This is a genomic window from Jujubicoccus corallicola, assembly GCF_047345645.1.
Lineage (GTDB): Bacteria > Pseudomonadota > Alphaproteobacteria > Rhodobacterales > Rhodobacteraceae > JBLEFH01.
In genome coordinates this window covers 55055-111008 of sequence record NZ_JBLEFH010000009.1, presented here as the reverse complement: position 1 = coordinate 111008, position 55954 = coordinate 55055, and the positions used below count along the sequence as shown (strand labels likewise).

Genomic DNA, 55954 nt, shown 5'->3' with positions numbered 1-55954 from the left:
TCCACCGCCAAAGCGCCGCCCGCAGGCAGCGTGTGCTGATCCGCCATCGCCATGATGAGGCCATTCGCCGCCCGCATCTCCCAATGCAGAAGGCCAACCGCGTTCTGCTCATTGTCGTCCGAGCGGAAGGAATTGGAGCAGACCAGTTCGGCAAAATCGCCGGTCTGATGGGCAAAGGTCGGCTTTTCGGGGCGCATTTCATGCAGCACCACGGGCAGGCCCGCTTCGGCGATTTGCCAGGCGGCTTCGGAGCCCGCGAGGCCCCCGCCGATGATATGGATCGGTTTGGTCATGGCGCGGATGTAAAGCGATTGCGGGGCGAAGGGAAGGGGCCGGACGGCCGGCGGCGTGCGTCACATAGGTTTTATTTTCGCTCCGCCGACAGACATGGCAGCGTGGCGCGGCAAATGTCTTTATAAAGGATAAAGCTATGTTCAAGCCCCTCGTCACCACCGCGATTGTCGCCCTTGCCGGGACCGCTTTTGCGCAAGAGTCAGGCAGCCAGAACGCCATGGAAGAGATGACCAGCGACATGCACAGCGCCATGGATGTGCCGCTGACGGGTGATCCCGATATCGACTTCATGCGCGGGATGATTCCCCACCATGTCGGCGCGGTTGATATGGCGCGTTATGTGCTTGAAAACGGGGATGATCCCGAGGTTCGCGCGCTGGCCGAAGATGTGATCGAAGCGCAGGAAGCCGAGATCGAGATGATGGAAAGCTGGCTGGCCGAAAACGATCCGGATTACGAGGCCGATATGGCCGCCTTTGAAGCCGAGAAGGGCGAGATGGATCACGATATGAGCGAGATGGACGGCATGGACCATGGCGACATGGAAGAGGGCGACCATGCAATGTCGGATGGCGAAAACGCTGATGACGGCGCCGAGGCGGAGAGCCAGTAAGATCTGGCGGCGGTCTCAGGTGTTGGTGAATTCCAAGAGATCCCAGCGATTGCCGTAAAGATCCTGAAACACAGCCACGCGGCCATAATCCTCGCTGCGTGGCTCCTCCTCGAAGGTGACACCCGCGGCCTGCATCCGCCGGTGCATCGCGTTAAAATCCTGCACATCGAGAAAATAGGCGACGCGCCCGCCCGCAGCCTTGCCGATAAAGGCTTTTTGCTCGTCTGTCGCCGCGCGCGCGATCAGAAAAGCCGTGTCCGCAGTGCGGGTCGGGGCCATGCGCACCCAACGTTTCCCCCCCCCCTGATCGGTGTCTTCCAGCAGAACGAATCCCAGGGCGCGGCGGAACCACGCGATGGCTTCGTCATAGTCGCGCGCAAGATAGGTGGTGAGGGCGAGTCGATTGGGCATAATGGTGAATAATGAACGGGTTATTTTGCTTTCGATCGGGCGGGGCCTGTGTAACATCGTTAAAAATCATGAACACTTATTAAGGTTAGCACTTTGCGTAACGTTACGGTAGCACATGACTACACAGTTCCGCCCGATCGGTTGTGGCGCATGGTTACGGATTATGGCGCGCTGGCCCGCTCGATGCGTGGCGTTGTCCATTTCGAGGGGTTTCCCGAGGGGCGACTCACCACCGGGCAGAAAATCGATCTGAAAATCTCCCTGCTCGGCGTGTTGCCGAAACAGGATTACCATATCGAAGTGCTGGAACGCAGCGACAGCCCGCGCATCATGCGCACCCTCGAATGGGGCGCGGGCGTGAAACGTTGGCAACATCTGATGACGGTAGACGAGATCCCCGGCGGCAGCCGCCTCACCGACAGCATCGACATCGGCGCGGGCCTCCTGACGCTCCCCTGCGTCTACTGGGCCCGCTACATGTATCACGCACGGCACAAACCCCGGCTGGACATGCTGGCGAGCGGGGCGTTTTGAGGAGCGGGCCTAGCTGGCCTTCCCTCTGTTTTTGTGATCGAGATTGGAATGCGTCGGGACGATTTTCGCAATCTCAAGCCTGCGCATGAAGAGTGGCCACACAAACGCCCGACCTTCACGTGCATAGGCTTTTAGCAGGTTTTTCTTATCATTTCCGGCGGCGCGCAGAGCGAGCAATGCGAGATAGGAGGTCTGGCGCCAGATCCAGCGCCGATATTCCGGGTGTTGCTTGCTTGTGTATTCGGCCATCGCCATCAAGCCGCTCATAATGTCGACTGCGGGGACGGGTTGGAAAAGAAACTGCGCTTGCCGATAAGGTTCGAGCTCCTCATAGACGTCGTCTGGAAAGACATCACGTTGAAAGGATTTGCAAATTTTCAACGACACTTCCCGCTGAGCGTGCAATTTCGCGCGTGAGGTTGCGGCCGGGTGACTGCGATATTTGACGAGATTGTCCGGAAGCGAGACGACTTTGCCAAGTTTGAGCGCGCGATTGACGAAGTCATGGTCCTGCGACATCGGAAATTCGGGGTTATACCGCAATTCCGTCCCGTCATGTGCGATGCGCCGGAAGAAAAAGGTCGGGTGGATCAGCGCGCATTGAAAAGGTTGGAGCCATGCGCATTGCACATCATCTCGTGTTCTTGTGCTGGCGCGGATCTTTTCACCATGCTCATCAATGGTCGTCACACTCGTGCCGCAGAGATATACGTCTGGATTGGCGTCCATGAATGCGATCTGCACCGCCAGCCGCTCCGGGTCCGAAATATCGTCTGCATCCATCCGTGCAATGTATTCGCCACGCGCATGGTCAAGCCCGTAGTTCAGAGCGCGGGTGATCCTGAGGTTGTCTTCGCTTCGCAGAACACGGATTCGCGAATCCTCTTTTTGAAACTGTTGCAGCATATTTGGCGTGTTGTCGCTGGAGGCATCATCGACCACCAGAATTTCAAAATCCTCGAAAGTTTGCGTCATCATTGAACGCATCGCCTCTTCCAGATAGGCCTCACCATTATGCACAGGCATGAGCACGGTGATCCGGGGCGATTTGAAGGTTTCTGACATGATATAGCTGCTCTGTGTTCGGTCTTTTCTGTCACCGAATCCTGTCTACAGTGTTAATACGCAAAGGAAAATGCGGAGGTAGCATTGAGCAATCAAAAAATTCGGAGCTGGACGATCCATATCGGCGCGCACAAGACAGCAACGACGCATTTTCAGGATACACTCGAGGCGATTCGTCCGCAGCTTGAACGGATGGAGATTGACTATTTGCCGCGACTCCATGCGCGCGGAGCGATACAGGAAATGCTCCGTCGCAAGAATTTTCGCACCTATATTCGCGGCCCTCTGATGGCGCGGCAAGTCAACGCGGTTCTCGCGCCGCTGGGAACGGGTGCGCCGCATATGGTGGTGTCCGACGAGAATATCATCGGTTTTTGCGAGTCCGCGATCGCGCATCGCCCTTGGCCAAAGCTGGAACGCACAGTCGGTGCGCTTGCAAGCCTGCGCCGCGACGCAGAGCTGTCGTTCGCGCTGTCTATTCGCAACTTCGCGGACGTCATCGCGGGCTGCTATGCGGAGTCGCTTCGCTACCACGATATCGCTCCCGAAGAATTTCAAAAATTTTGTGATGAAATGGAAGAGCACCCGTTGAGTTGGCGACCGGTGATTGAGCGGATTTCGAAGGTCATCGCTAATACGCCTTTGCGTGTCTGGCGTATCGAAGATTACAGCCGAGATCCGGGCGCAATTATTGCCGCCTTTCTGAACATCTCGCGCGATACGATCGAGATTCCAGCGCTTGCCGCGCCAAAGCGGACGAAGGCGCCATCTCGCGACGCTGTCAGAGAGGTCGAGGTGGCTTTTCACGACCCCGCTTATCAAGAGGGTTGGCGCGACTATGTGAATGCGGTTTTTGAGCAATCCCCTGCAAGCGAGACGAGCGCGAAGTTCGCCCCGTTCTCGGAGGCGCAACATGCTGCGCTCACGCAGCAATATCAGGACGATCTTCGTTGGATCGAAAAGAACTGTCCCGGCTATATTCGCCTATAAAATAAAAAACCGCCCCGGAGGGCGGTTTTTTTATTCTTCGCTGGGCGCGTCCGACGTTTCGATCCCCTCGGCCTCGCCGTCCTCATCACCGGGATCGGCGATCCAGGCGACGGAGACAACGTGTTCGTCTTTGCCGGTGTTGAACACTTTCACGCCGCCGGCGCCGCGGGAGCGGAAGGAGATGCCGGCGACGGGCACGCGGATCGACTGGCCGGCATCGGTGACGAGCATCACCTGATCGTCGAGGCTGACCGGGAAGGAGGCGACGAGATCGCCGCCGCGCATGGCCTTGTCCATCGCCTGCACGCCCTGGCCGCCGCGCCCGCGCACGGGGTAGTCGTGGGAGGAGGACAGCTTGCCGGTGCCGCCATTGGCGAGGGTCAGGATCAGATCCTCCGCGGCGGACATTTCGGCGTAGCGTTCCTGGCTGAGCGCAATATCGGCGACCGCATCCTCGTCGCTCTCGCTTTCCTCGCTGCTGCCTTCGACGGCGCGGCGCATCTTGAGATAGGCCTGCCGTTCCTCGCTCGTCGCATCGAAATGGCGGATGATCGACATGGAGACGACGCCGTCCTCCTTGCCAAGCTTGATCCCGCGCACACCGGTGGAGCTGCGGCCCTGGAAGAGGCGGATTTCCTCGGTCGAGAAACGGATCGCCTTGCCTTTGGCGGTGACCAGCATCACGTCATCCTCGGGCGAGCAGATGCGGGCGTTGATGAGGCTCATATCGTCCTCAAGCTTCATCGCGATCTTGCCGTTGCGCATGACATTGGTGAAGTCCGACAGCGCGTTTTTGCGCACCGTGCCGCGCGAGGTGGCGAACATGATATGCAGGTCGTTCCAATCCTCTTCGGGGCGGTCCACCGGCATGATCGCGGCGATGGAGACGCCCTGATCGATCGGCAGGATGTTCACGATCGCCTTGCCGCGCGCATTGCGCCCGCCGACCGGCAAACGCCATGTTTTCAGCTTATAGACCATCCCGTCGGTGGTGAAGAACAGGAGCGGCGTGTGGGTGTTGGCGACAAAGAGCGTCGTCACCACATCATCGTCCTTCATCGCCATCCCGCCGAGGCCTTTGCCGCCGCGTTTCTGCGCGCGGTAGTCTTCGAGCGGGGTGCGTTTGATGTAGCCGCCTTGGGTGATGGTCACGACCATTTCGGCAGGCTCGATGAGGTCCTCGTCCTCCATATCGCCCGCATAATCGACGATCTCGGAGCGGCGCGGCACGGCGAATTCCTCGCGCACCTCTTTGAGTTCATTGGAGATAATCTCCATGATCCGCTCACGCGACGACAGGATGGCGAGATATTCCTTGATCTTGCCTGCCAGCTCTTCGAGCTCGTCCGTCACCTCTTTCACCCCAAGCTGGGTGAGGCGCTGGAGGCGCAGCTCAAGAATGGCGCGGGCCTGCGTTTCCGAGAGGTTATAGGTGCCGTCATCGTTGATCGGATGGGTCGGATCGTCGATGAGGCGGATAAAGGGCGCGATCTCTTCGGCGGGCCAGGCGCGGGTCATCAGCTTCTCGCGCGCTTCGGCGGCGTCGGCGGAGGCGCGGATGGTTTGCACGACCTCATCAACATTCGAGACCGCCACGGCGAGGCCGCAGAGGATGTGGCTGCGGTCGCGCGCCTTGTTCAGCAGGAACGCCGTGCGGCGGGCCACCACCTCTTCGCGGAAGGCAACAAAGGCGGTGAGAAAGCCCCGGAGCGTCAATTGCTCGGGCCGCCCGCCATTCAGCGCCAGCATGTTGCAGCCGAACGAGGTCTGCATCGGGGTGAAGCGGTAAAGCTGGTTCAGCACCACATCGGGGGTCGCGTCGCGCTTCAGCTCGATCACCACGCGCACGCCGAACCGGTCCGACTCGTCCTGCACATGGGCGATGCCTTCGATGCGCTTGTCGCGGGCCATTTCGGCAATACGCTCGATCATGGTCGCCTTGTTGACCTGATAGGGGATCTCGCTGACGACAATCGCCTGACGGCCCGCGCGGATTTCCTCCACATCGGTTTTCGCCCGGATCACCACGGAGCCGCGCCCTTCGAGATAGGCCTTGCGCGCGCCGGAGCGGCCAAGGATCACGCCGCCCGTCGGGAAATCCGGGGCGGGGATATACTCCATCAGATCTTCGCTGGTCAGATCCGGGTTCTCGATGAGGGCCAGCGTGCCATCGACCACTTCGCCAAGGTTATGTGGCGGAATGTTCGTCGCCATCCCGACCGCGATCCCGCCCGCACCATTGACGAGCATATTGGGGAAGCGCGCCGGAAGCACCGTCGGCTCGCGGTCCTTGCCGTCGTAATTGTCCTGAAAATCAACAGTGTCGGATTCGATATCCGCCAGCAGCGCACCGGCGGGCTTGTCCATCCGCACTTCGGTGTAGCGCATCGCCGCCGCACCGTCGCCATCCATGGAGCCGAAATTGCCCTGACCGTCGAGGAGCGGCAGCGACATGGAGAAATCCTGCGCCATCCGCACCAGCGCGTCATAAATCGCCGAGTCGCCATGGGGGTGGTATTTGCCCATCACATCGCCCACGGGCCGCGCCGATTTGCGGTAGGCCTTGTCATGGGTGTTGCCGGTCTCGTGCATCGCGTAGAGGATGCGGCGGTGAACGGGCTTCAAACCGTCGCGCAGATCGGGGATCGCGCGGGAGACGATCACGCTCATCGCATAGTCGAGATAGGAGGATTTCATCTCCTCTTCGACGGTGATCTCCGGCCCGCTCGGCGGGGGCGGCGGCGCATCGCCAGCCTCGCCCGGACCATGGGGCGGCAGCGAATTTTCGGTCTCGGTCGGATTGTCGTTTTGCTCGGGCGTGTCGCTCACGAAATGGCCTCAATTATTACCTTCGGCGCACCTTATCCAAGGGGGGCGGCAGGTGCAATCAAAAGGGGCAGGAGGGGGGTGGGGCGGCCAAACGGGCGCGCCGCGCCGCTGTGTCACGATTGCGAGAAAATAACTTGTTTATAGCAACAACTCTGTCACCATGACCGTTAATGAAGAGCCTGGGCAAAGGGCCAAGGTATGAGACCAAGGGCGACAACAGCGTCGCCGGAACGCGCGGCGCGCGCGGCAATTGGGCCGACGCAGCGACCGCGAGACAAGGGAGAACCCAGATGAAATATCTGACTTTAGCCGCAAGCCTGATGGCCGGGACCGCGATGGCGGGGGAGGCCGTGACTTACAGCGCCGAAGGGCGTGATTTTGAAGGCTATATGGCCATGGCCGAGGACGCCAAGGGCACGGTGCTGATCGTCCATGACTGGGACGGTCTGACGCAATATGAAAAGGACCGCGCCGATATGCTGGCCGAGATGGGCTATAACGCCTTTGCGGTCGATCTTTACGGCGCGGGTGTGCGGCCGGACAGCGTTGAGGGCAACCGGGCTGAGACGGAGAAGCTCTATAATGACCGCGAGATGATGCGGGCGCTCACCCTTGCCGGGCTGGACGCCGCGAAGGAACAGGGCATGGGCGATGCGATCCTTGCGGGCTATTGCTTCGGCGGGGCGGTGGCGCTCGAAATGGCGCTGGCGCAGCCCGAGGGGATCGTTGGCTATGCCAGCTTCCATGGCAGTTTCGGGGATGCGGTGAATCAGGATTACGCCGGAGTCGATGTGCCGATGCGGATCTATCACGGCGGCGCGGATGAGGCGGTGCCGATGTCCGATCTCGCCGCGCTGGTCGAGGCGTTCGAGGCCTCCGGCACGCCTTACAAGGCCGAGGTGTATTACGGCGCGCCCCATGCCTTCTCCGTGATCGGGTCGGATCGCTATAACGAGGAAGCCGACAAGCGGAGCTGGGCCGATTTCGACGCCTTCCTTCAGGAAGAGTTTGGCTAACGTTTTCTTAATCTGTTACGGCCAAAGAGAAGGGGCGTAACGATGACAGAATTCTCGATGATGGTTGTGGCGGTCAGTTCTCTGGCCGCCCTTCTTTTTGGCCTCCGCTATGCGGTGGCCGGGCCGAGTGCGGCGAAAAGCATGGTGAAAACGGTCTCCACCGCCGGACTGGCGCTGGCGGGCGTCTTGGCGGATGCGCCGCCGCTGATCGTCGCGGGGCTGGCCTTCGGCGCGCTTGGCGATCTGGCGCTCTCGCGTCCGGGGGAGCGGGCGTTTCTGGCGGGCATGGCGGCCTTCGCCCTCGGCCACCTTTTCTATGCGGTTGAGATGATTAACCTCTCCCGCGGCGTCGCGATTGCGCCTGCTGCGGCGCTGCTCCTCCTCGCCGCCTCCACCGAGTTTTGGCTCGCGCCCCATACCGGCACAGTCCGCTGGCCCGTGCGCCTCTATGTCGCCGTCATCACCTTGATGGGCCTCGCCGCGCTGACCTTGCCGCTCGGGCCTATGCAAATCGGGGCGGCGCTCTTCATCCTCTCGGATCTCCTGCTCGCGCTTCATCTCTTTGTGATCACGGAAGGCGCAAGCCACCGCCGCCTCGCGCTGGCGCTCTGGCCCGCCTACTGGCTCGGGCAGGCGCTCATTCTGATCGGAGGCTTAACTGGTTAATACGACCACACGTCATTCGCTCTTTTTCCTGTGCCTCAAGATGGTTATTGTCGCCACAAATCTTAATGGAGCGGTGTAATGAGCGGACTTTTGGCTCTTCTCGATGATGTGGCGGCAATTTCCAAAGTGGCGGCGGCCTCGCTCGACGATGTGGCCGGGCAGGCGGCCAAGGCGGGCTCGAAAGCCATGGGCGCGGTGATCGACGATGCCGCCGTGACGCCGAAATATATGAAGGGCTTCGATGCGGCCCGCGAATTGCCGATTGTGTGGAAAATCGCGCGTGGCTCGATCTTCAACAAGCTGGTCATCCTGCTGCCGATCGCGCTCATTCTGGCGACCTTCGCGCCCTGGATGATCCCGCCGCTGCTGATGCTGGGCGGCGCCTATCTCTGTTTCGAAGGGGCCGAGAAGGTCGCGCATCTCTTTGTTTCCAAAGACAATCACGAGTCCGAAAAGCACATTCACCCCGAGGGGGACGGCGCGGCGCTCGAAGAAAAGCGCGTCGCCGGCGCGATCAAGACCGACTTCATCCTCTCCGCCGAGATCATGACCATCGCGCTCTCCGCGCTGCCCGATGATCTGCCGCTCTGGGAAGAGGCGCTGGTGCTGGCCGTGGTCGCGATTGGCATCACCATTCTCGTCTACGGCTCGGTCGCGATCATCGTGAAGGCCGATGATGTGGGCGTGCATCTGGCCGCGAAGGAAAGCGGTTTCCTCTCCAGTCTCGGTGAAGGCATTGTGAGGGTCATGCCGGGCTTCATGAACGCGCTGCTGGTGATCGGCACCGCGGCGATGATCTGGGTCGGCGGGCAAATCATCCTGCACGGCGCGCATCAGATGGGGATGCACGAGCCTTACGAGACCATCAAGCACCTCGCCGAGAATGCCGCCGCGGCTGTGCCCTCCGCGCCCGGCCTCGTCAACTGGCTCGTCACGGCCTTCTGCGACGGTGTGATCGGCCTGATTATCGGTCTGATCCTGATCCCGATTGTGGAAAAAATCCTCGTTCCACTCTATGGCGCGACCATCGGGCGGATGCGCGGCAACGCATAAAACCGCGTAAAAGCAAAAGTTTCCATAGCATTGAAAAACCCGGCCACACGCGCCGGGTTTTTTGTGGCCTGCCTTTGCTGCAAATGCTCACGATTTTAATTTTTTTATCAGTAAAGACACGCTGACGCAGCGACAATCCGCCGCTAAGGTGATTTTGGAAGCGTGGGGGTGCGCAGATCTGAGAAGACGCTGCGTGCATCTTGGTGTGGCCTGCTTCGAAAGTTGGGTGAGGGAACATTGTCGAGTTGATTGCGAAGCAATGTCCAGAAGCAGGCCACACCAAGATGCACATCTCATTTCGCCCGTCTGCGTGTCCTAAAACTTGGCCCTAACGTAAGCGTCATTCAAGTCACGCCATTGAGAATAGGCGGAGAATTGCCGTCGTTTGTTGCTGCGCTGCGGCATGGGCGTCGCCAAATTGTGACGTTTCAATCCCGGCGCGCTCCTGTAACCTCCGCCTGTGAGTTGGCAGGGGATATTTATGAGTGCGCCATCGTTTGAAACCGTCGCCGCAATCCGCTTCGGCTATGGCTTTGCGCCGGATCGGGGTGGAGCCACGCGGCCCGAGGACCTGCTTGCCGATCTCGCCGGCCCGGATGAGATGGCAGCGCGGTATCCGTCGGTGGATACGAAGCGGGCGCTGCGGATGTATCGGCGTGCGCAAGCGTTGAGCCAAGCGCGGCGAAAAAGCGGTGATGGTGCAGATCAGAAAGCCTATCGGCAAAAGGCGATCAACAATGCACGCCAGAGGCATCTTGCGTTGCGGACCGCGGTCGCCAGGATCGCGGCGGCACCCAATGGATTTCGCGAGCGTCTTGTAGCCTTCTGGATGGACCATTTCACAACACGTGTCAGTGGCGCGATACGTCAGCCATTTTTACCGGCTTTTATTGAAGACGCGATCCGCCCAAATATTTCCGGGTCCTTTCAGGCGCTGCTTCGCGCGGCCACCCTCCATCCGGCAATGTTGATCAGTCTGGATCAGGGAAGTTCGATCGGACCAAACTCGCCCGCCGGGGTGCGAGCGGATGGACGCGGTCTCAACGAAAACCTTGCTCGGGAGTTGATGGAACTTCACACGGTTGGCGTTGGCGGCAGCTACTCCCAGACGGATGTGCGCGAACTCGCCAAGCTGTTGACGGGGCTCATCGTCGATCCCAATGGAGAGCGCCAATTCGCACCGAACCGGGCTGAGCCGGGGTCCGAAACCGTGCTCGGGCAAAGCTATGGCGGCGGCGAGGCGGATCTGTCGCATATTCATGCGGTTCTCGATGATCTCGCCATTCATCCTGAAACCGCCCAACATTTGGCGCGCAAACTTGCTGTGCATTTCATATCAGATACGCCGCCTGAGGATTTGGTCAGCGCACTTGCCGCGCGTTTCACGGAGACGGGTGGGGATCTCATGCAGGTCTATCACGTTCTGCTGACCCATCCCGCTGCGACCGAGACATTCGGCGAGAAAGTCAAACAACCGTTTGATTTCGTGGCCTCTTCTTGTCGAGCCTTGGGGATGAGTGCCGATGCGCTCAATGCTCTGTCTTTTAACGACGTCAACCGACGCCTCTTCATCCCGGTTCGCAAAATGGGTCAACCGTGGCTCAATCCCGCGGGCCCCGATGGCTGGCCCGAAGAGGCCGATTACTGGACCGCGCCGCAGCTTCTCTCGGAGCGGATCACGTGGTCGATGCAGATGCCGCGCATCATGTTCGACCAATTGCCCGACCCGCGCGCCTTTGTCGAAACCGCCCTTGGCGAGCTGGCCAGCCCGACGCTGACCTTTGCCGCGCGCGGCGCGGAGACCCGCCGGGACGGGGTCGGCGTCATCCTCTCCTCACCACAATTCAACCGCCGCTAGGGAGCGTAACATGCTGACACGACGGTCATTTCTGGGACAGGCGGCCCTCTCTGCCTGCTCGCTCGCCGCGATGCCGCTGATCACGCCGATCACGCTAGCGGCGACGCCGGGCGAGAAGCGCTTCGTCACCATCATTCTGCGCGGCGCGATGGACGGGCTCGACGTGGTGCGCCCCTATGGCGACCCGCTGCTGGCCCAATACCGCCCCAAAATCCTCGGCGCTGAAGCGGGCGCGACTGATCTCGATGGGTTTTACGCCCTTCATCCCGCGCTGAAAGATCTGCGCCCGCTCTGGGACGCCAAGGACCTCAGCTTTGCCCATGCGGTGTCCACGCCTTATCGCGACAAGCGCAGCCATTTCGACGGGCAGGATCTTCTGGAAGCGGGCACCGGGATGGACGCGCCGCGCGAGATGGCGCGCAGCGGCTGGCTCAACCGTCTCATCCAGACCATGCCCGATGCGACCGCCGCGACCGGCTACAGCGTCGGGACCGACCAGATGCCCATCATGGCGGGCGATGCCAAGCTGCTGAGTTGGTCGCCGCAAACCCGGCTCGTGATGTCGCCGCAGGCCGAGTTGCTGCTGAACGCCGTCTATGAAGAGGACCCGCTCTTTCACAGCGCCGCCGAACAGGCCTTCGCGATCAGCAAGGGCGAGGCGGCCAATAGCGAGAGCGAGGCCAAGGGTGTCGCCGCCCGGATCGCGGAATTCGCGGGCCAGCGGCTCAATGAGGACACGCGGATCGCCGCCTTTTCTCTGAACGGTTGGGACACGCACCGGGCGCAATCGGGCGGGATCAAACGCGCTCTTGCCGGTTTGTCCTCGGCGATTCTGACGCTGAAACAGACGCTTGGCCCGAATTGGGAGAATACCGCCGTGATGGCGATGACCGAGTTTGGCCGCACCGCGCGGGAAAACGGCTCGGGCGGCACCGATCACGGGACCGGCGGCGCGCTCGTCATGGCGGGCGGCGCGATCCGGGGCGGACAGGTCTTCGGCGACTGGCCGGGCCTTGCCGACAGCGATCTTTTCGCGGGCCGCGACCTCATGCCGACCGCCGATGTCCGCGCCTATGCCGGCTCCGCGCTCCACGCGCTTTACGGCGTGACGGTGGAGGATTTGGAAACCAAAATCTTCCCCGGCCTCGACGCATCAACCCTGCCGAATGTGATCGGTTGATTGCAGGCCCGCGCCCGTCCATAGTCGGGCTTTTACACGGTGTGGCGAGACAGTATGGCGCGGTTTGATGTTGTCAGCATGATGCGGGAAGATCCTGAGATCATTGCGCATTTCATCGCCTATTATCGGGGGCAAGGGGCGGCGAAGATCCATCTGTTCTTTGATGCGGAGACGGTGCCGGACGCCGTCGCTGCGCTTGCCGAGGGAAATGTGACGGTCCGGGCTTGCGATGCGGCGTTCTGGGCGTCGCTCGATATGCCGCGCCCCGAAGCGGTGGAGCCGCGTCAGATTGCGGTGTTTCAGCATGTGTTCCGAGGTCTTGAAGCAGATTGGGTTTTGCCCTGCGATGCGGACGAATTTCTGAACGGCCCCAAGCCGTTGGTCGAGATTTTTGACGCGGTGCCGAGGGAGGTGGACGCAGTTCTCTTCCCGCCTATCGAAGCCGTCTGGGGGCCGGGCGAGGGCATCGACACACCTTTCGGCTCACACTGGTTCCGCGTTCTCCGCCCCGAAAGCGCGGACAGCCGCTGGCGCAAGGCGCTTCGCGCGCTGCGCCTTTACGGTCCCGCCGGGTTGATGATGCGGCGTGGGTTTGTGGGCCACACCAGCGGCAAATTCATTCTGCGGCGCGGTGCGGTGTTCGACGAGTTTCGCCTTCACACCGTGCGGCGGGACGGAAAGCCGATCACAACATCCGCCGAAGACCTCGGAGCGCCGCTTTCCCAGACCTATCTCGCCCATTTCGACGCCATCAGTTTCGACCGCTGGGTCAAGAAATTCCGCGTCCCGGCATTGGAGACGCCGAGAGCGCTCCTGTCCCGCCGCTCGCGGCAAAGACGCTGGCAATTCGCGCAATTCCGGCGGGCTTATAAGGCGGGTTCAGAAGCGCTGCGGCGCTTGTTTCGCGGGCTTTACACGCTGGATGAGAAGCAGATCGAAACGCTGCGAAGCAAGGGCCTGCTGATCTCGCGAGATATTTTCGGCGAGGGGGATCGCCAAGAATGAAACTGCATTATTTCAAAAGCGACCCGACCAATTTTGGGGACGAGTTGAACGCCTGGATGTGGCCGAAACTGCTGCCGGAAGCGTTTCTCGACGAGGATGGCGAGACGCTGTTTCTCGGCATCGGCTCGATCCTCTCGAACGCTCTGCCACCCGCGCGGCGCTACATTATCGCGGGGTCCGGCTATGGCGGGTATCGCCCTCCGCCGACGATGGATGAAGGGCAGTGGGAGACGCTGTTTCTACGCGGTCCGCAGACCGCCGCCGCACTCGGTCTGCCCGCCGATCTTGCGATCACCGACGGGGCTATTCTGGTGCATGGCCTGCGGGATCAGATCCCGGCGCCGGCAACCCCCGGCGGGATCGGTGTCATGCCGCATTATGCTTCCCTTTACCGGGCCGACTGGGAAGCCATCTGCGCGCGCGCGGGTCTCATTTTCGTCGATCCACGCCACACGCCTGAAGAAATTCTCAGCCAGATTAGCGGGTTGGATTTGCTTCTCAGCGAAGCGATGCACGGCGTGATCCTCGCCGATATCCTGCGAACGCCTTGGCGTGCGCTGCGCCCGCTTTTGGTCGATCATCGCGGCAAATGGGAGGATTGGGCGGCATCGCTCGGTGTGGATATCGACTGGGCCGACCCGCGCCCCGGCTCTGTGCATGAGGCGATCACCCATTACGGCAAACGGCGGCTTTTGGGGCGGCAATCGGTTCGGCTCCTGCAATCTCCGCCCGCGCGGTGGCTTTCTGTCCCTTTCGAGCGCACAGCCGCGACACGTCTTTCGAAGATTGCCGGGGAGGGCGGTGGTCAGCTAAGTGATCCTGAGCGATTAGAAACCGCCGCAGCGAAGGCGCAAGCGGCGCTAGACGCGTTCATCACCCGCGAAACCGCGTCCGCCTAACGCGCCGCCCGCCGCGCCAGCCATTGCCGCCCGAGTTTCAAAGTCGCGAGTGGCGTTGGATCGAGGCCAACCCGCCGCCACGCCAGCACGGTCATGATGATGTTGATAACCGTCATGGAAATCGTCGTCGCAATGGCCGCACCATTCAGACCGAGCCAGCTAATGAGGATGTAGTTGAGGACGATATTCATCACGATGGCGAGGAATTGGAGGTAAAGAATGTCGCGCTCGTAGCGGTAGATCATGAGGATAACCCCACCTGCACCTGTGACGATATTTACGAACTGGCCAATCAGAAGATAGCGGAGCGTCGCCGTCCCTGCGGTGAATTCTTGGCTGAAAATGGCCAGAATGCTTTCGCCCCAAAACCCGATAATGCCCCAGAGCGGCAAGCCGAAGAGTGCCGACATCCCGGCTGTCATGGCCAAGAGGCGCTGCGCTTCCGGCTGATTGTCCTGTGCCGCCGCCCGCGCCAGCATCGGGCGCAGGACGCTCACCGCGATCAGCGCGCCCAAGGTGCCGAGGCTCGCGGCCCGGAAGGCGGCTTTGTAGAGCCCGACCTCGTAATCCGTCATCATATTGGCGAGCATGATGATGTCGATCTGGCTGCTCAAATTCTGGCTGAACAGTTGCAGGGCAATCGGGAGCGAGGAGAAGAGCCAGATCCGCGTCTCGAACACCGGCTTGTCGAAGCGCTCGAAACGGGCGCGAAGATCGCGGTAGGCGATGCGCAGCATGCTCAGGATCATCGGCAGGGTCAGAACCGCGTAGAGAATAAAGAGAGTGCGCGGCGTAAAGTCGAAGCCGAAGAGATACAGCACATAGATCGCGATCATATAGCTGAAGGCGCGCGGCAGGGTGGAGATCCATTGCGCGGTGTTGATCCGCTGCATGCCACTCAGAAGCTCCGACAGCATATTCGTCAGCGCTTGCGTCAGGATCACCGCCAGCACCAGCGCCCAACCGGGCGCGAGCGCCATGCGCCCGCTGACCTCGCCAAAATAAAGACCGGTGCCGAGGATCAGCGCCGTCAGCACCATGGTCGCGAGCATCACCGTGATATAGCCGCGGAGCCGTCCGCTGTCGCCGCGGGTATAAAAAGCCGCAAACTCCCGCACGGAAATCGCGCTGAGCCCGAGCGTGCAGAACGCCACGAACAGGGTCACGATGGTCATCGCATAGCTATACGCGCCGAAATCCGCGACGCCCAGAATACGGGCGATCAGGATGGAGGTCAGGAGCTGCGTTGCCAGGCCGCTGAAGCGGATCGGGATGAAGATCAGCGCCTTCTTCACGATATCTGGCAGTCTGTCGAAAAGCGCGCGCATGGTCCCTGTTATCCCTGATCGCACCTTAAGGCGCGGTTGATTGAGCGCTTCTATCCGATTGAGGGAATGGCGCAAGGGCGCGGATGCGCCCAAGTGTCGCGCCGCCACTTTTCATCAACGTTTTTGGCTTATTTTCAAGGGTTTCATGAGTTTTTACCTTTCCGTGAACTGTCAGTCGCGTTAGGCTCCCGCTCAGGGAGATGACATTTGACACAAGACAACCACCGTTCGACGCATGATGCGGCGCATGATGCGCGCAATGACGATCTGAAAATCTGGCTGAATGGAGACCTGGTTCCGAAGGCGGAGGCCAAGGTCTCGGTCTACGATTCCGGCTTCATGATGGGCGACGGGATCTGGGAGGGGCTGCGGCTCTATCAGGGCGACTTTGCCTTTCTCGATCAGCATATTGCGCGGCTTTTCGAGGGCGCGAAGGTGCTCGATCTCGACATCGGCATGACACCGGAGGCGCTGAAAGCGGCGCTTTTTGAGACCGCCGAGGCGAATGGGATGACAACCGACGCCCATGCCCGCCTCATGGTCACGCGCGGGCCGAAAACCCATCCGTTTCAGGATCCGCGCCTGTCGCAATCGGGGCCGACGATCTGCATCATCATGGAACATTCCGTGCCCGTGGACCGGATGGCGCAGGGTATTCGCCTCGCCACCGTGCCGAATGTGCGCGGCATGCCGATGGCGCAGGATGCGAAACTGAATTCGCATTCCAAACTCAACTGCATCCTCGCCTGTATCGCCGCGCAAAAGGCGGGGGCGGATGAGGCGCTGATGCTGGACCCGCAGGGCTTTGTCTCGACCACCAATGGCTGCAATTTCTTCATCGTGAAACATGGCGAGGTTTGGACGTCGAATGGTGATTATTGCATGAACGGGATCACCCGCCAGGCGGTGATCGACATTTGCCGCGAGAACGGCATTCCGGTGCATGAGCGCAATTTCTCGCTGGTCGAGACTTATAGCGCGGATGAGGCGTTTCTGACCGGGACCTTCGGCGCGCAGACCCCGGTGAGCGAGATTGACGGGCGGCAGATTGGCGACGGCACGGCCGGGCCGATGACCCGCAAAATCAGGGATTTATACAAGGAGAAGGTTCATGGCTGACACAATTCGCATCGCAATGTGGTCCGGCCCGCGCAACCTCTCTACCGCCATGATGCGCAGTTTCGGCGCGCGCGGCGATACGGCGGTGATCGACGAACCGTTTTATGCCCATTACCTCGCCAAAACCGGGTTCGACCATCCGATGCGCGAGGAGATTTTGCAAAGCCAGCCGCAGGATTGGCAGGTTGTTGCCGGGGAGCTCGCGCATGGTCTCGTGAGCCAGCCGATCCAGTATCAAAAGCACATGGCGCAGCATATGCTGGACGATATGAGCACGGCATGGATGCGCGGCGTGAAAAATGTGTTCCTGATCCGCGAGCCGGAGCGCGTGGTCGCGAGTTTTTCGGACAAGCGCGGGCTGCCGGATCGCTGGGAGCTTGGCTTTGACCGGCAACTGTCGCTCTTTGAGGAAATGGCGAGCCGTTCGGGCGATGCGCCGCTGGTGATCGACAGCGCGGACATTCGCGAGGACCCGCATATGACCCTCCGCGCGCTTTGCGAGGCGCTGGAAATTCCGTTTTCCGACAAGATGCTGCGGTGGAAGGAAGGGCCGATGCCGGAGGACGGAATCTGGGGCAAGGTCTGGTATGGCTCGGTCAACGCGTCCACGGGATTTGCCGGTGCGGAAGGGCCGTTGCCGGAACTGAGCGGGGAATTGGCCAAGCTGGCCGAGGCGCTGCGCCCGGCTTACGAGACCTTGGCGGCGCATAAGCTGAAGGCGGCATAAAGGGGGAGGCGACATGGCGGAGCGCTATGATTTCATCATCATCGGGGCCGGGAGCGCCGGATGTGTGCTCGCCAATCGCCTCTCCGCCGACCCCGCCAACCGCGTGCTACTCATCGAGGCGGGCGGTCGCGACAATTACCACTGGATTCACATCCCGGTCGGCTATCTCTACTGCATCGGCAACCCGCGGACGGACTGGCTCTACAACACCGCACCGGCGGAGGGCCTGAACGGGCGGAGCCTGAAATTCCCGCGCGGCAAGGTTCTGGGCGGCTGTTCCTCGATCAACGGCATGATCTATATGCGCGGTCAGGCGCGGGATTATGACGGCTGGGCGGAGGAGACGGGCGCGACGGAATGGGGCTGGGAGGAGACGCTGCCCGATTTCAAGGTGCATGAAAACCACTACCGGCTCGACGACGGCGATCCGGCTTCGGGCAATACGCGGTTTTCCGATATGCACGGGACGGGCGGAGAGCTAAGGGTCGAGAAACAGCGGCTCAAATGGGAAATTCTGGACGCGTTTGCCGAAGCCGCCGTGGAGGCCGGGGTGCCGCGCAGCGAGGATTTCAACGCGGGCGACAATCTCGGCGTCGGCTATTTCGAGGTGACGCAAAAGGGCGGCTGGCGCTGGAGCGCGGCGCGGGCGTTTTTGAACCCGGTGAAGGGGCGCGAGAACCTGACGGTGATGACCGGCGCGCATGTGGAGCGTTTGGTGATTGATGACGCCAAGCGCTGCAACGGGGTCCGGCTCCGGCGCGGCGGTGAGGGGGTCGAGATCAGCGCGGAGCGCGAAGTCATCCTCTCCGCCGGCGCGATCGGGACGCCGCAGATTTTGCAGCTTTCGGGCATCGGGCCGGGGGCGCTTTTGCAAAAGCACGGGGTGGAGGTTCGCCATGATCTGCCGGGGGTCGGCCAGAACCTGATGGACCATTTGCAACTGCGCACGATCTTCAAGGTCGAGAATGTGCCGACGCTCAATATGCGGGCGCGGAGCCTTTGGGGGAAAGCGAAGATCGGGCTGGAATATGCGCTGACGCGCTCCGGGCCGATGAGCATGGCGCCGAGCCAGTTGGCCGTGTTCTTGCGCTCCAGCGCGGCGCAGCCCCATGCGAATATCGAGTTTCATGTTCAGCCGCTCAGTCTCGACAGTTTCGGGGGCGATCTGCATGACTTCCCGGCCTTTACGGCGAGCGCGGTGCCGCTCAACCCGACGAGCCGGGGGAGCGTCGAGATTGCTGGCAATGACCCGATGGCCGCGCCGGTGATCCAGCCGAATTATCTTGCGACGGATGCGGATAAACAGGTGGCGGCGGATGCGATCCGCCGGGCGCGGGAGATTGCCGCGCAGCCCGCGCTGGCGAAATACCGGCCCGAGGAGTTCAAACCGGGAGCCGAGTTGCAAAGCGATGAAGAGCTTGCGAAAGCGGCGGGAGAGATCGGCACGACGATTTTCCACCCGGTTGGCACGGCGAAGATGGGGCGCGACGATGACCCGATGGCGGTGGTCGATCCGCATCTGCGGCTGCGCGGGATTGAGGGGCTGCGGGTGGTCGATGCGAGCGTGATGCCGAAGATCACCAGCGGCAACACCAATGCGCCGACCATGATGATCGCCGAGAAAGCCGCGCGCTGGATTTTGGCCGGGGTGTGAAGCCGCGGGCAGGGGTCCCAATGGGACCGCCTTGCCCGCGGCTCATGCCGGTTCGGCATGGGCGCTACATCTGCGTCGGCAGCCAGGTGACGATGCCAGGGAAGATGCAGATGAGGGCCACCCCTAGCAGCAGCAGCAGGAAGAAGGGCAGCGCGGCGCGGGCGACATAGAGGATGTCGCGCCCGGTCTGGCTCTGGATCACGAAGAGGTTGAAGCCGACCGGCGGGGTGATCTGGCTCATCTCCACCACCACCACGAGGAAGACGCCGAACCAGAGCGGGTCGATCCCGGCCTGGGTGATCATCGGCATGATGACGGAGGTGGTGAGGACCACGACCGAGATACCGTCGAGAAAACAGCCCATGATGATGAAGAAGATCGTCAGAGCTGCGAGGAGGCCCGCATTGGAGAGGCCAAGCCCGCCGATGGCGTTCGCCAGTGCGCGCGGCAGGCCGGTGAAGGCCATGGCGGTGGTGAGGAACCCGGCACCCGCGAGGATGAAGGCGATCATGGTGGAGGTGATGAGCGCGCCCATCAGACCTTCGCGGAAGGTCTGCCAATTGAGCGAGCCGCCTGCCCAGGAGATCACCAGCGCCAGCACCACGCCGACGGCGGCGGCATCGGTGGGTGAGGCGAGGCCCGCATAGATCGCGCCAATGACGCCGATAATCAGCAGCATCACCGGGATGAGGCGGCGGGCGGCGGCGAATTTCTCGGCCCAGGTGGTAGTGGGCATGTCGGGCAGGCTTTCGCGCTGTGTCAGCGACCAGAGGACCACATAGCCCACAAAGAGCGAGACCAGCAGCAGGCCCGGCCCGATCCCGGCGATAAAGAGCCGCGCGATGCTTTGCTCGGTCGCCACGCCATAAACGATGAGGATGATCGAGGGCGGGATCAGCAGGCCGAGCGTGGCGGAGCCCGCGAGGGTGCCGAGGGCCATGCGTTCGGGATAGCCGCGTTCTTTGAGCTCCGGCAGGGAGAGTTTGCCGATGGTTGCGGCGGTCGCGGCGGAGGAGCCGGAGACGGCGGCGAAGATGGCGCATCCGAAGATGTTGACGTGGAGGAGCCGTCCCGGCAGGCCGCGCATCCACGGGGCGAGGCCGCGGAACATGTCTTCGGAAAGGCGAGAGCGGAACAGGATTTCCCCCATCCAGATGAAGAGCGGGAGGGCGGCGAGGGCCCAGTCGTCGCTGTTGCCCCAGAAGGTTGTGGCGAGGACTTTGCCCAAGGGGGCGGGTGAGAAGAGCGCCATGGCGACGCCGCCCACAAGGGTCAGCGCGATGCCGACCCAGACCCCGAGGCCGAGAAAGCCGAAAAGGACGACGAGAACGGTGAGGGCGGGCAGAAATTCAGACATCGCGGCCGTCCTCCTCTTTCTCGAAACTGAAATGACCCGTGCGCAGGACATGCAAAAGCTCGTCGATCAGCGCGAGGGTGAAAATGGCGAGGCCGAGGATCATGGCCGCTTGCGGAATCCAGATCTGCACCGGGATCATGCCGGAGGATTTGTCCCCAAAATCATAGCTTTGCCAGCAGAGGCGCGCGGCGAAGACGGTCGCGCCGCCCGCGACGAACACACCGGCGGCGGCGGCGATAGCGCGGGTCCAGCGCTGAACCGCGCTTGGCAGGCGCTGCTCCACCAGCGTCACGCGGATATGCCCGCCATGGCGCAGCGTGTAGGCGAGCGCGAGGAAGGTCGAGGCCGACAGCATGAAGCCCGAAAAATCGGCATAGGAGGGGATGGTGAGGTTCACGATCCCGAGTTTGGAGAGGGTGTTCAGCACCACCTGCGCCGTGATGAGCGCGCAGATCAGCACCAGCAAAAGGGCCGCCAGCGCACCGGCGACCCTGTAAAGCGTATCAAGCGCGGACCTCATTCCGCCTCATAGGCGTTCAGAACTTCGGTCAACTCGTCGCTCGGCTCCTGCGTGAACTGCGTGACCACAGCGGCCCCGGCATCTTGCAGCCCGGCCAGCAATTCCTCGCTCGGCTCATGCACTTCCATGCCGCTTTCCTTGAGCTGTTCGACCATTTCGGTGGTCTCGGCCTGCGCCATCTCCGCGCCCCGTGTGGCGGCTTCGGCGGCGAGGGTCATGACCGTCTCCTTGGTCGCGTCATCGAGGCTGTCAAAGGCGCGCTTGTTGGCGACGATGATGTTTTTCGGAATCCACGCCTGAATATTGGTGAAATGGCCGACATAATCCCAGGCTTGCGTGTTCACGCCCGTGGTTGGCGAGGTGATCATTGCCTCGACCCGGCCGGTGGAGAAAGCTTGCGGAATATCCGTGGCTTCCACCTGCGTGGGCGCGGCGCCAAGGGCCTGCGCAAAGGCATCCAGCGTCGGGTTATAGGTGCGGAATTTCAGCCCTTCGAGATCGGCGACCGTCTCGACCGGCTCCTTGGTGTAAAGGCCCTGCGGCGGCCATGGCACGGCGTAAAGCGCGACCAGCCCTTCCTCCTCCAGAAGCTGCTCAACCACCGGCTTTTGCGCTTCCCAAAGCTTGTCGGCCTGCTCGAATGTGGTTGCGAGGAACGGCCAGCTATCGACACCGTAAACCGCATTGTCATTGGAGGCGGTGGACATGAAGAACTCGCCCGCCTCCGCCAGCCCGTCGCGGACCGAGGGTTTGATGTCCGAATGCTCGAAGAGCGAGCCGCCGGAATGGACCGTGATATTCAGCGCGCCATCGGTTTGCTCTGCGACGGCTTCGGCGAATTCGCGGATGTTTTGCGTGTGGAAAGTCGCGTCCGGATAGGGCGTGGCCATGTTCCAGTCCGCCGCGACAGCGGGCGTGGCCAGCGCCGCCAGAAGCGATGCGTATAGTCGTTTCATAAAAAGACTCCCTGTTGTGGCAAGAAGCCTAGTCAGCGCCGCGCCCTTGCGTCAATGCTGTTGACGGGTTTGCCCCATGACATCCGTGAGCGTTGTCAGGGTGATGCCCTGATCTTTCAGCGCTTTGGCAACGGCTGCGGCGAGGGCAACGGCTTCGGGTTTGTCCCCATGCACGCAGACGGAATGGATTTGGGTCGGCAGCGGATCCCCCTCCAGCGGGATGATCGCGCCCGCCTCCAGAAAGCGCAGGATCTGATCCGTCGATTGCGCCGGGTCCTTGATAAGCGCATTCGGCTGGCTTCGCGGCGTCAGCGTGCCATCCGCCTGATAGGTGCGGTCCGCGAAAATCTCGCAGGCGACCGGCAGACCCGCCGCGCGCCCGGCGTTTTCGAGCTCCGATGTGGCGGTCGCGAGCAGGATCAGATCCGGCGCAACCCCCTTGATCCCGGCTGCAATCGCGTCGGCCATGGCCCGGTCCACCGAGGCCATATTGTTGAGCGCGCCATGGGGTTTGACATGCGTCACCGTCCCGCCCTCCAGCGCCGCGACCGCCTGAAGCGCGCCGATCTGCGCGGCCACCAGCGGGGTGATTTCCTCCGGCGTGAGCGCCATATTGCGCCGCCCGAAGCCCTGCAAATCCGCAAATCCCGGATGCGCGCCGATCTCGACACCCTTGGCGACGCAATCCCGCACACTCGCCCGCATCACCACCGGATCACCCGCATGGGCCCCGCAAGCGAGGTTCGCCGCGCGCACAATCTCCAGCATCTCCGCATCGCGCCCCGTGACCCAAGGGCCGAAACTTTCACCCAGATCGGAATTGAGATTGAGTTTCATCGCGGCCTCCTTCGTGTCTGTCGACACCGTGCCAGCCCGCCTTGCCGCGCACAAGCCGCGAAGTGACGCCACGAAACGATGTCAAATATTTTATACGTTTTGACTCGAATCGAAAATTCTTAATGAATTGTTACACTATATTAAAAGTTGGGAAACATTATGAAAACTATATATCTTTTCGCGACCGCTGTTGTTTTGGCCATGCCTGCCTCGGTCAGTTTTGCGGCCATGTCGAGCGCGCCGATTGTGGTGTCGCAGGAAACGGCGCATGGCGGCGGATGCCGGAAAAGCTCGCCTCAGGGCCAGTGCTGCCATGCCGGGTCGGAGCCTTATCACTGCCACTAAGGTAGCTATTTCTTAGACAAGAGAGGCCGCTCACCGCAGCGGCCTTTTTCTATGCCTCGCCCAAGTGATGCAGGACCATCAGCTTGCCGTTTATGGTCGTGACCTCCACGTCGATGCCGTAGAGGCCGTGGATATTGGCCTTGGTCAGCACCTCTTCGGGCGCGCCCTCATGGCGGACCGCGCCGTCTTTCATGGCGATGATATGGTCGGCCCAACAGGCGGCGTAATTCACGTCATGCAGCACGATGACAATGCTTTTGCCCGCGCGGCGGAGCGCGTCGAGCTGGCGCATCAGTTTGCCCGCATGGGCCATGTCGAGATTGTTGATCGGCTCGTCGAGAAAGAGCCAGTCCGTGTCCTGCGCACGGGCCATGGCGAGGAAGGCGCGTTGCTGCTGCCCGCCGGAGAGCGAGTCGATGAAGCGGTGGCGCATGTCGGAGAGGTCCATCTCGTCCAGCGCCTGTTCGATCATCGCGTGATCGGCGGGGCCGGGGCGGCCCTTGTGATGCGGCCAGCGGCCGAACCCGACCAGCTCGCCCACCCGCAACCGGCTCCCAAGATGCTGTTTTTGCGTCATGATCGCGACTTTGCGGGCGAGCGTGTCCGTCGGCGTCGCGCTCACATCGAGATCGTCGATGGAGATCGCGCCCTCACCGAGCGGTTGCAAGCGGCCCATGAGGCTTAAGAGGGTTGATTTACCCGCGCCATTGGGGCCGATCAGCGCGGTGATCTTGCCCGCGGGGATCGCAAGAGTGGTCTCGCTCAGGATCTCGGTGCCCTGAATGGCGTGGCGGACATTGCGGATCTGGATCATTTGAGATGTCCCCTTAGCAGGAGCCACAGGAAGAGCAGCCCGCCGATAAATTCGATGACGATGGCGAGGGTGCCGGCCTGTCCCATGATGCGTTCAAACAGGATTTGCCCGATCAGCAGGATCATCCCGCCAAGGAGCGCGGCGGCGATCAGCGTCTGGCGGTGGCGGGCCATGGGCGCGACGCTGTAAGCGAGCGAGGCGACGATCAGGCCGAAAAAGGTGACGGGGCCGACGAGTGCGGTCGCGGTCGCGACCAGCAGGGCGATGATGGCGAGGGCTTCGAACAGGAGCCGCTCATAGCTGAGGCCGAGCGAGACGGCGGGATCGCGCCCCAGTTGCATCACATCGAACTGGCTCGCGCGGCGCAAGGCAAAGCCGCAGGCCAGCAGCGTGATGATGACCGTGGGCAGAAGCAGCTCCGCCTCGATCTGGTTGAAGCTGGCGACGCTCGCATATTGCGTGACGATGAAATCATTGGGCGAAAGGATGCGCGACAGGAACTGCGAGAGCGCCCGAAAGAACAGCGCCAGCACGAAGCCGGTGAGGATCATCCGGTGCAGATCGCGCTGACCTTTGCCAAGGAGGGTGCCGAAGAGGAGGCCCGCGGCGAGGGTCATCAGGGCCGTCTCGCCGATGAATTTCGCGACCGGAGGCAGGGTGGTGAAACTGGTTGCGCCGAGGGATGCGACCAGCGCCGTCTGGATCAGCACATAAAGCGCGTCGAACCCCATGATCGACGGGGTCAGGATGCGGTTGTTGCTGATCGTCTGAAAGAGGATCGTTGCCACGCCAAGCGCCGCGCCGACCGTCAGCATGGCGATGGTTTTCTTCAGCCGCAATTCCAGAATGAACCCCTTTGGCACGCCGCCCCAAAGCATCGCCAGCGCGATTACGGCAATGAGGGCGAGGGCGAGCAGGGCGAGGCGCGGGCGCCAGGGTTTCGGCATCGGGGCGAGGGCGGCGTCAGACATAGCGGCGCCTCCGGTAGAGCAGCACGAGGAAAATCGCCGCGCCGATGACCCCGAGAATGGAGCCGACCGGGATCTCGAAGGGCGGGCGGATGGTGCGGGCGAGCAGATCGCAGGCGAGCGTCAGGCAGGCCCCGAACCACGCGATCACCGGGATGGAGCGCCGCAGATTGTCGCCCATGAAGCGCACGACGATATTGGGCACGATCAGGCCGATAAAGGGAATCGCGCCGACCGTGGCAACGATCATCGCGGTGGTCACGGCGACCACGATCAGGCCGAGCCGCACGATGCGGTCGTAATTGAGGCCAAGCCCCGTCGAGGCTTCGCGCCCAAGGCCGAGGATGGCGAATTGATCGGCGACGAACCACGACAGCGCCGCGCCGATCCCGGCGATCCACAGCATCTCATAGCGCCCGGCGAGCACCCCGCTGAACTCGCCGGTCATCAGCCAGATGCCGATATATTGCACCAGATCCGTCTGCCAGGCGATGAAGCTGACCACCGACTGCACCACCCCCGCGAAGATGATCCCGACGAGCGGCACCATCATGAAATTATGCGGCGGGATGCGGCGGGCTATCTGGACAAAGAGCGCGGTTCCGGCCAGCGCCGAGAGGCTGGCGCAGAGCATCTTGCCCCAGATCGGCATGGTTGGCAGGTAAATGGTGACGAGGAGCAAGCCAAGCGCCGCGCTTTCCGAGGTGCCGACCGTGTCCGGCCCGACGAAACGGTTCTGCACGATCTGCTGCATGACGACCCCCGCCACCGCCAGCGCCGCGCCGGTGAGCAGCACCGCGAGGGTGCGCGGGATGCGGCTTTCCAGCAGCAGCATCACCGAGCGCGGATCGTCGAGCGAGACCGACATGCTCGCGGCGCCGATCAAGAGGCTCGCGACGATCATCGCGGCCATCAGCAACAGGGCAAGAAAGATCCGGGTGCGGGACATAAGGGCGGGTCAGACAGCGGGGGCGGCAGAGTGGCGGTGCAGAATGTCGATGCGCGCGAGCCCCATACAGCCCCTCTTAGATGAGTATTTCGGTCGAGATTCTTTCTAGTCAAGATTCCGCCAAGGGTCCAGAGCCGAAAGAAATCTTTTGAGATCAATATATTGCCGTTGATTATCAGAGCGTTAACGCCACAGTTTATCGGTTAACTTGATGTTGACTAAAACGATAAGGTGTTCAATACACGACTATAGGAGTCGGGTTTTCGCGCTGGCGAGCATCCGGCCGTTCATAAGATAAGAAAAGGCCCTGCCATGCGTTTTTCCCTTCGCGCGCTCGCACTTTCCAGCTGCGCATTGACCACGCCCGCTTTCGCCCAGTCCGAAGAGCCCTTCATGCTGGACGAGTTGGTCATCCAGTCGCGCGCGGCGCAGGAGCTTCTGGGCAATACCGAGATCACCGAGGAAGAGATCGAGGGGCTGAACCCGCGCACCATGCGCGATGTGTTCGCCGGGGAAAGCTCGGTCACGACGGGCGGCGGCGCGTCGATTGCGCAAAAGGTGCTGGTGAACGGGATTGAGGAGAGCCTGCTCTCGGTCACCATCGACGGCGCGCGGCAGAACAAATCGGCCTTCCACCACACCGGCAATGTGCTGATCGACCCGGCGCTTTTGAAGCGGGTGGAGATCAGCGAGGGCATTGCGCCCGCCGATGCCGGGGCGGGGGCGCTCGCCGGTGCGATTGCCTATGAGACCAAGGATGCGCGGGATTTTCTGCTGGGTGGTCAAAGCTTTGGCGGCTCGGTCCGCGCGTCTTACGGTACGGATGACAGCAAGCGCGGCACGCTGATCCTCGCCGGGCAGTCGATGGGGTTCGAGTGGCTTTTGAGCGGCACCCGCCACACCAGCGATGATTACGAGGATGGCGACGGCGAGACGGTGCCAGGCACCGCGGCGGACCTGACCGATTACATCGGCAAGACGGCCTATACCACGCAAGCGGGCCACCGGTTCGAGCTCTCCGCCTCGCAAACCGAGGATACGGGGCTGCGCCAGTCGCAGGCCGGGTTTATCCGCCCCGATTTCGCTGCCGTCGTGGGCCGTGACGCGGTGCTTTATGAGGCGCTGTCCAAGCGCCAGTCTTACACGTTCAGCTATACCGATGAGCAGCCCGAAGGCTGGTTCGCGCCCTCCGTGCAACTGACCTATAACACGCAGGAAATTGACGCCGGGACCGCCGCATGGGGCGAGAATACGAGCCTGTCGGGCGTCGCCAAAAACGAATGGCGGCTGAGCAACGGCACGCTGACCGCCGGGGTCGATTTTTTCGACGAGGATGCCGAGGGCGAGCAGTATAATGAAGACGGCTCCATCGCGACCTCGGGCGAGGAATCCATGCTCGATATCGGCGCCTTCGTTCAGGTGCGTCAGGATCTCACGAGCCGGATTTCGGCGTCCTATGGCGCGCGGGTCGATTGGCAGGAATTCGAAGCCGCTGATGGTCAGGAGTTTGACGACACGGGCGTGAGCGGCAATGGCTCCATCGACGTGGCCCTGACCGATGCGCTCCATATCAACGCCGGCGTGGCGTCAAGCTGGGGCGGCTATGAGCTCGGCGAGGCGGCGATCATCAATTTCCGCACGCCGTGGCTCTATGACGGCTTCACCACCTCGCGCGCCAATTCGGGCCGGATCGGTCTGCGTTACGAGCAGATGGGCTGGACCGCCAGCGCCGCGCTTTTCCGCACCGAGGTTGAGGACATCAACGCGGTTCTGCCCGAAGAGGGCGCGCGCGGTGCGACCAATGACGTGACCAGCTCGGGCTTCGAGCTGGCGCTCGGCTATGCCGGGGAGCGCGGCTTCGCGCAGATCAGCTACACCAATGCGGATGTGGAACTCGACAGCGATGTCATCACCACCACTTCCTATTATCTCGGCCGTCCGGTCGGTGAGATCATCGCGATGGAAGCGGGCTATGCACTGACCCCGGAATGGCGTCTTGGCGGCTCGGCGGAGATCGCGCTGGAGAATGACGACACCGATCCGAGCCTGGATTCTTATGAGGTTCTCAACGCCTTCGCCGCCTACACCCCGCAGGCTTATGACGGCCTTGAGGTGCGGCTCGATGTGCGGAACATCTTCGACGAAACCTATGTGAGCCGCGGCTCGGACGGGATCAATTTCGAAGGCGTCGTGCCGCTCAACGAGCCGGGCCGCAACGTGCAACTCACCGCAGGCATGCAATTTTAACGAAAACGGGGCTGGGCTTTTTCGCGGCCTGGCCTCACCGAAGACATCCGGGCGCTCGCCAAACACAGCCGCGCCTACATAAGAAGGAGGCAGTTATGCGTCATTTCACTCTCACAGCCATCGCCGCGCTCAGCGTCGGCTTTGCCGCGCAGGCGGCAGAGGTCACCGTTGCGACCGCGCAGGGCGAGCAAACCGTGGAGACCTTGCCGGACACGCTGGTGGTCTACGATCTCGCGGCCATGGACAGCCTGAACGCGCTTGGCGTGACCCCCGATGGCGGGCCGGACAATCTGCGTCTCGACTCGCTCGAAGGGCTGGAGGTTGAGGCCGTCGGCACGCTTTTCGAGCCGGATCTCGAAGCGCTCGCCGGGATGGAGCCGGATCTGATCATCGTTGGTGGCCGCTCGCAGGCGCAGGCCGAAACCGTGGCGGAGATCGCGCCGACCCTCGACATGACTTTGGGCGAGGATCTGATCACCGACGCCAAGGCCCGCATCACCGCTTACGGCACGCTCTTTGAGCGCGAAACCGAGGCGGAGGAGCTGAACGCGGCCCTCGACGAGAAAGTCGCCGCCGTGCAGGCCGCCGCCGAAGGCAAGGGCACCGCGCTCGTCGTGCTGACCAATGGCCCGAAAATCTCCGGCTACGGCCCCGGCTCGCGCTTTGGCTGGATCTATGATGTGACCGGCATGGACGCGGCCATCGAGGATTTCGACCCCGAGGCCGGCCATGGCAACGCGATGAGCCATGAGCTGATCGCCGAGGCCAACCCCGACTGGCTCTTCGTGCTGGATCGCGGCGCGGCGATTGGCGAGGAAGGCCAGAGCGCGGCGCAGACGCTGGACAATCCGCTGGTCGCCGAGACGAATGCGGGCCAGAATGACCAGATCGTCTATCTGCCCGCGGGCGAGCTTTACATCGGGGGCGGCGGCTATGCGTCGCTGACCAAGGTGATCGACAGCATGACCGCCGCGCTGAGCGAGTAAACCGCCGGCATCACGACCCAACGGGCCGGGCGCCAAACCCGGCCCGATTTTCTTTAAGACTTCAGGATAACGCCATGAAAGCCAAAGCCGTTTACGAGACCGCCCATGCGGCGAAATATCTCCAGCAACTCGCCAAGCACTTCGCCCATAAAATCGAGGTGGAGCTGACCGACACCCGCGCCGCAATGACCCTCGCCGACTGCGAGGTGGAGCTTCTGGCCGACGACACCGCGCTGACGATGAGCGTCACCGGCATGGAGCCGAAAGACGTCATCAACGCGCGCTACGTGATCGACAAACACCTCGTCACCTTCGCCTTCCGCGAGGAATTTATCGGGATGAATTGGGTGTAGGAAAACCGGCCCGCGCGATAGCGGGCCGGGTGGTTGATCCGGTCAGTTTTCCAGCAGCGCGTTGAAATCCTGATCGAGTGTCGCAAGGGCGCTGTCGATCGCGTCGCGTTTTTCGGTGATCCATGCGGCATTTCCGGTCAGCGTCTCGCGGGCCTCGCCAATCATGCGCTCGACCTCCGCAGGCTGCGGGCCGCCCGAGGTGGCGCGGTTCTGCACAATCGCCACGGGATCGAGGGCCGCGCGGAACGCCTCTTCGCTCAGCGGCAATTCCTGCGGATAGTCGCTCCCCTCAACGGTTTCCGCGTAAATGCGCTGCGCTTCGGCATAGGGGAAATCAAGCGGGCCGATCCCCTCATTGCGCGCATAGCTGACGATTTCTGAGGCGACATGATGGCCTTCGCGGAACGGCAACCCATGGTCGCGCATCAGAATATCGGCGATCTCCTGTGAGGCGGTCCAGTCGCTGTTCAGTTCCTCCAGCGCGCGCTCCGGGTTGATCCGCAGCGCGTTCAGCACGCGCTCCAACCGCGAGAGCGCGCCGATCCCGGCCTCAACCACCGCTCTGTTTTCGTCCACGTCTTTGGGATCGCTCATCCCCGGTGTGATGTTGTGGGTCTGCATGATCGGCCCCATGGCAAGGGCGATGGCTTGCGAGGCGTCACTGCGAGCGGAGTTCAGGATGCCCGGATTGCGCTTTTGCGGCATGGCGGAGGAGACATACGTGTTGTCGCCGCCCTCTTCGAGCAGGATCCACGGGCGGCTCTGCGCATATTGCGTCATCACATCCTCGACGAAATTGCCCGTGTGCAGCGCGACCGATGTGACGATCGACCCGACCTCAACCGGATGTTCCATCGACGAGATTTGCGAGGCGTCATAGGCATTGTCCACCACCGCCGCGAAGCCAAGATAATCGGCCATGCGCTGACGATTGAGCGGCCAGCTTGTGCCGTTCAACACCGTGGTGCCCATGGCGGAGCGGTCGATGCGGGCATAGGCCTCACGGATCCGCTCGGCATCACGGTTCAGCCCGGCGACATGGCCGAGCAGGTAATGGGCGTAGCTGTTCGGCTGCGCGGCGACGCCATTGGTGTAGTTGGGCACGATGGTGTCCACATGCTCGGCGGCGAGGTCCAGCATGGTCTGCGTGGTGGTGTTGAGCTGGTCCGCCATTCTGAGAAGGCCGTCGCGCAGGATCGCGGCGCGGTAGGTCGCGTGCATGTCCTGACTGGAGCGGCCCGCATGGATCAGCGTGACCTCTTGCCCGCCTTCCTCGATCAGAAACGGCTCGAAGCGGATGACGGCACTGGGACGCTCCCCGCCCTCGGCATTGCCGTTCTCGATCACGGTGTTCAGTGCCGCGGCGATCTGTGGCGCGAGTTCGGGATCGAGCAAGCCTTCCTCGCTGTTGATGATCGTTGTCGCCTTGTTGATTTGCCCGAGCCAGAAAAACTCGTCCCGCTGGGGCGCGTCCTCATCCTGCGCGGCGGCAGTGGTCGCGATGATGAGCGCGGCACTGAGAGCGGCCAGGCGGGTGGTGGTTTTGGCAAGCTGGGTCTGTTCGCGGCGGCGATGCGGCCGCGCGTGTCCATGATAGGTCATGGTGTCCTCCGATGTTGATGTTCTTTTTTTATTGCGTCCCGCCGAATTTGAGACTCAAAACCGGCGGGACGAGTGTCGAGAGTTACCCTGTCATTTGTTTCGGCCCCGTCCCCCGCTGCAGCAGGAACAGGCCGCCGGCGACGGCGAGGCCGATGATGTCGCTCATCCAGCCGCCATCGACCATGGCGAGCGCGGCGGCGAGGAGCACGGCGCGCAGGATCATGTTGAGATGGCCGAAATAATAGCCGATCACCGCCGCCGAGAGCAGGAACATCCCGAGCATCGCCGACACGAACACATGCAGGATGTCGAGCCACGCGCCTTGCATCAGAAGCTCATGGGACGAGAAGAACATGAACGGCACGATGAAGGCGGCGAGGCCGAGGCGGAACGCTTCGAACGAGGTCTTCATCGGATCGGAGCCCGAGAGGCCCGCCCCGGCATAGGCGGCGAGCGCCACGGGCGGGGTGATCGCCGACATCACCGCGTAGTAGAACACGAAGAAATGGGCGACGAGGACCGGGATGCCGAGCGAGATCAGGCCCGGCGCGACCACCGCGGCGGCGACCGCATAGGCGGCGGTTGTGGGCATCCCCATGCCGAGCAGCACCGAAATGCACATGGCAAAGAAGAGCGCGAGAAGCTGGCTCTGGTCCGCAATGGCAAGCAGCAGGGTGGAGAAGCGCGCGCCGACGCCGGTGAGCGCAATCACGCCCACGATGATCCCGGCGGCGGCACAGACGGCGACCATCTGGATCGACATGCGCGCGCCGAGATCGAGGGCGCGCAGCACCTGGCGCGGGCCCATTTTATGCGGGGTCAGCCAACTCACCACCGCCGCCGAGACCATGGCGAGCGTGCCCGCGCGGATCACCGAATAGCCCGCAAAGAGCGTGTAGATCAGGATGATGATCGGCAGGAAGAGATAGACCTGGCGCACCAGCACGGCGAATTTCGGCAGCTCGTTGCGCGGCAGGCCCTTCATGTTCAGCTTCAGCGCCTGAAGATCGACCATGAAATAGACCGAGATGAAATAGAGGATCGCCGGGATGATCGCGGCGACCACGATCTCGGTGTAGGGGATGCCGGTCACTTCGGCCATGATGAACGCACCCGCGCCCATGATCGGCGGCAGAATTTGCCCGCCCGAGGAGGCGGTCGCCTCGATCGCGGCGGAGGATTTCGCCGGATAGCCGACGCGTTTCATCAGCGGGATGGTCAGCGAGCCGGTGGAGACCACATTGCCCGCCGAGGTGCCGTTGATCATGCCCATCAGGCCCGAGGCGAAGACCGCCACCTTGGCCGGGCCGCCGCGCGCCTGACCCGCCGCCGCAAAGGCGAAATTGACGAAATAATCGCCGACCTTGGAGGCTTGCAGGAAGGCGGCGAAGACGATGAAGAGGATGATGTAGGTCGAGGAGACCGCAATCGGCGCGCCCAAAATCCCCTGATCGGTGAAGATATAGGTGAAGAAGCGCGAGGCGTCATAGCCGCGATGGTTGAGGAACCCCGGCAGGAACGGGCCGAGGAAGGAATAGGCGATAAAGACGCCGACGATGATGACGAGGACGAGGCCCGTCAGGCGGCGTGTGAGTTCGAGGATCAGCAGCACCCCGGCGGCGGCGGCGTAAAGATCGCCCGGCTGCGCCATGGCGGTGCCCGCGCGCAGGCGCAGGGCCCCGACGACGAAGAGGATATAGCCGAGCATCGCGACGGAAGCGATGCACAGGAGCCAGTCCGCGGCATAGACCTGACCGCGCGCGCGGTCCGAATAGAGCCAGCCCGCGATGATCGCGGCGATGGTGCCGACGAGAAGCGGGATGCCGAAGCTGGAGAAAACGAAAGGCGGCGGGTTGGCTGCGCCCGCCACCCACCAGCCGAGCCAGGCGTAAGCGATCATGGCAAAGCCGTAGATGGTTCCAGCAGCGGCCACGGCGAGCAGGGCCTTTTCGGCCACGCTGCGCTCGCCGAAACTGCGGCGAAGGCCGTCGTCCTCATCGGATTGAGAAAGCGCCGAATAGCCGAGGAACCCGATGACCAGCCCGCCGGTGACGTGGATCAGACGGTACGCCCATGTCTCCAGCGGAAAGAGGTTCATCACGAGGATATGGAAGAGGGTGTAGGCGATACAGAGCGCGGCGAAGAACAGGCCATAGCGGCCCTGAAGATCGCGCTGTGTGGCCATCAAGGGCTCATCATCGACGCCTTGCGCAATCACGGCGCTGTCTTGGCCGGTCTGGGCCTGATCGGGGGAAGTGGACTGCGACATCGCCGTCTCCATAAACTGCGGGCAGGGCTGGCCGCCTCGGGGCGTCAGCGCTGATCTTTAACGGGAAAAACGCGGGGCGGTGGATGCGCCGCGCGGGATCGTGAAGAAAAAATCGCCCCGACCATGTGGCCGGGGCGTATGCGCGTTTATTCGCCGCGCAGCTCTTCGGGGATCTCAATGCCCGCTTCGTCGAAATAGCGCACCGCGCCCGGATGGTAGGGCAGGAAGGTGTTCTTATCGACATTCTCCGGCAGGGTCTCTTTCGCCGCCGCGTGGATCTGCACCATCGCCTCATTGCCTTCCATCACCATCTTGGTGATCTCATAGGCAAGGCTCTCGGGCATATCGACCGATGCGGTTGCGAAATTCCACATCGCCACGGTGCCGTGACCGGCCACACCCGGATACATATCGTCGGGGATGTCGTAAGCGGCCACTTCCGGCATCGCTTCGAGGATCTGGTTGCGCTGCTCCTCGGTGAAGCCGAAGATGTTCACGTCATTCTCCGCCGCGATCTGCGAGAAGGCCGAAATCGGCACGCCCGCAGCGAAGGTGAACGCGTCGATCAGCCCATCCTTGACCTGACCCGTCGAGTCGCTCGCGCCCGCAAAGCTCACATTGGGGCTGATGCCGAGCACTTCATAGAAACGCGGCCAATAGGTCGCCGCCGTGCCGCCTGCCGGGCCGACCGAGACGCGCTGGCCGTCGAGTTTGGCCACATCGTCAATGCCGGTCGAGGTCAGCGCCACCGCTTCAAACGGGGTCTGATACATCGGGAAGAGCGCCCGCAGATTGGTATGCTCGACACCCGGTGCCAGTTCGCTGTTGCCGCTCCACGCCTCATAAGCCGGACCCATGGTGACGAGCCCGATCTGGTGATCGCCGGTCTGCACGAGGGTCGCGTTCTGCACCGGGCCGCCCGTGACTTCGGCCGACGCGTTCACATCGAGATTCTGGCTGATCATGGCCGCCAGACCGGTGCCATAGATAAAGTAGGTGCCGCCCTGGCTGGCGGTGCCCACGGTCATGCTGGACGGCCATCCCTCGCGGTCTTCCTGCGCCATGGCCGGCAGAGCGAGAATGATGGCCGAGGTCGCGGCCGCGATGAATTTGAAACTACGCATTTATGTCCTCCCTTAAATGCTTGTCATTCTGCGGGCCTGGGGCCGCGCGAATGGCGTCAGAAAAGCAGTTTTAACCATGCTTTCCAAGAGGCGAAGCGCAGATGTGATGCAGAAAATACCGCGCCGCATTGCAGCAAAATTGCGGGTGTCGCGGACCGGGAGGCGCGCTGCAAATCATGCTGCACTGCATGATTTTGGTAATCCGCCGTTAACCCGCAGCCCCTAAGCGTTCCTTCGCAAAACTTTGGAACGGCTGGACCGGGCGACGGGAACCAGCGCAATTGGAGATGAGGCTATGTGTGCAGTGCGCGTTGAGAGCGGCAGTTTGAATGACGGGCTCGCCCCGGTGGAGAGTTTTTGGGACAAGACGGGCCAAAGCATCGTCGATGGCGTGCTTTACGGCGTGAAATGGACGGATAGCCATCTGACCTATTCCTTCCCGGCGAGCCTTGACGATTATCCGTCCTACGCGGCGGGCAAAGAGTTTGAGCCGGTCAATCTGCGTCAGAAGGCCATGTTCACCTCCTATTTCGACGAGATCTCCACATTCGCGAATCTCACCTTCAGCGAGTTGAATGGAGAGGCGGGCACTCCCGACGCGGCCAGCCAAGCGACGATCAAGATCGGCATTGGCGAGCAGGGGCCGGACGCCGCCGCGACGACCTATTATCCCTTCCCCCATGCGGCGGGCGGCGATGTGTTCATGGGCGCGGACACGCTGAACCCCGTCTTCGGCAACTGGGATTCGAAAGTCTCGATGCATGAACTCGGCCACGCGCTCGGCCTCTCCCATGCCTCCGAAAGCAAGCGCGATTTCGGCAATAGCGGGCCTTATGACGGCTATGAATATACGGTCATGACCGTGAATGCCTATGGCGGCAAAGACACCTACACCGCGAATGACAGCTTTCCGCAATCCTATATGATGTCCGACATCGCGGCGCTGCAATTCATGTATGGCGCGAATTTCGAGACCCATGCCGAAGACACCGTCTACAGTTTCGACGCCAGCGGCCAGCTCTTCATCAATGGTGAGCGTGAGGGTCCGCTCAACGAGACGGGCAAAATCTTCCGCACGGTCTGGGATGGCAACGGGGTCGACACCTATGATTTCTCTAATTTCGAGAGCGATCAGGCGATTGATCTGCGCGCGGGCGGCTGGAGCGATCTCACGGCAGACAGCAACGGCATGAACGCGCTGCTGGACATGGACGAGGGATACTACGCGCGCGGTCATGTCTATAACGCGCTGCAATATAACGGCGATGCGCGCTCGCTGATCGAGAACGCCGTGACCGGCGCGGGCGATGACGTCATCACCGGCAATCAGGCGGATAACAGCCTGACCGCCAATGTTGGCAATGACCGTCTGGACGGCCTCATTGGCAACGATACGCTCGACGGCGGCAGGGGCAATGACACCCTCAACGGCGGCGAGGGCGACGACCGGCTCGTCGGCGGCGCGGGCAATGACGAGATCAATGGCGGCGCGGGCGATGACCTGATCCTCCAGCACGTCCTCTGGAACACCGATGTGATCGACGGCGGCGCGGGCAATGACACGCTCGACTACAGCCAGATGAACACGCCCTCGGGCAATATGGCGAAAAGCTACGGTGTGCAGGCATTCTTGCATCGCGGGATCGTCAACAAGGCCCCCTATTACGACAAGATCCCGGACCGCGTGGCGAATATCGAGAATGTCACCGGCACGGCTATCCGCGACCATATCGGCGGCGATCACCGGGCCAATGTCCTGCGCGCGCTTGGCGGCGACGATTCCCTGCGCGGCCGTGAGGGCGATGATCGCCTTTATGGCGACGGCGGGAAGGACTGGATCGACGGTGGCACCGGCAACGACATTCTTCATGGCGGCGACGGCAATGACGGGCTGATCGGCGGCGCGGGCAATGACGAGATCCATGCCGGGGCGGGCGATGATCTGATCCTGCAGCACCTCCTCTGGAATAAAGACGTGATCGACGGCGGCACGGGCATCGACACGGTCGATTACAGCCAGATGAACGCGCCCTCGGGCTATATGGCGAGCAGTTTCGGCGTGCAGGCTCATCTCGACCGCGGCATCATCAACAAGGCGCCCTATTACGACAAGATCCCGGATCAGGTGTCGAATGTCGAGAATGTCACCGGCACGAAGATCAACGATTATCTCGGCGGCGACAAAGGGGCCAACGTGCTGCGCGGCCTTGCCGGAGCAGACAGCATCCGCGGCCTCGGCGGCGATGATCGGCTCTATGGCGATGGCGGCAAGGACCGTCTCGACGGCGGCGCGGGCGACGATCAGATCCATGGCGGCGGCGGCGATGACCTCATCAGAGGCGGCACAGGCGATGACCTGATCACCGGCGGCGCAGGTGCCGACGGCTTCATCTTCACGACGCCGGGTCACGGCACGGGTGTCGACAGGATCGCGGATTTCGAAACCTCGGTCGACACAATCATGATGCGGGGCGTGGAATACGCCGATGGCAGCGCGCTGACGATCCACACACTCGACAGCAACGATGACGGCCGCGTCGATGCCGCCGACAAAGGCTGGAGCCTTGAGGGTGGCAACCTGCATTTCGACGGCTATGGCGAAGACCTCATCCTCGACCATGTGTCCTGGCTGGAGTTGACCGACTTCGCGTGATGGGGCGCGCGCGGCGGATGACCGCGCGGGGATGCAAGGAGAGCCTGCGGCGGATCATCCGGCGCAGGTTCGACGCGGTCTGGCCGGATGTTGAGAATGCTTTGGGAAAAGGGATGTGGTGTGGTTTGGTCGACGGATGACTTCGCCACAGCAATGCTATTTGATAACTCAAGAATATGCCGTGCGGGCGCTCGTGATGAACCCATTTTGGGCGGCGTTAGGCGGCTTGAGATCTCTTCTACGCGTTTCAAGATCGTCATGGGGACCTTGCTCTTCGGTGAAAAACTCAATTGGGATCGAAACTGGCTCTAAAGTTTGTTGCCATCAGCGAAACATGTCGATCAAGCGGCGATTGCAATTCGAATGCCTTCGGTTCACGCGCAAAATTCCACAGCCTCAAAATGCGCCATTCGTCGCGATAATGCTCCGACGCAGCCAATTCATTGTGTGAAATATGAAAAGGCGTGCGCTCCCAACCATTGGTTGTCTTCATCTCGATAAATTTGCTCTCTCCGCTCGGATGGTAGCTTCGGATATCATAGCCTGCGCCGTCGCCATCCTCCTCAGCGACCCAGCGAACTTTCTCAGACAGATCGTCACGCCCCAAACGCTTCAACGAAAAGCGCTCGTAATCGAAAACGTATTTCTCACCGGCTTTTCCAAGCCGTCTATTTCGCTCGTCGCGACCCGCAACATCAAATTTGCGCGCGATAAACTGCATCTTCTCGATATCGAGGGGCGGAGGATGATTTGAGAGCGTCGGAGGCGGTGCTATGTAAAGCTCGGAGGCCTCAAGCAATGCTCCCGTGTCTCTTTCAGATGTAGCATCCTCTAGCCAATCTGGATGACGCTTCAGCCAGCGGATGACGGCGTCAATCAGCGATGTTTGAAAATTGGATGCTGGTTTATAGCCGAAAATCCATGGTTCGCCGATGGTCTGTAGAACAGCGCTGATATTTTGATGCTTAAACTCAATGGAGCCGTCAGTTCGCGCGTTCAGGCGAGCGCGTAAGCCGCGACGGTGTGCGCTTTTGCTGTAAGGTTGCCCAGAAACGTCCTTGCCAAGCATCGCAAAATAATCTTCGACAATCAGATCATTTTCATCATCGGTCCATTGAGCGCTCGGCATATAAAAATGGTTAAATATGGCAAATGGATAGCACCAGCAAAAAATGAACCGCTGTGATAAAACCTGTCCGTCGATGACGGATCATCTCGCTCCATAAAAAATAAATAAAATTAAAACCCTTTAAAATCAGACGCTAACCCCAAAAATCCCCCATCCCTTCCGCCATTTCTGAAACTCTTCCCACCCCCTTGCGTGAGTTCAAGCATGGTCGGCAACGGCCCCAATTTGACGCAAGGAGTTTCTATGACACGCGCTTTCTTTACCGCATTCGCGCTCACCGCAGGCACCGCGGCTTTTGCCCAGTCGGACGATATGGCACCGGGGGTCTGGGCCGTGGATCAGTCGGTCACCAATGGCGTGGTCAGCGCCGATAAGGTGGTTGCCGGCGAAAATGGCTGGATGGTCGTCCACCGCACCGATGCCGAGATGAAGCCGGGCCCGGTTGTGGGCTATGCGCCGCTGCGCGCTGGCGAAAACATGGATGTCGCCGCGATCCTGACCGAAGAGGTCGCCTCGGGCGATATGCTCATGCTGATGGTCCACTCGGAAGCGGGCGGCACCGAAACCGGGGTCTTTGAATACACCCTCGGCGCCACCGAAGACGGCCCGATCCGCATCGACGATCAACTCGTGATGAAAGTCGTCTCCGCCGAATAATCCGGTTGTGTAACCAGTGTTCTTGTCACCATTGGGTCCGCCCGCGCGTCTGTACTGGGAAATGGGGGCGCGCGGGCGGATTGATTTGACAAGGGGGCAGGCGATGCGTGTAGGCTCACATTTGACACATAAAGATTGAGCCCTTGCCATGACCTCCCGCGCAGAGATTGAAGAGATGGTGGCGCGGGTCGCCATCAAGGATAAGGCCGCGTTTTCAGGTCTTTATGATGCGACCAGCGCGAAGCTGTTCGGCGTCTGTCTCAGCGTTCTGGGCAACCGGAGCGAGGCGGAGGACGCGCTTCAGGAAACCTATCTGCGCATCTGGAACAAGGCGGACAGCTATGCTGTGACCGGCCACAGCCCGATGACCTGGCTCATCACCATTGCCCGCAACATTTCGATTGACCGGCTCAGGCGGCGCAAGGCGCCGACGCAGGATATTGAGGACGCTGTGGAGATCTCGGACAGCACCCCCGGCCCGGAGGCCTTCGCCATCGCGCAATCCGAGCGCGCGCGGATCGAAAGCTGCATGGACGAATTGCCGCCGGACCGCGCCAATGCGGTGCGGCGTGTGTATTTGAAAGGCCAGACTTATCGCGAGCTTGCCGCCCATTATGAGGTGCCGCTCAACACGATGCGCACATGGCTGCGGCGCAGTCTGCGCACGCTCAAGGACTGTTTGAGCGCATGAGCGGGGGCGAGGATATCGAGCGCGACGACGCGCTGCTGGTGGCCGAATATGTGCTGCATCTTCTGGACGATGACGCGCGCGCGGCCTTCGAGGCCCGGCTGCGCGCCGAGCCCGCGCTTCAGGCGCAGGTTTACGCATGGGAGGCGCATTTCGTGCCGCTTGCCGAGCCGATTGCCGCCGTCGCGCCGCCCGCTGCGCTCAAGACCCGCGTGATGCAGGCGATTGGCGGGGCAGGGGACAAGGCGCAGCGGTCGAGATTTGGCTGGCCATGGCGTCTCGCCGGTCTCGCGGTCGCGGCGCTGGTCGCAATCGTGCTTCTGGCGACGCCGCTCTTGCGCGATCCTTCGGACGGCCCTGCCTTGCAGGCGGAACTTGTCTCTGAAGATGAAGCCCTGATCCTCGTCGCGGGCGTGTTCCCGGCGACCCATGAGATCGTGATCGAGCAGCAGGCCGGCAGCGCACCGGAAGGCCGCGCCTTGCAGCTCTGGCTGATCGCGGAAGGCGCGGACACCCCGGTCTCACTCGGCGTTCTCGACGCGGACGGCTCCACCGTGATCCGCGTGCCCGACGCCATCGCGCCAGGCGTGCGCACCGGCACCATCGCCATCTCCGACGAACCGCTCGGCGGATCGCTCACGGGCCAACCCACCGGCGAGATTCTGGCGACGGCGCAGTTTACGGAAACGTAGTGGGCGTGGCGTTGGGCGGTTCCGGCTTAAGAGGGCGGGGGCGATGCTGGAGAAACATACCAAGCGGTATGTTGGGTTTCTGTGCCTAAAGTAGCGACATGAAAATGTCGGGCCGAAGCCGATGATGCTAAACGCAGATCCACGCTATCGCCTTACAAAAGACGGAACCGTCTAGATGCGGAATAGCACAATAACAATCCAAACCCTCGAAGGCACCGTTCATTCAGCGCGCAGCTAGGGTGCGACTCTAGCCCTTATTGACCAATGCCACGCCTTGCGTGACTGTCCATGTCGCAATCTTCCGCGTTCGAGAGTGCCAACATGCAATTGATGAAACCAAGCGTCGACCACATTCCGGCCTATGTTGCGGCTCTGCAAAATGGCTGGTCGCCGGACAACTTGCGGCCCGGTGCCGCAGAAGAGCAGATCAAAAGCATCGAGCGCGATCCCGCCGCATTTGTGTCGCGCCTTGATGACCCGACCGCGGCGGCAGGGCCCGTCATCTTGCCGGATGGCTCGACAGTGCCGCGTTTGCCGAGCCTTCGGCGGTGGATCTGGGATCGTGAGTTCTGCGGCCACATCAAGTTGCGATGGCAGCCGGGCACAGAAGACCTGCCGCCCACCTGTTCGGGCCATATCGGCTATGCCGTTGTGCCTTGGCGGCAGGGCGAAGGTCTGGCGTCCGCCGCGCTCGTTGCGATGCTTTCTGAGGCGAAATCCGTTGGATTGGCCTATGTGAAGGTCACGACCAGCCCCGACAATCCCGCATCGGTGCGCGTCATTGAGAAGGCTGGCGGTGTGCTGACAAGTACCTACACGGCCGAAAAGGCCCTTGGCGGCCATGAGACCTTGGAGTTCAAAATTTCGCTTTCATCCTGAGCGATTTTTGACCGCGCAGATCGTGCGTTCAGGATGATGAAGCACCGCTTGCTGCTGCGCAACTAAGGTCGGGTTTGCGCCCATAGCCCTTCATACTGCAGCGTGCGCGCACGGCGGCGAAGCCCAGGGAAGCGGACTGTGCAAGATCGGTTGGCAAACTCCCAACTGAAGCGAAAATCATCGCGAGCTTCCGAAAGGAAAGCCGCGCCATTTGCGCTTTCAAATCCTCTCAAGCTGTAGCGTTCTGAGCCAATGCACGCTACATAAGTGCCGAAGACTAAGGTGAAGATACATGGAAGAAGACCCGGTAACCGAAAAAAATATGCTGATTGAAGAAATGAAGTCATCTCAAGAATTTGAGAGACTCAAGTCAGATTTCGAGATGCGACTTGTGGAACAGGAGCATCGGGTTTTCTCAGTTGCGTCAAACTTCTGGAGATATAGGAGCGGTCCAGAAATCCTCCGCAAGGCTTCACTAAGCGCGGTCACGTCCCTTGTGATACGATTATTGTTCGCGGGAGGGATAGTTGGTGGTTTCAGCATCGTTGCGATATTGGGCCTAGTGGTTGCAATTCGCTCAAATGACATTCTCGAGCAACAGAATCTCAGGCTAGATCAGCAGAATCTATTGGTTGAAGCGCAGAGACGCTCATCGCTCAATGTAGAGCTTTCCAGTCTTTGGGATCAACTCAGAGATGAAGTTCCTCCAGGTGCCAGAACGACTGCATTTCAGCCAAGCGACGTCCTTGCTGCAAGAGTTGTTGTACTGACCCGAGCGTTCACGCCATATTTCTATCTTGAGCACAACCAAGGCCTCTCGAATAGCGACACCATAGACGCGGATTTCTTTAGACGAGTGCTACCTCTGGAAGGTGAGCGTCGCCTTGTAATGAGGGAAACCGCACTTTCACCTGAGCGTGGTCATCTTCTAATTGCGTTGACCTCAGTTGGTGCTGATGTCTCATTCATTTCGGCTCGAGGCGCTACGTTCGCGTATTCCGATCTTAGGGGTCAGATCTTATCATTTCCGAAGACCTATCTCTTTGATTTAACTGGAGCTAACTTCAGTGGCTCTATTCTGTGGCGTACAGACTTTTCTGGATCAACGCTTACAAACGCTAGTTTTGACTGTTCATACTTTGAACATGTAGTTTTTGGATTTGGTGGATCGCCCTTTTTTGCAGAGAATGCAACGTTTCGGTATGTCGATCTTGGCGAGTTTATAGTGTCGCGCCACCAACTCCCTGAAAAAGCTCCTAGTACTTACTTCTTTCATGACGCGATTTTTCAAGACATCGACTTGTCGGACAGTTTTTTGGGAGGTCTTACTTTTTCCGGCTATGAATCTACTGATGATCTGCCTTTGCCGGAGTCGTTCGATCGTCGTCGCTACGGCTTGGAGCGCGCCGAAGGGGGCTTCGTGGTCGTTGTGAATGACCCGTCTATTGAAGCCCAAGAGCGTCAAGCAGCTCGAGAGCACTGTATAGATTATTACAATCTCCCTGACCCCAGGCTTGCACGGGTAATGTGGGGCGGAATTCTCGATGGGGAATGGAAGCACTGGTGAATGCTGGTGAGCGTCGAGCGTCTCGTTCGGGCAGACAGCAGCCTGGACGAGTTAACGTAGATGACAGCAAAGTCAGCAAAGCGGACGTCTGCCGTATAGCCCGCGCATACCGACTTAGCTGCCAACGCTGGCGAAACCGAGCGGCAGACAACCGCTCGCGCCGTGCGGCAAATCACGGTTCATCGGCAATTTTCAACGGCAATCAAAGGAAAATGGCGGACAGTGAGGGATTCGAACCCTCGAGACGGTTCCCCGCCTACACACTTTCCAGGCGTGCGCCTTCGACCACTCGGCCAACTGTCCGTGGGGCGCTGTTTAACTGCAAAGCACCGGGGAGGGCAAGGGGGATCGGCGCGCAAAATCCGTTCCCTTCGGAAGCGCCCCGTGATAACCCGCGCAGCATGGATATTCGGCTTTACAACACGCTCTCGCGCCAGACGGATCTGCTGGCCCCGCTCGACCCCGACAATGTGCGGATCTATGTCTGCGGGCCGACGGTCTATGACCGCGCCCATATCGGCAATGCGCGGCCCGTGGTGGTGTTTGACACGCTGTTTCGCCTGCTGCGCCATGTCTACGGACCGGATCACGTGACCTATGTGCGCAATATCACCGATGTGGATGACAAGATTAACGCGCGGGCGGCGGAGTCGGGGCGCTCGATTGCCGAGATCACTGAGGAGACGACGGGGTGGTATCACGAGGATATGGCCGCCGTGGGCGCGCTCCCCCCGACCCATGAGCCGCGGGCGACGGCCTATATCGACGAGATGATCGCGATGATCGAGGTGCTGATCGCGCGCGGTCACGCCTATGTCGCGGATGGTCATGTGCTCTTTGATGTGAAGAGCTACCCGGCTTATGGCGCGCTGTCCCGGCGCTCGCTCGACGATATGGTCGCGGGGGCGCGGGTTGAGGTGGCGCCCTACAAACGCGATCCGATGGATTTTGTGCTGTGGAAACCGGCGGGGCAGGGTCCCGGCTGGGAGAGCCCGTGGGGGCAGGGGCGGCCGGGCTGGCATATCGAATGCTCGGCCATGGCGAAGGCGCTGCTCGGCCCGCGCTTCGACATTCATGGCGGCGGGATCGATCTGCAATTTCCCCATCACGAGAATGAGGTGGCGCAAAGCTGCTGCGCCAATGCCGATGACCGGATGGCGTCGATCTGGATGCATAACGGGTTCCTACAGGTCGAGGGGGAGAAGATGTCCAAATCTCTGGGCAATTTCTTCACCGTGCGGGATTTGCTCGATCAGGGCATCCCCGGCGTGGTGCTGCGCTTCGTGCTGCTCTCGACCCATTATGCCAAACCGATCGACTGGACGGCGGAGAAGGCGCGCACGGCCCATGAGAAATTGCTCGGCTGGTCGCGGCTGGTCGAGGGCGCGGAAGCGGGCGCACCGGCGGAGGAGGCCGTGGCGGCGTTGGCCGATGATCTCAACACGCCGCTGGTTCTGGGCAAGATCCTGTCGGACCTCGCCAAGGATGACAGTCCTGAGGGGCGGGCGCGGTTTGCGGGCACGCTGGGTCTGGTGGGGCTGGACCTGTCGGGGCTCGCGGCGCGGGATACCCGGCTGGCGGCGCTTGAGGAACGCATCCTAAAGGCCCGGCAAGACAAGGATTATGCAGCTTCCGATCATCTGCGGGACGGGCTGACGGCAGCGGGCTACCGCGTGCAGATCGGCAAGGACAGCGTCGAGATCACCGCAGGGCCGGAGGCGGATGCGGCCAAGCTCGATGAGCTTTGAGCTGTGCGCCGCGCAGGTCGAGCGCGGCGACCCGGACCGGTTTTTGTCCGCGCAAACCGCCGAAGGCGCGGTGCGGGACGGGCTCATGGCGCTCTATGCGTTCAATCTTGAGGTGGCCCGCGCGCCCTGGGTCACGAATGAGCCGATGATCGCAGCGATCCGCTTTCAGTGGTGGCGCGATGCGCTGGACGAGATCTATTCCGGGAAAACACCGCGCAAACATGAGGTTGTCGAGCCGCTCGCCTTCACCATCGCCGCCCATGATCTGCCGCAGGCGGATTTCGCCGCGCTGATCGACGCGCGGGAGGCGGATGTGGAGGCGGCCCCCCATGAGACGCGGGCGGCGTTCGATCACTATATCGATGCGACCTCGGGCGGGCTTATGGCGCTGGCGGGCAAGATTTGCGGCGCGGATCACCCGGCGATCCGGCGGTTTGGCTGGGGTGTGGGCGTGGCCAATCTGCTGGCCGCGCTGCCTGCGCTCCGGGCGGCGCATAAGGACCCGCTGCCGGGGGAGGCCGCGCCGATCATCGCCGATGCGCAAAGCGCGCTGAAAGAGGCGCGGGCGCAGCGCCGCGCGGTCCCGGAGACGGCGCTCCCGGCGCTGCTCGCGGGCTGGCAGGCCGATGCGATTTTGGCGAATGCGGCCAAGGGGGCGGAGGACCCGCGCCCCTCGGAATTCCGCCGCCGCGCGTCCTTCGCCCTCAAAGCCGCAAGTGGGAGGTGGTGATGGACCCTGAGAAACTGCATTATGAAGGCCGTGTGTTCAGCCGGATCGTGATGATCTGGTGTCTGATCGTTCTCGTCAAAAGCCTCCCATACGCCGGACTTCACTGGACCGTAATGCAGCGCCGGATCGGGTCGCGAACCTACAGCTATTACACCTACGGCCTCTGGCCATACCGCGATCTTTCCGAAAGCCTGATTGCGATGGAGGCCGAGGGCCGTTAGCGTGCGCTCCGAAAAGGAGACCACATGACGACTTTGACTGGCCCCATCAAACCCGCCGCTTCGGGCACGGCAACATCGCTGGTGATTTTCCTCCATGGCTATGGCGCCGATGGCAATGATCTCATCGGCCTTGCGGACCCGCTCTCGACGCAGCTGCCGGACACCGAGTTTCGCGCGCCGAATGCGCCCGAGCGCTGCACCGGCAATCCGATGGGCTATCAGTGGTTCCCGATACCGTGGATCGACGGCTCGACCGAGGAGCAGGCGATGGCGGGGATGGACCATGCGGCGGACCTCCTGAACAGCTATCTTGATGATGTGGCCAAAGAGAGCGGCATCGGGCCGGAAAACACGGTGATCATTGGCTTTTCCCAAGGCACGATGATGGCGCTGGAGGTGCTCTATCGGCGCAAGGCGGCCGTGGCGGGCGTTGTCGGCTTCTCGGGCCGGCTGATGCGCCCCGAGGCGACGGGTGAGTTCACGGCGAAGCCGCCGGTGATCCTCATCCATGGCGACAAGGACGATGTGGTCCCGCCCGCAAGCCTGCCCGAAGCTGCCGATGCGATGGTCCAGGCGGGGGTCGAAACCTATGCCCATGTGATGGAAGGCACCGCACACGGGATCGCGCCCGACGGCCTCGCCATGGCGCTGCAATTCATCAAGAAGGTTTTGCCTTAACCTGTCGCAAAAGCGTCAAGGGCTTGCGCTATAACTCCCCCAGGGGCGCATCATCTAGAGTGTTGAAGGAATCGCCCCCGCAGATATAGTGGAGAAAAGGGCGGGTGCGCCCGCTCTTTCGCAAATGAGGCGGCAGAGCAGGGAGCCCTTTTGACATGATGAGTGCGAGTGACATCGAATACAGGACAAAGTTCGTCCGAAGTCCGGCATCGCTGAAACAGCATCCGGCCCTTGTTTTGAACGCAGATTTCAGGCCGCTTTCCTACTTCCCGCTGTCGCTCTGGCCTTGGCAGGAAGCGGTGAAAGCGGCCTTTTTAGACCGGGTCACCATCGTCGCGGAATATGATGAGGTGGTCCATAGCCCGTCGATGGAGATCAAGATCCCCTCGGTGGTCGTCCTGCGCGATTACGTCAAGCCCGCCCATTCGGTGGCCTTCACCCGGTTTAACCTCTTTCTGCGCGACGAATTCACCTGCCAATATTGCGGCGCGAAGGGGGAGATGACCTTCGATCACATCATCCCGCGCGCCCGCGGCGGTGTCACAAGCTGGGAGAATGTCGTCGCCGCCTGCGGGCCCTGCAACCTGCGCAAAGGCTCGAAAACCCTGCGCCAGGCCGGGATGGCCCTGCGCAAACCCGCCCGCCAGCCCTCGACCATGCAACTCCAGAACACCGGCCGGAAATTCCCGCCGAACCATTTGCATGACAGCTGGATGGATTTCCTCTACTGGGACGCCGAGCTCGAAGCGTAATGGCGATCGGCTGGCAGAAATGCGAAGGCGCGTTGGTGCTGCTCGCGGCGATGCTCGTGATTTTTCACCTCGATCCCGACCTGCCGATCTGGGCCATGGCGCTGATCTTCTTCGCCCCGGACCTGAGTTTCGCGGGCTATCTCGCCGGGCCGAAAATCGGGGCGATCACCTATAACACGGTCCATCTCTACGCCGGCGGCGCGCTGCTCACCGCCCTCGCTCTGCGGATTGGGAGCAGCACAACCCTCACCCTCGGCCTCCTCTGGCTCGGCCACGCAGGCTTCGACCGGATGCTCGGCTATGGGCTGAAACTGCCGAGCGGGTTCAAACACACGCATCTGGGGGAGCTTTAACCTCGCTTGCCAGAGAATAGCCGCCGCGTTACCCCTTGTTCATTCACCAGATTGTAATGTGATGATTTGCAGAGGCGGCGCCCCGTGAGCGAAGACAGCGAAGAGAGCGATGAGATCCAGAACCCCGACACCGCGCCCGAGTGGTTGATCGGCTTCCGGCGCTCGGCGCATCAGAAGGGCTTTTACATCTCCGGCGAAGGCTATGGGGTGGTGTTTACCGATCGCGGTGAGGACGTGTTGATGGTGAGCTGTGACAACCTCTCCTCGGCGCGGGATGACACGATGGACCGCTCGCCCTGGGGCTACGCCTTTGTCGCCAAGAACGGCTGGTCGCAACTGGGCATCATGACCTACAACGCCGACTGGTTTCGCAATGATGATCTTCTGACCTATCTGGCGAGCCTGCGCGACAGCGGTTTTTTCCACAGATTCAAAAAGATCGTCATGACGGGCACCTCTATGGGCGGTTATGCGGCCTGTGCTTTTGCATCGCTCGCACCGGGCTGCACGGTGATTGCGTTCTCACCGCAATCGACCCTCGATGAGCGTCTGGTGCCTTGGGAGGAGCGCTTCAATTCCGGGCGCAAGGCGAATTGGGATGGCCTCTTTCGGGACGGCGCTGTGGAAGCGAAGGCGGCGAAAGAGGTGTTTCTCATCTACGATTCCGAGTTCCCGCCGGATGTGCGCCATGTGGAGCGGTTCGACTCGGCCAATGTCACGCGGCTTCCGGCGCGCTATTCGGGACATAAGACAGCGCTTTTCCTGCGCCGGGCGGGCCTTCTGTCCTCGGTGGTGAAAGCGGCGGTTGCAGGGGAGTTGACGAAAAAGACCTTCGATCAGATCTATCGCGGCGGGCGCGAGATGCCGTGGTATATCAACGCCGTGCAGCGGAAGTTGGTGGATACGGGACGCCACCGCCATTTGCCGAGATTTGCGGCGGCGGCGCGCTCCATGGGGCGCGAAGCGATTGCGCGTTCGGCGGAAGCCAAGGCCGTGAAAGCCGGGGTTCTCGCCCCGCCGACAGAGCCTGACGAGAAATCCGCGCAAAAAGCGCAGGGCAAACAGTCTGGTGCGCCAAACACCCGCTTCGGTCCGCATGAGCAGCGGCTCGCTGCGCGCGCGGCCAAAGAGGCGGCAGCCAAATCGGAGCCTGCCGAGGGCGAAGCGCCCAAGGCGGCGCAGCAACCCAGAGCGGTGCAACAACCCAAAGCGGCGCCGGAACCCGCGCCGGTTCAGGATTTGGAAAGCGTTGATCTCTACCATGAAGATCCGTCGCTTCCGCCGCTCGAAAAGGTCGGCACGCTGCCATGGCAACAGGCGCAATCGATGCGCAAATCGAACAAGTGGACGCGCGGCACGTGATCTTTTCGCCCATTCCGAAAAGGCGATTGGCAAAAGAGACTTGCGAGCTTTTGGGCGGCCCCATAGACGGGGAGGACGGCGCAAATGCTATTTTATGAATGTTGGACAAAACTGAGGGGCCCGGCAAGATGACAGAGGAGAGCAAGGACAGCGAGATCGATTACGAGTCGAAACTTCTCGCGAGTGCGCAACGGTTGCTTGACCATCTCGACCAGCAGATCCAGCTCATGGGGAACCCTGTGGACGGCACCTGTGTCGTGTTCCATGAGGATGAGAGCTTCAACATTGCCTTGCCTTGGGCGGCCTTTGAGGATCTCCATTTCCGGATCGCGCATCGCCACGCCGCGCCGGATCTGGTTTTTTACAATCAGCTTTTCGACTTGCTGCCCAGTCTCGACGGCAAGGCGATCCTCGATGTGGGCGCATTTACCGGGCTTCAGGGCCTGATCCTGCGGCGGTTTCTCGCGCCGAGCCATGTCTATATGGTTGAGCCGCTCAACATGGTGCAGCCGGTGCTTCAGCGCACGATTGAGGCCAACCCCGAGGGCTGCCCGATTTCGCTCCATCAGGAGATTATCGACGACGGCACATCGCCGATGACGCGCTCGAGCATGCCGCCGAAGAAAACCTCCGCCATCGCCTATCTGCGCCGCAAGGATGGCAAGCTGACCGCGACGACGATTGATGCGCTCGGCTTCGACAATCTCGGGCTGATCAATCTCGATATTCCCGGCACCAAGCTCTACGCGCTGAACGGCGCGAAGGAGACGCTGGAGACCATGCGCCCCGTCGTGACGGTCAATCTCGCCGGGCGGGATGTGCCCGAGATGAAAGAATTTTTCGAGCCGCTCAACTACCGTTTCGTCGCCATTGGCCGGCATAGCGGTGTGTTCCTGCCCGAATAAGAGCCGCGCCGATGTCCGTTGCCTTTGTCACAATGGTCTATGACGACGCATTTTTTCTGAAGGTGTGGCTGCGCTATTATCGCAGATTTGCCGCGCCCGAGGATATCTATGTGGTCACCCATGGCCCGCAGCCCTATGCGCATGAGATGGCGGAGGGATGCAATGTCATCGAGATCGAGCGGGACCCGCGCAATCGCCGCCTCGATCAGGATCGCTTTGCCTATCTGAGTCAGTTCTGCTCCGAATTAACCGCGTCCTATGACCGTGTGATCTGGAATGACGTGGATGAGGTGATCATTCTCGATCCCGACCATGGCGATGATCTGATCGGCTATATCGAATCCGTCCCCAAGCGCCATGAGGTCATTACCCCGCTCGGGCTGGAGATCGTCCACCGCGCGGATCTGGAAAGCGATTACGATTACGACCGCGATATGTTTTGCCAGCGCAAATTCGTGCGGTTCAACGGGTGGTACTCCAAACCCAACACGACGAGCGTGCCGATTGTCTGGGGGCCGGACGGGCATGGCTCGACCCATCATGAGCTCTATCTTGATGAGAAGCTTTATACCTTTCATCTCAAATGGTTCGATCAGGATTTTCACATCCAGCGCCATATCGACCGGCTCAACATGCGCTTTGTCGATGATGACGGGAACGAGGTCCATATTGGCGGCGGGACCTGGGGCTGGTCCTCGGCGACTTATAAGGTGATGTCGAACAGTTTCCTACGGATGCATATCCTGCCGGAGGACGCGCCTTTTGAGTTTCCCGCAGAGCGCGAGCGCTCGATCCGCAGTTTCCGTGGCTCGCCCAATGGCAAATACCGGATGGACTGGGCCGTCAGCGGGCAGCTTCACCACCTGCCGGAGCGGTTTATCGGCTTGATCTGACGGGGTTAGCCGGTCGGTGCCGCGTGGGTGTTGATGAAATTCGCGATCTGGAAATAGCCCTTGCGGGTGTAGTGATCGCTGTCAACGAACTCCTCGGGCGGCACCAAGTGATCGACATCGATGAAATGCGCGCCGTCATGGGCCTCGCAAAAGGCGCGGCACATCGCGTTATAGGCCACGCGCGGCGCGCCGTTGCGCTCGGCTTGCGGGCCTTGGCTTTCGGTGGTGCCGAGCAGGAACAGCGTCGCCTCGGGGCGCTTGGCGGCCAGCGCCTTTTCAAAACAGGCCCGGACGAGATCGAGATGTTCGGACTGTTCCAGCCGCAGATGGTGCAAACCGCGCAGCATCCGGATCGCCATTTTCGGATCGCGGACCAAGCCATTGAGGCGACCCGGCGGGATGGTCATAAGATAGCGATCCGCATCCCCCTGCGCCTCATAGGTGAAGAGATTGGACGTCAGGAACGCGAAAAGCAGCGACAGGATGATGACATCGGCGGAGGCGAGACTTTCATCGAGCGCCTCCATTTCCGAAAGCTGGTGCCCCGCGATATTGCGCAGCACCCAGTTATTGGCCAGTGACCGGTCGCGCGGGTTCAGGAAAAAGCCTGCATCATCATAACGCACGATCAGGCCGTGATCGTCCGGCTTGTTCACAAACTCGTCACGCTTCACCCCGCAATAAAACGACACCTGCTGCAAATCGCAGCCGCCGACGAGGCAGAGGTGACGGTCCATCCCGGCTTCGGCATCGCCGCCAAATTCATCGACCTGCATGATCCAGTCCGGCGCGGCGGGATCGGTCAACTCGCTCGCGACAGGGCGGGCGATCGGGAAGTCTGGCCGCTCCAGATAATTCCACACCCATTGCTCAATCCCCATGTTGAGCGTGCGGCACGAAAAGGCGAAATGCTGAACGGTGGTGCCGTTGAATCGCCGCCTGAGGCAGAAGAACCCGACAATCCCGTAATCGCCATATTTGTCTTTGACATGGACGAGGCCCGCATGAACGCCGGGGATCCGCAATGTCTCCTGAAGCTCGGCTTTTTCCGCCTCGCTATGGACCCGGTTTTTGGTGAAATTCAGCTGATTGGTGCGGTTGATCAGTTCGAACACCCGGTCCATCTGGTCTTCGAAATTGGTGATGATTTTCACCTGAATGCCGGACTGCTGGAGAAATGCCTCGTTGGAGAGCCCGCCCGCCTTTTGCTCGCTCTCTTTGGTCTCCAGCACGCGATATTGCTTGAGGCGGGAATGCTTTCGGTCGTCCTTGCCCTTGAATTGCGGAAGGTCTTTCAAACCAGAGAGATCCGGTGCGCTGCCATCCGTCACGCCCGACGCATCGACACAGGCGATCTCAGGGCAGAAGAATTTCACCTCTTCGAGATTGAGGTGATTGTCGTCGAGAAAAACCGCGTTCTCTTCGCGAAGCTGCATCCGTTCGAGGATGGATTTGACCGCCTGACCCTTCGCCGTCCAGTCGATATGGGGAAAGACGAACTTGTCCCATATCCCCAGCTCCACGAGCTTGGCCTTGGCCGTCTCAAAATCATTCTTCGAGCAAATCGCGCACATGATGCCGCGATCCACCATTTCGTTGACCAGGTCGATATGGGCCTCGACCGGGGTGATCCCGCCCTCGGACAGCGTGCCGTTCCAGAAAGTGTCATCGAGATCCCAGATCAGGAGTTTGACATCTTTCTGAATGTTGCTGAAGCGGTCGTCGGGCATGAGGGCTCACTCTGTGTCGGCGTTTCCTCGCAATCTATCGTTTTTGCCAGAAGATGCCAGTGTCGCGGGCGGGTGTTTATGCCGATAAAAATCCGCGGCTTACCTTCAGAAACCGTTAACGTGCCTCATCCGCCGGGAAGGGCAGGCAGGGGTCGAGGATGATGCGCGGCGGGTCGGCCTCCATCAGGTGATAGCCGCCGGCGAAGACGACTTCGGTGCCGATCTCGTATTCGATGGGGTGATAGGTGATGCAGGTGGCGGGGAGGGTGTCCTCGCACATATGCAAGTAGACCAACGCGTCGTCGCTATCGATGCCGTCGATCACGCCGCGCAGGGCGAGGGAGATGCGGCCTTGATCTTGCGGGGCCTCATTGCTCCAGCCTTCGATGGTATCGCAGCTTGCGGGCGGGCCGGTGTTTTCGCCAAGTCCGAAGGGGCTGTCTTGCGCGAATAGGGCAAGGGGAAGGACGCTGAACATCAGCGCGCATCGACGTGTCATCTGCTGCCTCGTTTTTCCTTCAGCTTAAGCCGAGATCAGGCAGCACACACGCACATTTCGGTGAGCGTTTAGCGGCGGACGGCCCAGAGGGCGGCAAGCACTGCGCTCCAAATGCCGTTCCACGCGGCCATGGAGAGCCCGAGGAAGCGCCAGGCGACCTCGTCGCAGCGAACGATCGCGGTGTTCTGGATCTGGTTCAGCAGGTCATCGGCGCTCATCGCCGAAATATCGCCGCCGCCCGAGCAGCTCGCCGGGCCTTCCCACCAGCCATATTCGACGCCGGTGTGATAGCCCGCGATCCCGGCGCAGATCACCATGGCGGCAAAGCCGATCCAGCGCCATTTGGCCGGCGCGCCTGCGAGGATCGCGACGCCGACGAGGATCGCCGCCACATGGGGCCAACGCTGCCAGATGCACATTTTGCAGGGCGCGAGGCCCATGACATATTGGAAGAAAAACGCGGCCAGCAGCAGGCCGAGCGAGCCGAGGGCGGGGAGGGGGAAACGAGAGATCATATGAACTTCAGGGCCACAAAACCGCCAATCAGCGCCGCCATCAGGACGGAAAAGACGAGGCCGAGACGGTGTTCGATGAAATCGCGGATCGGCGCGCCGTAGCGCCAAAGAAGGGCCGCGATGATGAAAAAGCGCAAGCCGCGCGCGATGATCGAGGAGATCATGAAGGTGCCGAAATCGAGCGCCACCGCGCCGGACGCGATGGTGATGACCTTATAGGGGAACGGCGTGATCCCGGCGACCAGCACGGCCCAGGAGCCATATTGCGCGAACCAGTCGGAGAAATGATCGAATTTCTCCATCTTGCCGTAAAATTCGAGGACCGGCGCGCCGATCACGTCGAAGAGTTCCGCCCCGACATAATAGCCAAACGCGCCACCCAAAACCGACGCAATCGTGCAGACGCCGGCGATCAGCCAAGCACGGTGCGGCGCGGCGAGGATCATGGGCAGGAGCATCACATCGGGCGGGATCGGAAAGACCGAACTTTCCACGAAACTCACCAGCGCAAGGATCGGCAGTGCATAGCGGCTCTCGGCCATGCGCAGCATCCAGTTGTAGCAGTCTCTGAGCATCCGCCCTCCTTGGTCCCGGCTGACATGACCCGCGCGGGCGCATCCGTCAAGAGGCTTGGCGCGGGTGATGCAATCGCCTATCGTTGCCCCCTGTTTTCAGAGTGTTCCATAAAGGAGATGGGCCGATGAAGTGGCGCGGACGCAGACAAAGCGGCAATATTGAGGATCGGCGCGGGCGCGGTGGCGGCGGCATGGTCCGGATGGGCGGCGGAGGCGGCTTGCTGCTTATCGCAATTGTGATCATCGGCTCGCTGCTCGGCTTCGACATGCGCGGGCTTTTGAACGGCATGATGGGCTCGCAGATGACCGGCGGCAGCAGCACCGAGATCACCGAGCAGGATCAGGTCGAGGGCGAGTTTGTCGCGACGGTTCTGGCCGAAACCGACGATCTCTGGACCGAGATTTTCGCCGATCAGCTCAATGCCGACTACCCCGAGCCGACGCTGGTGCTCTTCAAAGGCGTCACGCAATCGCCCTGCGGGAACGCCTCGGGCGCGACGGGTCCGTTCTATTGCCCCGGCGACAACAAGGTCTATCTCGATACCAGCTTCTTCACGACCCTGCGCAACCGGATGGGCGCGGGCGGCGATTTCGCGGCGGCCTATGTGGTGGCCCATGAGGTCGCGCATCATGTGCAGAATGTGACCGGCACCTTGCAGCGCGCCAACCAGCAGCGCGCCCGTGTCTCCGAGCGCGAGTCGAACGCCATTTCCGTGCGCATCGAGCTTCAGGCCGATTGCCTGTCGGGGGTCTGGGCGCGCCATGCGGAAGATCGCGGCCTGCTCGAAGAGGGCGATCTTGGCGAGGCGATCAATGCGGCGAAACAGATCGGCGATGATGTGCTTCAGGCCAATGCCGGCCGCACGCCGAGCCCGCACACCTTCACCCACGGCACCTCGGAGCAGCGTCAGCGCTGGTTCGCCCGCGGCTATGAAGAGGACGATATCCGCGCCTGCGACACCTTCTCGCCGGGCTATTCGCAGCTTTAACCCCCCGCAGCTGCGCCCGCCTGCGGCGCAGTTGCAATTGACGGGGCCGGGAGGGCGGTGTATCGCTCCCCCAATCCCCCTCAGGCCCGAGTGGCGGAATTGGTAGACGCAGCGGATTCAAAATCCGCCGGAGCAATCCTTGCCGGTTCGAGTCCGGCCTCGGGTACCATTTGAAAGCGGTTCACCGCGGGGGAATGGTTCTTATCCCCTTGAAAAGAATGATTTTGCGATTTTTGATTGACGATTTTTTCCGTCTTTTCGGAAAATCCCGTAACAAATCCCGTAACAAATCCCGTAACAAAAAGCCCCCGGACCATGGCGGACCGGGGGCTTTTTTACGCAAACGATCAGCGTCGGGCCGATTCAGCGGCGCTCAAAGGATCGCGCTGAATTGCGGGTGCTGCACGATGGCGAGGATGGTCGCGCTCAGCGCCCGGTTAAAGGCCATCGCCGTGTTGTTGCAGGCCGCCGCCCCAGAGAAGCTTGTGCTAAATTCGTTCACTTGCACCACGTTGAACGCGCCTTTGGACGATGCGATATGCAGCGCGATGGTCCAGTCTCCGGTGAACGAATCCGGTGTCAGTTCCGTCACGGTCACGGTGAGCGGCGTGCCGTCCTGGCTGTAGACGCCTGCGGCCAACAGCTCGGCCTGAAGCGCTTGTTGGATCACAGCAGCCGCGTCCTTGCCGCCAAGATCGAGCGGGCCCGCGAGGCGGCAGGTCGGCGTGCCATCGACACCCTCGGCGAGCGTCACCGGAACGACCGAGGCACGTTTGCCTTGGGCCGCGACATTTTGCAGGGCAATCGTGTTCTGCGGGTTCGTCTGATATTGCTGCGCGGTGTAGCTGTCACATGCCGCCAAAGATCCCAAAACCAAGGCGCTTACCAAAAGATTTTTCATAGTCCCTCACTTCTCTAGAAATTAAGGAATAGAGAGGCGGTAACGTTGAGGTCAAAGGTAAATTTTTGTTTTGGTTAAAGTGACTTAACGTCACTTTGGCTCGTAGGCGAATGGGGCGTCTTTTGTCGGCGCGGTTAACAACCTTCTACCCTCCTCAGGGTGCCGAGTGTGTCGTGAGCGAGCATGTTACCTGAAAATCTCATACGCCGCTTTGAGCCGCAGCGCCGTCGTCGTCACCGTCAGGGCGGCGAAGGCGAGGGCGAGGGGGGC

56 protein-coding genes and 2 tRNA genes (2 of these 58 cut by a window edge) are annotated in these 55954 nt (G+C 61.3%); 35 read left to right on the top strand and 23 right to left on the bottom strand.

Translation table 11 applies throughout. The annotated features are described in order from the left end of the window. On the bottom strand, positions 1-293 hold the start of the coding sequence (gene trmFO, locus ACMA5I_RS13695) for a methylenetetrahydrofolate--tRNA-(uracil(54)-C(5))-methyltransferase (FADH(2)-oxidizing) TrmFO (protein ID WP_525886838.1). The gene continues 1054 nt to the left of window position 1, outside the view; the window shows 293 of its 1347 coding nt (coding positions 1-293); its start codon is at positions 291-293; its stop codon lies beyond the left edge, outside the window. A gap of 137 nt (positions 294-430) precedes the next feature. Between trmFO and copM the strand changes: the two genes are divergently transcribed. After that, positions 431-907 carry a CopM family metallochaperone gene (gene copM / locus ACMA5I_RS13690; protein ID WP_525886837.1) on the top strand — a complete coding sequence of 159 codons (477 nt, stop codon included), beginning with the start codon at positions 431-433 and terminating at the stop codon, positions 905-907. A 15-nt stretch (positions 908-922) separates the two neighbouring features. Here the strand turns inward: copM and ACMA5I_RS13685 are convergent, their stop codons facing one another. Then, positions 923-1318 (bottom strand): VOC family protein, encoded by a 396-nt coding sequence (locus ACMA5I_RS13685; RefSeq protein ID WP_525886836.1) that lies wholly within the window; start codon positions 1316-1318, stop codon positions 923-925. Positions 1319-1468: 150 nt separating this feature from the next. On the opposite strand from ACMA5I_RS13685, the gene ACMA5I_RS13680 reads away from it, so the two are divergent. Beyond that, entirely contained in the window at positions 1469-1852 is a 384-nt protein-coding gene (locus tag ACMA5I_RS13680; protein WP_525886835.1) for a hypothetical protein, read from the top strand. A 9-nt stretch (positions 1853-1861) separates the two neighbouring features. Here the strand turns inward: ACMA5I_RS13680 and ACMA5I_RS13675 are convergent, their stop codons facing one another. Beyond that, positions 1862-2917, bottom strand: a complete 1056-nt coding sequence (locus tag ACMA5I_RS13675; protein WP_525886834.1) for a glycosyltransferase family 2 protein — start codon at positions 2915-2917, stop codon at positions 1862-1864. An 84-nt stretch (positions 2918-3001) separates the two neighbouring features. On the opposite strand from ACMA5I_RS13675, the gene ACMA5I_RS13670 reads away from it, so the two are divergent. Beyond that, on the top strand, positions 3002-3907 hold the full coding sequence (locus tag ACMA5I_RS13670) for a hypothetical protein (RefSeq protein ID WP_525886833.1): 906 nt from the start codon (positions 3002-3004) through the stop codon (positions 3905-3907). A 30-nt stretch (positions 3908-3937) separates the two neighbouring features. On the opposite strand, the gene gyrA is transcribed toward ACMA5I_RS13670, so the two are convergent. Beyond that, entirely contained in the window at positions 3938-6736 is a 2799-nt protein-coding gene (gyrA, locus tag ACMA5I_RS13665; protein ID WP_525886832.1) for a DNA gyrase subunit A, read from the bottom strand. A 290-nt stretch (positions 6737-7026) separates the two neighbouring features. On the opposite strand from gyrA, the gene ACMA5I_RS13660 reads away from it, so the two are divergent. The 7 genes from ACMA5I_RS13660 (at position 7027) to ACMA5I_RS13630 (ending at position 14413) form a co-directional block, all read left to right on the top strand. After that, complete coding sequence (locus tag ACMA5I_RS13660; RefSeq protein ID WP_525886831.1) at positions 7027-7752, top strand: dienelactone hydrolase family protein; 726 nt, start codon at positions 7027-7029, stop codon at positions 7750-7752. A 42-nt stretch (positions 7753-7794) separates the two neighbouring features. Then, positions 7795-8418 (top strand): lysoplasmalogenase family protein, encoded by a 624-nt coding sequence (locus ACMA5I_RS13655; RefSeq protein WP_525886830.1) that lies wholly within the window; start codon positions 7795-7797, stop codon positions 8416-8418. Between the two features lie 78 nt (positions 8419-8496). Next, complete coding sequence (locus ACMA5I_RS13650) at positions 8497-9471, top strand: DUF808 domain-containing protein (RefSeq protein ID WP_525886829.1); 975 nt, start codon at positions 8497-8499, stop codon at positions 9469-9471. Positions 9472-9952: 481 nt separating this feature from the next. Further along, complete coding sequence (locus tag ACMA5I_RS13645) at positions 9953-11329, top strand: DUF1800 domain-containing protein (RefSeq protein WP_525886828.1); 1377 nt, start codon at positions 9953-9955, stop codon at positions 11327-11329. A gap of 10 nt (positions 11330-11339) precedes the next feature. After that, complete coding sequence (locus tag ACMA5I_RS13640; RefSeq protein WP_525886827.1) at positions 11340-12509, top strand: DUF1501 domain-containing protein; 1170 nt, start codon at positions 11340-11342, stop codon at positions 12507-12509. 54 nt (positions 12510-12563) lie between these two features. After that, the gene (locus ACMA5I_RS13635) at positions 12564-13514 is read left to right on the top strand and encodes a glycosyltransferase family protein (RefSeq protein WP_525886826.1); all 951 of its coding nucleotides are present in this window, start codon (positions 12564-12566) and stop codon (positions 13512-13514) included. Then, positions 13511-14413, top strand: a complete 903-nt coding sequence (locus tag ACMA5I_RS13630; protein ID WP_525886825.1) for a polysaccharide pyruvyl transferase family protein — start codon at positions 13511-13513, stop codon at positions 14411-14413. The genes ACMA5I_RS13635 and ACMA5I_RS13630 overlap by 4 nt, the downstream gene beginning before the upstream one ends. On the opposite strand, the gene ACMA5I_RS13625 is transcribed toward ACMA5I_RS13630, so the two are convergent. After that, positions 14410-15741 (bottom strand): oligosaccharide flippase family protein, encoded by a 1332-nt coding sequence (locus ACMA5I_RS13625; protein WP_525886824.1) that lies wholly within the window; start codon positions 15739-15741, stop codon positions 14410-14412. The genes ACMA5I_RS13630 and ACMA5I_RS13625 overlap by 4 nt on opposite strands. Before the next feature lie 207 nt (positions 15742-15948). Here ACMA5I_RS13625 and ACMA5I_RS13620 point away from each other — a divergent pair, with 207 nt between their 5' ends. From ACMA5I_RS13620 to ACMA5I_RS13610, 3 genes are read left to right on the top strand one after another with little or no spacing between them, the layout of a single operon-like run. After that, entirely contained in the window at positions 15949-16860 is a 912-nt protein-coding gene (locus tag ACMA5I_RS13620; RefSeq protein ID WP_525886823.1) for a D-amino acid aminotransferase, read from the top strand. A 4-nt stretch (positions 16861-16864) separates the two neighbouring features. Next, positions 16865-17587 (top strand): sulfotransferase-like domain-containing protein, encoded by a 723-nt coding sequence (locus tag ACMA5I_RS13615; RefSeq protein ID WP_525886916.1) that lies wholly within the window; start codon positions 16865-16867, stop codon positions 17585-17587. A 13-nt stretch (positions 17588-17600) separates the two neighbouring features. After that, positions 17601-19241 carry a GMC family oxidoreductase gene (locus tag ACMA5I_RS13610; RefSeq protein WP_525886822.1) on the top strand — a complete coding sequence of 547 codons (1641 nt, stop codon included), beginning with the start codon at positions 17601-17603 and terminating at the stop codon, positions 19239-19241. Positions 19242-19305: 64 nt separating this feature from the next. Here the strand turns inward: ACMA5I_RS13610 and ACMA5I_RS13605 are convergent, their stop codons facing one another. From ACMA5I_RS13605 to ACMA5I_RS13590, 4 genes are read right to left on the bottom strand one after another with little or no spacing between them, the layout of a single operon-like run. Continuing rightward, the gene (locus tag ACMA5I_RS13605; RefSeq protein WP_525886821.1) at positions 19306-20598 is read right to left on the bottom strand and encodes a TRAP transporter large permease; all 1293 of its coding nucleotides are present in this window, start codon (positions 20596-20598) and stop codon (positions 19306-19308) included. Continuing rightward, complete coding sequence (locus tag ACMA5I_RS13600; RefSeq protein WP_525886820.1) at positions 20591-21118, bottom strand: TRAP transporter small permease; 528 nt, start codon at positions 21116-21118, stop codon at positions 20591-20593. The genes ACMA5I_RS13605 and ACMA5I_RS13600 overlap by 8 nt, the downstream gene beginning before the upstream one ends. Then, the gene (locus ACMA5I_RS13595; RefSeq protein ID WP_525886819.1) at positions 21115-22074 is read right to left on the bottom strand and encodes a TRAP transporter substrate-binding protein; all 960 of its coding nucleotides are present in this window, start codon (positions 22072-22074) and stop codon (positions 21115-21117) included. Before ACMA5I_RS13595 ends, ACMA5I_RS13600 begins: the two co-directional genes overlap by 4 nt. A gap of 51 nt (positions 22075-22125) precedes the next feature. Next, on the bottom strand, positions 22126-22911 hold the full coding sequence (locus ACMA5I_RS13590) for a LamB/YcsF family protein (RefSeq protein ID WP_525886818.1): 786 nt from the start codon (positions 22909-22911) through the stop codon (positions 22126-22128). Positions 22912-23070: 159 nt separating this feature from the next. Here ACMA5I_RS13590 and ACMA5I_RS13585 point away from each other — a divergent pair, with 159 nt between their 5' ends. After that, on the top strand, positions 23071-23256 hold the full coding sequence (locus tag ACMA5I_RS13585; RefSeq protein ID WP_525886817.1) for a hypothetical protein: 186 nt from the start codon (positions 23071-23073) through the stop codon (positions 23254-23256). Between the two features lie 49 nt (positions 23257-23305). Here the strand turns inward: ACMA5I_RS13585 and ACMA5I_RS13580 are convergent, their stop codons facing one another. From ACMA5I_RS13580 to ACMA5I_RS13570, 3 genes are read right to left on the bottom strand one after another with little or no spacing between them, the layout of a single operon-like run. Next, on the bottom strand, positions 23306-24070 hold the full coding sequence (locus ACMA5I_RS13580; protein ID WP_525886816.1) for an iron ABC transporter ATP-binding protein: 765 nt from the start codon (positions 24068-24070) through the stop codon (positions 23306-23308). Further along, positions 24067-25041, bottom strand: a complete 975-nt coding sequence (locus tag ACMA5I_RS13575) for an iron chelate uptake ABC transporter family permease subunit (RefSeq protein ID WP_525886815.1) — start codon at positions 25039-25041, stop codon at positions 24067-24069. The genes ACMA5I_RS13580 and ACMA5I_RS13575 overlap by 4 nt, the downstream gene beginning before the upstream one ends. Next, on the bottom strand, positions 25034-25951 hold the full coding sequence (locus tag ACMA5I_RS13570) for an ABC transporter permease (protein WP_525886814.1): 918 nt from the start codon (positions 25949-25951) through the stop codon (positions 25034-25036). Before ACMA5I_RS13570 ends, ACMA5I_RS13575 begins: the two co-directional genes overlap by 8 nt. Positions 25952-26341: 390 nt before the next feature. On the opposite strand from ACMA5I_RS13570, the gene ACMA5I_RS13565 reads away from it, so the two are divergent. The 3 genes from ACMA5I_RS13565 (at position 26342) to ACMA5I_RS13555 (ending at position 29573) form a co-directional block, all read left to right on the top strand. Then, positions 26342-28234: a TonB-dependent receptor domain-containing protein gene (locus tag ACMA5I_RS13565; protein WP_525886813.1), complete on the top strand. Its 1893-nt coding sequence runs from the start codon at positions 26342-26344 to the stop codon at positions 28232-28234. A gap of 95 nt (positions 28235-28329) precedes the next feature. Further along, the gene (locus ACMA5I_RS13560; protein WP_525886812.1) at positions 28330-29220 is read left to right on the top strand and encodes a siderophore ABC transporter substrate-binding protein; all 891 of its coding nucleotides are present in this window, start codon (positions 28330-28332) and stop codon (positions 29218-29220) included. A 74-nt stretch (positions 29221-29294) separates the two neighbouring features. Beyond that, positions 29295-29573: a DUF2218 domain-containing protein gene (locus ACMA5I_RS13555; RefSeq protein WP_525886811.1), complete on the top strand. Its 279-nt coding sequence runs from the start codon at positions 29295-29297 to the stop codon at positions 29571-29573. A gap of 42 nt (positions 29574-29615) precedes the next feature. Here the strand turns inward: ACMA5I_RS13555 and ACMA5I_RS13550 are convergent, their stop codons facing one another. The 3 genes from ACMA5I_RS13550 to ACMA5I_RS13540 all read right to left on the bottom strand — a co-directional run bounded on the left by ACMA5I_RS13550 (position 29616) and on the right by ACMA5I_RS13540 (position 34568). After that, positions 29616-31175 (bottom strand): argininosuccinate lyase, encoded by a 1560-nt coding sequence (locus tag ACMA5I_RS13550; RefSeq protein ID WP_525886810.1) that lies wholly within the window; start codon positions 31173-31175, stop codon positions 29616-29618. A gap of 82 nt (positions 31176-31257) precedes the next feature. Continuing rightward, on the bottom strand, positions 31258-33444 hold the full coding sequence (locus ACMA5I_RS13545) for a TRAP transporter permease (RefSeq protein WP_525886809.1): 2187 nt from the start codon (positions 33442-33444) through the stop codon (positions 31258-31260). Between the two features lie 146 nt (positions 33445-33590). After that, a complete protein-coding gene (locus ACMA5I_RS13540) occupies positions 33591-34568 on the bottom strand; it encodes a TAXI family TRAP transporter solute-binding subunit (protein ID WP_525886808.1) in 978 nt (325 codons plus the stop codon). A gap of 16 nt (positions 34569-34584) precedes the next feature. On the opposite strand from ACMA5I_RS13540, the gene ACMA5I_RS13535 reads away from it, so the two are divergent. After that, entirely contained in the window at positions 34585-34794 is a 210-nt protein-coding gene (locus tag ACMA5I_RS13535; RefSeq protein ID WP_525886807.1) for a hypothetical protein, read from the top strand. A gap of 69 nt (positions 34795-34863) precedes the next feature. Beyond that, on the top strand, positions 34864-37221 hold the full coding sequence (locus ACMA5I_RS13530) for a M10 family metallopeptidase C-terminal domain-containing protein (protein WP_525886806.1): 2358 nt from the start codon (positions 34864-34866) through the stop codon (positions 37219-37221). Positions 37222-37507: 286 nt separating this feature from the next. Here ACMA5I_RS13530 and ACMA5I_RS13525 read toward each other — a convergent pair whose 3' ends face one another. Beyond that, on the bottom strand, positions 37508-38350 hold the full coding sequence (locus ACMA5I_RS13525) for a protein NO VEIN domain-containing protein (protein ID WP_525886805.1): 843 nt from the start codon (positions 38348-38350) through the stop codon (positions 37508-37510). Positions 38351-38593: 243 nt separating this feature from the next. On the opposite strand from ACMA5I_RS13525, the gene ACMA5I_RS13520 reads away from it, so the two are divergent. From ACMA5I_RS13520 to ACMA5I_RS13500, 5 genes are all read left to right on the top strand, one after another. Next, positions 38594-39007 (top strand): DUF7282 domain-containing protein, encoded by a 414-nt coding sequence (locus tag ACMA5I_RS13520; protein ID WP_525886804.1) that lies wholly within the window; start codon positions 38594-38596, stop codon positions 39005-39007. A gap of 148 nt (positions 39008-39155) precedes the next feature. Then, the gene (locus ACMA5I_RS13515; RefSeq protein ID WP_525886803.1) at positions 39156-39698 is read left to right on the top strand and encodes an RNA polymerase sigma factor; all 543 of its coding nucleotides are present in this window, start codon (positions 39156-39158) and stop codon (positions 39696-39698) included. Then, the gene (locus ACMA5I_RS13510) at positions 39695-40387 is read left to right on the top strand and encodes an anti-sigma factor (RefSeq protein WP_525886802.1); all 693 of its coding nucleotides are present in this window, start codon (positions 39695-39697) and stop codon (positions 40385-40387) included. The genes ACMA5I_RS13515 and ACMA5I_RS13510 overlap by 4 nt, the downstream gene beginning before the upstream one ends. Before the next feature lie 288 nt (positions 40388-40675). Then, the gene (locus ACMA5I_RS13505; RefSeq protein WP_525886801.1) at positions 40676-41266 is read left to right on the top strand and encodes a GNAT family N-acetyltransferase; all 591 of its coding nucleotides are present in this window, start codon (positions 40676-40678) and stop codon (positions 41264-41266) included. 292 nt (positions 41267-41558) lie between these two features. Then, positions 41559-42833: a pentapeptide repeat-containing protein gene (locus ACMA5I_RS13500; RefSeq protein WP_525886800.1), complete on the top strand. Its 1275-nt coding sequence runs from the start codon at positions 41559-41561 to the stop codon at positions 42831-42833. 213 nt (positions 42834-43046) lie between these two features. Here ACMA5I_RS13500 and ACMA5I_RS13495 read toward each other — a convergent pair. After that, positions 43047-43136, bottom strand: a tRNA-Ser gene (locus ACMA5I_RS13495). Between the two features lie 98 nt (positions 43137-43234). Between ACMA5I_RS13495 and cysS the strand changes: the two genes are divergently transcribed. The 9 genes from cysS (at position 43235) to ACMA5I_RS13450 (ending at position 50475) form a co-directional block, all read left to right on the top strand. Further along, on the top strand, positions 43235-44581 hold the full coding sequence (gene cysS, locus ACMA5I_RS13490) for a cysteine--tRNA ligase (RefSeq protein ID WP_525886799.1): 1347 nt from the start codon (positions 43235-43237) through the stop codon (positions 44579-44581). Further along, positions 44571-45311 carry a phytoene/squalene synthase family protein gene (locus ACMA5I_RS13485; RefSeq protein WP_525886798.1) on the top strand — a complete coding sequence of 247 codons (741 nt, stop codon included), beginning with the start codon at positions 44571-44573 and terminating at the stop codon, positions 45309-45311. The genes cysS and ACMA5I_RS13485 overlap by 11 nt, the downstream gene beginning before the upstream one ends. Beyond that, entirely contained in the window at positions 45311-45532 is a 222-nt protein-coding gene (locus ACMA5I_RS13480) for a hypothetical protein (RefSeq protein WP_525886797.1), read from the top strand. The genes ACMA5I_RS13485 and ACMA5I_RS13480 overlap by 1 nt, the downstream gene beginning before the upstream one ends. Before the next feature lie 24 nt (positions 45533-45556). Further along, positions 45557-46210: an alpha/beta hydrolase gene (locus ACMA5I_RS13475; protein ID WP_525886796.1), complete on the top strand. Its 654-nt coding sequence runs from the start codon at positions 45557-45559 to the stop codon at positions 46208-46210. 158 nt (positions 46211-46368) lie between these two features. Continuing rightward, entirely contained in the window at positions 46369-46962 is a 594-nt protein-coding gene (locus ACMA5I_RS13470) for an HNH endonuclease signature motif containing protein (RefSeq protein WP_525886795.1), read from the top strand. Continuing rightward, entirely contained in the window at positions 46962-47315 is a 354-nt protein-coding gene (locus ACMA5I_RS13465) for a DUF4260 family protein (RefSeq protein ID WP_525886794.1), read from the top strand. The genes ACMA5I_RS13470 and ACMA5I_RS13465 overlap by 1 nt, the downstream gene beginning before the upstream one ends. 84 nt (positions 47316-47399) lie before the next feature. Next, complete coding sequence (locus ACMA5I_RS13460; RefSeq protein ID WP_525886793.1) at positions 47400-48677, top strand: hypothetical protein; 1278 nt, start codon at positions 47400-47402, stop codon at positions 48675-48677. A 128-nt stretch (positions 48678-48805) separates the two neighbouring features. After that, the gene (locus ACMA5I_RS13455) at positions 48806-49582 is read left to right on the top strand and encodes an FkbM family methyltransferase (RefSeq protein WP_525886792.1); all 777 of its coding nucleotides are present in this window, start codon (positions 48806-48808) and stop codon (positions 49580-49582) included. A gap of 11 nt (positions 49583-49593) precedes the next feature. Next, positions 49594-50475 carry a hypothetical protein gene (locus ACMA5I_RS13450; RefSeq protein WP_525886791.1) on the top strand — a complete coding sequence of 294 codons (882 nt, stop codon included), beginning with the start codon at positions 49594-49596 and terminating at the stop codon, positions 50473-50475. Between the two features lie 5 nt (positions 50476-50480). Here the strand turns inward: ACMA5I_RS13450 and ACMA5I_RS13445 are convergent, their stop codons facing one another. From ACMA5I_RS13445 to ACMA5I_RS13430, 4 genes are all read right to left on the bottom strand, one after another. Next, the gene (locus ACMA5I_RS13445; protein WP_525886790.1) at positions 50481-52205 is read right to left on the bottom strand and encodes a hypothetical protein; all 1725 of its coding nucleotides are present in this window, start codon (positions 52203-52205) and stop codon (positions 50481-50483) included. A 115-nt stretch (positions 52206-52320) separates the two neighbouring features. Beyond that, positions 52321-52704 (bottom strand): hypothetical protein, encoded by a 384-nt coding sequence (locus ACMA5I_RS13440; protein WP_525886789.1) that lies wholly within the window; start codon positions 52702-52704, stop codon positions 52321-52323. 68 nt (positions 52705-52772) lie between these two features. Beyond that, the gene (locus tag ACMA5I_RS13435; RefSeq protein ID WP_525886788.1) at positions 52773-53219 is read right to left on the bottom strand and encodes a disulfide bond formation protein B; all 447 of its coding nucleotides are present in this window, start codon (positions 53217-53219) and stop codon (positions 52773-52775) included. Further along, positions 53216-53794 carry a VTT domain-containing protein gene (locus ACMA5I_RS13430; RefSeq protein ID WP_525886787.1) on the bottom strand — a complete coding sequence of 193 codons (579 nt, stop codon included), beginning with the start codon at positions 53792-53794 and terminating at the stop codon, positions 53216-53218. Before ACMA5I_RS13430 ends, ACMA5I_RS13435 begins: the two co-directional genes overlap by 4 nt. Positions 53795-53919: 125 nt before the next feature. Between ACMA5I_RS13430 and ypfJ the strand changes: the two genes are divergently transcribed. After that, positions 53920-54783: a KPN_02809 family neutral zinc metallopeptidase gene (gene ypfJ, locus ACMA5I_RS13425; protein ID WP_525886786.1), complete on the top strand. Its 864-nt coding sequence runs from the start codon at positions 53920-53922 to the stop codon at positions 54781-54783. A gap of 84 nt (positions 54784-54867) precedes the next feature. Beyond that, a tRNA-Leu gene (locus tag ACMA5I_RS13420) sits at positions 54868-54952 on the top strand. 204 nt (positions 54953-55156) lie between these two features. Here the strand turns inward: ACMA5I_RS13420 and ACMA5I_RS13415 are convergent. Beyond that, positions 55157-55684 carry a hypothetical protein gene (locus ACMA5I_RS13415; RefSeq protein WP_525886785.1) on the bottom strand — a complete coding sequence of 176 codons (528 nt, stop codon included), beginning with the start codon at positions 55682-55684 and terminating at the stop codon, positions 55157-55159. 186 nt (positions 55685-55870) lie between these two features. Then, positions 55871-55954 carry the end of a CDP-alcohol phosphatidyltransferase family protein gene (locus tag ACMA5I_RS13410; protein WP_525886784.1) on the bottom strand. Its footprint extends 522 nt past the window's final position, so 84 of the gene's 606 nt are visible here — the last part of the coding sequence; the start codon falls outside the window, past its right edge — the gene reads right to left on this strand; it ends in the stop codon at positions 55871-55873.

Coding starts and splice junctions, on each gene's coding strand:
- ACMA5I_RS13650 (WP_525886829.1), top strand. CDS start 8,497: ATGAGCGGACTTTTGGCTCTTCTCGATGATGTGGCGGCAATTTCCAAA.
- ACMA5I_RS13675 (WP_525886834.1), bottom strand. CDS start 2,917: ATGTCAGAAACCTTCAAATCGCCCCGGATCACCGTGCTCATGCCTGTG.
- ACMA5I_RS13545 (WP_525886809.1), bottom strand. CDS start 33,444: ATGTCGCAGTCCACTTCCCCCGATCAGGCCCAGACCGGCCAAGACAGC.
- ACMA5I_RS13550 (WP_525886810.1), bottom strand. CDS start 31,175: ATGACCTATCATGGACACGCGCGGCCGCATCGCCGCCGCGAACAGACC.
- ACMA5I_RS13590 (WP_525886818.1), bottom strand. CDS start 22,911: ATGAAACTCAATCTCAATTCCGATCTGGGTGAAAGTTTCGGCCCTTGG.
- ACMA5I_RS13435 (WP_525886788.1), bottom strand. CDS start 53,219: ATGATCTCTCGTTTCCCCCTCCCCGCCCTCGGCTCGCTCGGCCTGCTG.
- copM (WP_525886837.1), top strand. CDS start 431: ATGTTCAAGCCCCTCGTCACCACCGCGATTGTCGCCCTTGCCGGGACC.
- ACMA5I_RS13645 (WP_525886828.1), top strand. CDS start 9,953: ATGAGTGCGCCATCGTTTGAAACCGTCGCCGCAATCCGCTTCGGCTAT.
- ACMA5I_RS13440 (WP_525886789.1), bottom strand. CDS start 52,704: ATGACACGTCGATGCGCGCTGATGTTCAGCGTCCTTCCCCTTGCCCTA.
- ACMA5I_RS13480 (WP_525886797.1), top strand. CDS start 45,311: ATGGACCCTGAGAAACTGCATTATGAAGGCCGTGTGTTCAGCCGGATC.
- ACMA5I_RS13635 (WP_525886826.1), top strand. CDS start 12,564: ATGGCGCGGTTTGATGTTGTCAGCATGATGCGGGAAGATCCTGAGATC.
- ACMA5I_RS13520 (WP_525886804.1), top strand. CDS start 38,594: ATGACACGCGCTTTCTTTACCGCATTCGCGCTCACCGCAGGCACCGCG.
- ACMA5I_RS13470 (WP_525886795.1), top strand. CDS start 46,369: ATGAGTGCGAGTGACATCGAATACAGGACAAAGTTCGTCCGAAGTCCG.
- ACMA5I_RS13600 (WP_525886820.1), bottom strand. CDS start 21,118: ATGAGGTCCGCGCTTGATACGCTTTACAGGGTCGCCGGTGCGCTGGCG.
- ACMA5I_RS13510 (WP_525886802.1), top strand. CDS start 39,695: ATGAGCGGGGGCGAGGATATCGAGCGCGACGACGCGCTGCTGGTGGCC.
- ACMA5I_RS13540 (WP_525886808.1), bottom strand. CDS start 34,568: ATGCGTAGTTTCAAATTCATCGCGGCCGCGACCTCGGCCATCATTCTC.
- ACMA5I_RS13535 (WP_525886807.1), top strand. CDS start 34,585: ATGCTTGTCATTCTGCGGGCCTGGGGCCGCGCGAATGGCGTCAGAAAA.
- ACMA5I_RS13500 (WP_525886800.1), top strand. CDS start 41,559: ATGGAAGAAGACCCGGTAACCGAAAAAAATATGCTGATTGAAGAAATG.
- ACMA5I_RS13530 (WP_525886806.1), top strand. CDS start 34,864: ATGTGTGCAGTGCGCGTTGAGAGCGGCAGTTTGAATGACGGGCTCGCC.
- ACMA5I_RS13515 (WP_525886803.1), top strand. CDS start 39,156: ATGACCTCCCGCGCAGAGATTGAAGAGATGGTGGCGCGGGTCGCCATC.
- ACMA5I_RS13475 (WP_525886796.1), top strand. CDS start 45,557: ATGACGACTTTGACTGGCCCCATCAAACCCGCCGCTTCGGGCACGGCA.
- ACMA5I_RS13605 (WP_525886821.1), bottom strand. CDS start 20,598: ATGTCTGAATTTCTGCCCGCCCTCACCGTTCTCGTCGTCCTTTTCGGC.
- ACMA5I_RS13485 (WP_525886798.1), top strand. CDS start 44,571: ATGAGCTTTGAGCTGTGCGCCGCGCAGGTCGAGCGCGGCGACCCGGAC.
- ACMA5I_RS13445 (WP_525886790.1), bottom strand. CDS start 52,205: ATGCCCGACGACCGCTTCAGCAACATTCAGAAAGATGTCAAACTCCTG.
- ACMA5I_RS13655 (WP_525886830.1), top strand. CDS start 7,795: ATGACAGAATTCTCGATGATGGTTGTGGCGGTCAGTTCTCTGGCCGCC.
- ACMA5I_RS13560 (WP_525886812.1), top strand. CDS start 28,330: ATGCGTCATTTCACTCTCACAGCCATCGCCGCGCTCAGCGTCGGCTTT.
- ACMA5I_RS13625 (WP_525886824.1), bottom strand. CDS start 15,741: ATGCGCGCGCTTTTCGACAGACTGCCAGATATCGTGAAGAAGGCGCTG.
- ACMA5I_RS13430 (WP_525886787.1), bottom strand. CDS start 53,794: ATGCTCAGAGACTGCTACAACTGGATGCTGCGCATGGCCGAGAGCCGC.
- ypfJ (WP_525886786.1), top strand. CDS start 53,920: ATGAAGTGGCGCGGACGCAGACAAAGCGGCAATATTGAGGATCGGCGC.
- ACMA5I_RS13570 (WP_525886814.1), bottom strand. CDS start 25,951: ATGGCCGCGATGATCGTCGCGAGCCTCTTGATCGGCGCCGCGAGCATG.
- cysS (WP_525886799.1), top strand. CDS start 43,235: ATGGATATTCGGCTTTACAACACGCTCTCGCGCCAGACGGATCTGCTG.
- ACMA5I_RS13595 (WP_525886819.1), bottom strand. CDS start 22,074: ATGAAACGACTATACGCATCGCTTCTGGCGGCGCTGGCCACGCCCGCT.
- ACMA5I_RS13685 (WP_525886836.1), bottom strand. CDS start 1,318: ATGCCCAATCGACTCGCCCTCACCACCTATCTTGCGCGCGACTATGAC.
- ACMA5I_RS13660 (WP_525886831.1), top strand. CDS start 7,027: ATGAAATATCTGACTTTAGCCGCAAGCCTGATGGCCGGGACCGCGATG.
- ACMA5I_RS13525 (WP_525886805.1), bottom strand. CDS start 38,350: ATGCCGAGCGCTCAATGGACCGATGATGAAAATGATCTGATTGTCGAA.
- ACMA5I_RS13455 (WP_525886792.1), top strand. CDS start 48,806: ATGACAGAGGAGAGCAAGGACAGCGAGATCGATTACGAGTCGAAACTT.
- ACMA5I_RS13630 (WP_525886825.1), top strand. CDS start 13,511: ATGAAACTGCATTATTTCAAAAGCGACCCGACCAATTTTGGGGACGAG.
- ACMA5I_RS13680 (WP_525886835.1), top strand. CDS start 1,469: ATGGTTACGGATTATGGCGCGCTGGCCCGCTCGATGCGTGGCGTTGTC.
- ACMA5I_RS13415 (WP_525886785.1), bottom strand. CDS start 55,684: ATGAAAAATCTTTTGGTAAGCGCCTTGGTTTTGGGATCTTTGGCGGCA.
- ACMA5I_RS13585 (WP_525886817.1), top strand. CDS start 23,071: ATGAAAACTATATATCTTTTCGCGACCGCTGTTGTTTTGGCCATGCCT.
- ACMA5I_RS13450 (WP_525886791.1), top strand. CDS start 49,594: ATGTCCGTTGCCTTTGTCACAATGGTCTATGACGACGCATTTTTTCTG.
- ACMA5I_RS13575 (WP_525886815.1), bottom strand. CDS start 25,041: ATGTCTGACGCCGCCCTCGCCCCGATGCCGAAACCCTGGCGCCCGCGC.
- ACMA5I_RS13640 (WP_525886827.1), top strand. CDS start 11,340: ATGCTGACACGACGGTCATTTCTGGGACAGGCGGCCCTCTCTGCCTGC.
- ACMA5I_RS13580 (WP_525886816.1), bottom strand. CDS start 24,070: ATGATCCAGATCCGCAATGTCCGCCACGCCATTCAGGGCACCGAGATC.
- ACMA5I_RS13465 (WP_525886794.1), top strand. CDS start 46,962: ATGGCGATCGGCTGGCAGAAATGCGAAGGCGCGTTGGTGCTGCTCGCG.
- ACMA5I_RS13555 (WP_525886811.1), top strand. CDS start 29,295: ATGAAAGCCAAAGCCGTTTACGAGACCGCCCATGCGGCGAAATATCTC.
- ACMA5I_RS13610 (WP_525886822.1), top strand. CDS start 17,601: ATGGCGGAGCGCTATGATTTCATCATCATCGGGGCCGGGAGCGCCGGA.
- ACMA5I_RS13505 (WP_525886801.1), top strand. CDS start 40,676: ATGTCGCAATCTTCCGCGTTCGAGAGTGCCAACATGCAATTGATGAAA.